Origin of the sequence: Nocardia albiluteola, assembly GCF_018860155.1 — a bacterium.
GTDB lineage: Bacteria > Actinomycetota > Actinomycetes > Mycobacteriales > Mycobacteriaceae > Nocardia > Nocardia albiluteola.
Map to the genome: position 1 here is coordinate 343,224 of NZ_JAHKNI010000006.1, position 57,671 is coordinate 400,894.

Consider the following 57,671-nt stretch of genomic DNA (forward strand, 5'->3'; position numbering starts at 1 on the left):
GGTGCAGTGCGCGACGGTCGGCGCGGACTACTCGAAGGGCCAGATCGTGCCGATCCGCGGTAATGCCTCGGTCGACACCCCGGTGCCGGTCGATGCGGTGACCGCCTCGGCCTCGGGCCTGGACCCGGACATCTCCCCGGCCTACGCGAACATCCAGATTCCGCGGGTTGCCAAGGCGCGCAAGGTGTCCGAGGACAAGATCCGTGCGGTGGTCGCCGAGCACACCCAGGGCCGCGCGCTCGGCTTCATGGGTGAGCCGAGGGTCAACGTGCTCGAGCTCAACCTGGATCTGGACAAGATGTTCCCGTACACCAAGGCGAGCTGAGTTCCGGTGAGCCGGTGAGCAGGTAAGGCGGCAAGGGCCGGTCCTCCCCACGGGAGGACCGGCCCTTGCTATATCGGATTGTATTGTCCGCCTTGCGGTTTTGGTTCGCGGTGACTTGTGCGGGGGCGCGCTATCTGTTCAGCGCGCTGCCCTGGAGCCACTGGTCCCACGGCAGGGTCCAGTCGCCGTTGTCCCAGACCTGCAGGGCCGGGCCGCCGGTGTTGTGCACCTCGACGATGTCGCCGAGGTTGGAGAAGCCGTAGAACCATTGGGCATTGGCCGGATTCAGGTTCAGGCAGCCGTGCGAGGTGTCGGTGTTGCCCTGCGCCCAGACCGTCGTCTGCAGCTCGTGCAGATAGATGCCGTCTGCGCTGATCTGGGTGGCCCAGTTGATGGCCTCCTTGTAGCCGAGCCGGGAGTTGACCGGCAGGCCGAAGGTCGAGGAGTCCATGATCACCGGATTGCCCCGGCCCATTACCGTGTACGTGCCGGGCATGGTCCAGAAGTAGATGGTCTTGCCGTTGACGACCTGCGTGCCGCCCATGCCCATCGAGGTGGGCATCGTGCGTATCAGCTTGCCGTTCTCGAAGACCTGGACCTGCTTGGTGTTGTCGTCGGCGATCGAGACGTGCGAGGGGCCGATCGTGAAGGAGGCCTTGGAATCCTCCTGCCCGTACAGCCCGTTGCCCAGCTGGGCGCCGTAGAGGTTCGCCGCGACGTTCACCTTTGTGCCGGGGGCCCAATACTTTTCGGGCCGCCAGTGCGCGTTCTGGTCGTCGAGCCAGTACCAGGAGCCCTGCACCGGGGGATCGGTGGTGACGTTCAGGTGTCGTTCCGCGGCCGCGCGGTCCGGAATCGGCTCGTCGAAGTGGGCGACGACGACCATGCCGACGCCGAAGGTGCCGCCGTCGCCGATGGGCGCCTGGCTGGTGGTGGTGAGATACGCCTTGGTCTGATTGCTCGGCGTGATCGTGCTGAACGTGGCCTTCGCCGGGCCGCTGGGGCCGGTGAGGGTCAGGCCCTGCGCGGTGACGGTGTAGGTGTGGTTGTACCCGAGCGGGCTCGCGGGCTTCCACACCGTCTTGTCGGGGGTGAAGATGCCCTCGATCTGCTTGCCGTCCTCGTTGGTCATCGTGACCGAGGTCAGCTGGCCCTGCGAGGCGCTCACCTGGATCTTGCCGAGCGGGTCGATATTCGTGCCGCCCGCCGGGGTCACCGTGATGGCCGGTCCGGCCGGTTTCGCGGGCGCGGGGGCCTTGGGGGCCGACCCGGGGCCGGACGAGCAGGCGGCCAGTAATGCCGCCGCCAGGACGAGGCACATCGCGATGCCGCTGCGGGATACGCCGCGGCGGGTGCCGCGAGCCCCGCTCGTGTCTTGCACGCCTGGAAGGTATTTCACGCCGTGACGGCCGTCGCTCCGTCGTGGGCGACCTGACATGGTGTCTCCTGCACTTGCCTGTGCGAGCGTCAGGACTTGCCCCCGCTACCCGCCATCGCCGAACTGTTCGGCCCCAGCTTACGGGGCATGCGAGAGCCACGGCGCATCGCGGGGATAGCCGTAGGTTTTCCCTGTTCAGTTGTGGGTACTCCGCTACCTTTCGGCTTCTTCTCCCCGGACGGGCGGTCCGGGCGGGTTGGTTGTGGCGGTCCATGTCGTGGATGTGACCCCTGTGTGGCGGTAATCACATCGGTGCCGTTCGGCGGCAAATCCCAATGTAACAGGCCGATAACGGTTCCGCATCATTACGTGTCGAGCCGCGGGCGGTTGATCGGGGCGCTTCGATTGCCCTACGTTTACCTCAGCGTGATCTCGGGTACTCCCCAGTGGCGTTTGCCCGAAGAGGATGCCGAGCTCCAGGGCGCCCTCGCCGCGTGTCAGCTAGGGAATGGATTATGACTGCGAACCTGATGATCGTGGAGGACGACGACCGGGTCCGCGGCGCGTTGCGGCTGGCCATGGAGGACGAGGGCTACGACGTGGCCGAGGCCGAGGAGGCCGAGGATGCGCTGGAACATCTGCGCGACTACGGCGCCCCCGACGTCATGATCGTGGATCTGATGCTCGGCGACATGGACGGTTTCACCTGCATTCGCGAGATCCGCCGCGATCACGATGTGCCGATCATCGTGGTCAGCGCCCGCGACGACACCCACGACGTGGTGGCCGCGCTGGAGGCCGGCGCCGACGACTTCGTGACCAAGCCCTTCGAGATCAAGGAGATCACCGCCCGCATGCGGGCGCTGCGCCGGCGCGCCAATCAGACGATCGAGCCGCAGGCCCCGCAGGAGCTGGTGCTCGATGCCGATCCCGACACCCCGCTCGTGCTCTCGCCGGAGGGTGGCACCGTGCACCGGGGCGAGGAGGAGCTGCACCTCACGCTGACGGAGTTCCGGCTGCTGTGTGAGCTGGCCGAGACGCCGGGCCGGGTGCTCTCCCGCAGTGTCCTGCTCGAAAGAGTTTGGGACCGTGGCTTTTTCGGTGACGAGCGGATCGTGGACGTGCACGTGCGGCGGCTGCGCACCAAGATCGAGCGGGATCCGTCGGATCCGGTCGTCGTGGTGACCGTGCGGGGCCTGGGGTATCGGCTCGATGTACAGCGCTGAGGGGATGGCCGGCCGGCGGAGCCGGCGGGGTGGGTGAACGCAGCGTGTCCGGACCTGATCCGGCGCCCCTGTCGTCGCCCGGGCGGCGGCGGTTGCTGTCGCATAGCCAGAGTCTGCGTGGCCGCGCCGTCATCTCGTTCGCCGTGACCGCCGGACTGGTGTCCGCGGTGTTGGCGGCGGCGGTGTCGGTGGTGGATCGCGGGGTGTGGATCACGCTGATCGTCTGCGCGGTCTGCGGCACGGGAATCGGCGCGTTCGTCGGGCTGTGGCTGAGCCGCCGGCTGCTCGAACCGCTGCAGCGCGTCACCCGCACCGCCGCCCGGATCGCCTCGGGCGAGCTGGGCACGCGGCTGCCCGATACCGACGACCCGGACCTGGCGCCGACCGTCGACGCCTTCAACGCCATGGTCGATTCGCTCCAGCAGCGCATCGACCGGGAGCGGCGGCTGGTCGGCGACGTCAGCCATGAACTGCGCACCCCGCTGACCACGCTGACCACCAGCGTCGGCGTCATGGCCCGGCACGAGGCGGAGCTGCCCGAGCGTTCCCGCCGGGCGCTGGCCCTGGTGCGGGCCGAACTCGACCATCTCAAGCGACTGCTGGACGATCTGCTGGCGCTGGCCCGTGCGGAGGCCCGCATGCACCGCGCCGACGCCGAGCCGCTGTCGGTGCGGGAACTGCTCCAGCACACCCTCGCGGAACTGCACTATTCCCCCGAATTGTTACGGGTTTCGATCGATGCGACCGTCACCGGCCGCAAACTCGAACTCGAACGTGCGCTGGTGAATCTGCTGGAGAACGCCGAGCGGCACGGCGGCGGTGTGGTCGCGCTCACCGCGGGGCGGGTGGGCGGTGAGGTGGTGATCACAGTCGACGATGCCGGTCCGGGAGTCGCCCCCGCGGATCGGCAGCGGATATTTGAACGTTTCGTGACGGTGCGCCGCAGCCGCCGCTCCGGAACGGGCACCGGGATCGGATTGGCCTTGGTCACGGAAACCGTTGCGGCACATGGTGGTCGGGTCGAATGCGTCGATCGGCCGGGGGGTGGTGCGCGGTTCATCGTAAAGATGCCGTTAAGTGATGAAACTCACTGAAAAAATACCCGTAACACGACCGTAATGTAGCCGACCGGGTCTCCTCAAAGTTCGTTGGCAAACCTGGATATGTGACGCAAACCCGAACGTGGAGAACGTCCTCGAGCTCCGAATCTCTCCCAACGCAACCCATCCCGACCCCATCGAAGGCATCCGGCGGTGCTGTGGACATCCGCGCGCCCCGAATCGGTGACGGTGCGCCTATGTGGCGCCTGGCCGTGGATTCCCAAGTGCTGGACGCCAATTCGAGCTACGCATATCTACTGTGGTGCCGCGACTTCCGATCCACGTCGGTCGTCGCCGAAATCGACGGCGCCATTGTGGGATTCGTTACGGGATACTTGCGGCCGGAGGCGCCGGATGTGCTCTTCATCTGGCAGGTTGCCGTCGACCACGCCTTCCGGGGTCGTGGGATCGGCGTAAAAATGCTCGATCGATTGGTTTACGACGTTGCCGGGCATGGTATTTCAGTACTGGAGACGACGGTCTCCCCGGACAACGAGGCCTCGCTGGCGATGTTCGCATCGCTCGCCCGCCGTCATGGCGCGGAGCTGACTCGCGAGACGCTGTTTACACCCGAAGATTTTCCGGACGGGCACGAATCCGAAGACCTGTACCGGATCTCGCCACTGCGTAACGGTGGCGGCAACACCACGGAGGAACGATGACCACCGCTGAGATGACTGTTTTCGAATCGATGGAGTCGAATGTTCGTGGCTACTGCCGGGCATGGCCGACGTTGTTCGATACTGCCCAGGGGGCGTGGCTGCGTGACGGCAACGGAAGAGAGTACCTGGACTTCTTCGCCGGCGCGGGCGCGCTGAACTACGGGCACAACAACCCGGTTCTCAAGCAGGCGCTGCTGGATTACATTGCGCGCGACGGTATTACGCACGGCCTCGACATGTCCACCGTCGCCAAGGCCGAGCTGCTGCAGACCATCGAACGGGTCCTGCTGGATCCGCGCGGGCTGGACTACAAGGTGCAGTTCCCCGGGCCGACCGGCGCCAACGCCGTCGAGGCGGCGCTGAAGCTGGCGCGCAAGGTGACCGGGCGCACCACGATTCTGAACTTCACCAACGCATTTCACGGCATGACGCTGGGCGCGCTGGCGGTCACGGGCAACGCCGCCAAGCGGGCCGGTGCGGGCGTGCCGCTGGTGCATGTCAACCCGATGCCATACGACGGCTACCTCGACGGCGGCGAGCTCACCTGGATGGAGCGCGTCCTGGACGACAACTCCTCCGGGGTCGACCGGCCCGCCGCGGTGATCGTTGAGACCGTGCAGGGTGAGGGCGGGGTCAACGTCGCGCGCGCCGAGTGGCTGCGCCGCCTGGCCGACCTGTGCTCCGCGCGAGGCATTCTGCTCATCGTGGACGATGTGCAGATGGGCTGCGGACGCACCGGCCCGTTCTTCTCCTTCGAGATCGCCGGTATCACCCCCGATATCGTGACACTCTCCAAATCCATTGGCGGATACGGCATGCCGCTGGCGCTGGTGCTCATGCGCCGCGAGCTGGACCAGTGGGCGCCCGGCGAGCACAACGGCACCTTCCGGGGCAACAACCCGGCATTCGTGACCGCCAAGGTTGCGCTGGAACACTTCTGGTCCGACGACCGGCTCGAGGAGTCGACCGCGGCCAAGGGACAGCGGATCCACGAGGCCTTCGGCGCCGTTGCGGACGAACACACCGGAATCTCCACCCGCGGGCGCGGTCTGGTGCAGGGTTTGGTCTTCGCAGACGCCTCGCAGGCGAGTAAGGTCTGCCGCATCGCCTTCGAAAACGGGCTGCTGGTGGAGACCTCCGGCGCCGAGGATCAGGTGGTGAAATTGCTTCCGCCGCTGACGCTTACCGATGACGAGCTCGAACACGGGCTGGGCATCCTGACCTCGGCCGTGCACGCCGTGCGGGGAGTCAACTGAGCATGATTGTCAGGACCACGGCGGAAATCACCGGCACCGATCGCGACGTCGCCGCCGACGGCTGGCGCAGCAAGCGCATCGTGCTGGGTGGCGACCGAGTCGGATTCTCGTTCCACGAGACGACGATTCAGGCCGGAACCGTGCACGAGTTCCACTATCAGAACCACGTCGAGGCGGTCTGGCTGGTCGAGGGCGAAGGCACCCTCACCGACCTGGACAACGGGGTCACCTACGAGCTGGGCCCCGGCTCGATGTATCTGCTGAACGGGCACGAGCGGCATCGCGTCGAGACCCGCACGCAGATGCGGATGCTGTGTGTATTCAATCCGCCGGTGACCGGGCAGGAGGTGCACGACGAGAACGGCGTGTACCCGCTGGTGGCAGTAGATTAGTTCAGTTGAGGAGGATCCACCCCGATGACGTTGGCCGACAATCGAATCGACCGGTACCCCACTCGCACACCGGGACCCGCCCCGCTGGCGGAACGCACCGACCCGACGGTGTGGGGCCGGATCGACTCGGGGTCGCCGGATGGTTTCGACCTCGCGGATTTCGACACCAACGGATTCTCGATCATCGATGCGCTGCTTTCGCCCGCCGAGGTGGCGGAGTATTCGGCGGAGGCCGAACGGCTCGCCGGTGATCCGGAGCTGCGGCTGGACGAGCGGGTGATCATCGAGAAGAAATCGAACCGGGTGCGGTCGATCTTCCAGGTGCACCGGATCAGCGAGAAGGTGGCCGCGCTGGCGCGCGATCCCCGCGTCGCGGGCCTGGCCCGACGGGTCCTGGGTTCGGAGGTCTACATCCATCAGAGCCGGGTGAACTACATGCCAGGCTTCGAGGGCACCGGATTCTATTGGCATTCGGACTTCGAGACCTGGCACGCCGAGGATGGGATGCCCGGGCCGCGCGCGGTCAGCGTGTCCATCGCGCTGACCGACAACTACCCCTTCAACGGCAGCCTCATGGTGATGCCCGGCTCGCATCGCACCTACGTGCCGTGTCAGGGCGCCACCCCGGCGGACCACTACCGGGAATCGTTGCAGGAGCAGCAGATCGGCGTGCCCTCCCACGCTCACATCACCGAGCTGGCGAACCGGCACGGCATCGCGCAGTTCACCGGCGCCCGCGGCTCGGCACTGCTGTTCGACTCGAACATCATGCACGGCTCGGCCGACAACATCACCCCGTTCCCGCGCTCGAACATCTTCCTGGTGTTCAACAGCGTCGAGAACGCGCTCACCACACCGTATTCCGCGCCGATGCCGCGGCCGACGTACATCGCGTCCCGGGACTTCGACCCCGTGCGCTGAGAAACCACTCAGCATCACGGCCGCGCGGATTCGCCGCGCGGCCGTGATGCTCGTTCAGAACAGCGTCATGGGGTCCGAGGGTGCGGGCTCGGGCTGCGGATCCAATTCGGGCAGCACGTCGCGGACCCGGTCGTGGAATTGCCGTGCCAGCACCAGGGATTGGGCGTTGTCGGGGGTGTGCACGAATACCGTGGGGGAGCGGCCCTCGCGCAGCCAGGCGGCGACGGTATCCACCCAGGGCCGCCAGCCCGCAATCGTGGTCGCGGCGTCGTCGCGGCCGTGGTAGCGGACGATGGGAAATTCGGTGAGCGCGCGGTCGCGGCGGGGTAGGCGCGGCTTCTTGCTCCAGGCCTCCCGTTCTCCGGGACTGGTCGGGCGCGCGGCGAAAAGCGTTGTGGTGTCGAAGGGTATCCATTCGGCACCGACCCGGTTCAGCACGTACTCGAGCTGCTGGGCCGCGCGATCCTCGGTGAAGAACGCGGGGTGGCGAACCTCCACGGCGTAGCGGTACCGCGGCGGCAGGCGGCGCAGAAAAGTCGCCAGCGCACCGAGATCCGTCGGTGCGAAGGAGGCGGGCAGCTGGATCCACAGCGCATGCGTGCGCGGGCCGAGCGGTTCGATCGCGTCCAGAAAGGTCGCCAGATCGTCCTCGGCCCCGTGCATTCGGCGTTCGTGCGTAATGGTCTTCGGCAGCTTCAGCACGAACCGGAACTCCGGCGGCGTCTGGTCCGCCCATGTCTGGACCGTCTTGCGGACCGGAATCGCGTAGAAGGTCGTGTTGCCCTCCACGGCGGTACACCAGTCCGCGTAGCCGCGCAGTCGTTCCCGCGGATTCGGCTGTCGCTCCTGCCACGCCGTGTGCGTCCACTGCGCACATCCCACCGCCAACCGCATTCGACGACGCTATCGCGTGGTCGGTGCCTGCCGGTCAGCCAGGGCGTCTATGGTCACCGGCCGTCCGGGCTTTTGCGGGATAGTTGTTCGATCCAGTTGACCGGGGGAGAGGCGACGGTGGAAACCGGGTCCGGTGCAGGCGTCCAGGGATCCGGTAGGCGCCGGGCGTACCCCGCTATAGCGATCATGCAGCCGGTCGCTATCCATCCAGTCGTCGTGGTGCCGAATGTTTTCAGCAGGCCACCGGCAAGCAGCGCGCCGATGGCCGTGGCACCGTGGGAGATGAATTTGGTGGCACCGAAGATCCGGCCGACATGGTCTTCGGGAAACACGCGGGTTCGATGCAAAGTCAGTGAAACGCCCAGGATCGTCCCGGCGCCGCCGACTCCCGAAAAAGAGATTCCCAGCAGGAACGGGTTCGATGTGGCAGCCATGGCGGCACAGACCGCAAGCCAGGCCCACACCCCGGCGACGAGCACGATCTTGGGGCTGTACCGTTTGGCGAACCGGGGAGCGAGGGTCGCGCCGAGCAACCCGCCCAAACCGGTGGTGCTCAGCACGGCGCCGACCACCCATGCGGGGTACCCGCCGTCTCTGACCTTCAGGGTGATCATCAATATGACGATCTGCCAAATGCCGTTGGCCATACCGCCGACGAGCGTGGAGCCTCGCACGAACGGGTCTGCCCACAATTCCACGACACCGGCCCACACGTTGTCCCAGCCCCAGATCTGTGCCGGCCTGGGGGGTTTCGTCTCCGGTGTTGCCGGCGCCTGCTTGCGAATCTTCGCGAGCGTCCACAGGCAGTACATGTAGGAAGCGGCATTCGCGAGGAAGGGAAGACTGCGGGCAATGCCGAAGACCGCCGCACCGAATACCCGCCCGCCCATGTTCGCGATCGGTTCTTCGGCCTCGAGAAACGCGAAGGCCGCCGGGCGGTCGGGTTCGGGGACGATGTCCCGGATCAGGCCCAGCTCACTGGTGTTGAAGAAGACATATGCGGTTCCTTCGGCGAAGGCCGCCACGGAGAGCAGGAATGTCAGACCCGCCGGCTGCACCGTGGCCGCGATCGTCGCCAGCACAGTTGCGGTCAGCCCTGCGCGCTGGCAGATCAGCAGGACCCGCCGCCGATCCCAGTAGTCCGCCACGACACCCGAGGGCACCTGAAAGATCAAACCGGGCAATTGGAGCGCGAAGGTCACCAAGCTCGCGGAGACCGGTGAATTGGTCAGAACCAGCGCCAACAGCGGGTAGGCGAGCATCACCCCCTTCAAGCCGATATGGGATGCGGCATTGCCGGACCACAGCAGCAGGAAGTCCCTGTTCTTGACGATGCTCGGTGCGGCGAAAGCGGACTGGGAATCAGAAGTAGCTTCCCGCCGCCAGGGCGTGGACTGTCCGGTCAAGACGGCCTACAAACATTGATCGAAGGTGCAACCACTGCCGACCATCCTGTGATGTCGGAAATCTAGTGTGGCATATGACGATCGTGTTATAACCCCCAGAGACGGGAAGCCAGGCGCGGGCCGGCTGTTGCGAGCCGGCGTCGAGCCGCAACCGGAATGGTGTTACGTGGCAGCCGAATTCGCGTCACCAGCTCGGGTCAACGCCGCGTACCGGGCGATGTGCTGATCGGTGGTGCCCCACTCGTATTGGATCGCGGTCAGTCGCTTGAAGTAGTGGCCGATCGCGAGTTCCTCGGTCATGCCCATGGCTCCGTGCAGTTGGACCGCCTGCTGGCCGAGGAAGCGTGCGGCGCGGCCGATGGTGGCCTTGGCCGCGGCTGCCGCGCGGGCGCGTTCCGTGGGGGCGGCGCCGAGCTTCAGTGTCACCAGATACATTGCGGCGATGGACTGTTCGAGTTCCAGGTGCATGTCGACCATGCGGTGCTGCAGGACCTGGAAGCTTCCGATCGGGACGCCGAACTGTTTGCGCTGCTTGGCGTAGCCGACGGTGTCGGACAGCACGCGGCGCATCGCGCCGACGGCCTCGGCGGCGATCGCCGCCACGGCCTCGTCGGCCGCGAGGGCCAGCGAATCGTCGGAGGCGCCCTCCCAGCCCAGCAGCGCGTCGGCCGGGACCGCCACGCCGTCCAGGACCAGATCCGCGGCGCGGCGCTCGTCGATGGTCCGGTAGGGATGCATGCTCAGCCCGGCGGCGCCCGCGTCCACGACGAACAGCGACAGCCCCGCCGAGCCCGGTGTGCGGGCGGTGACCAGCAGATGCGTGGCCAGCGGCGCGGTTGTCACGGATGTCTTGGCGCCGTCGAGAATCCAGCCCTCGCCGTCGCGGCGCGCGGTGGTCGACACCCGGGACAGGTTGTAGCCCGAATCCGCCTCCAGCGCGGCCAGTGTCGTGATCACCTCGCCGGATACGGTGCCCCGCAACAGGTCCGCGGCACGCTCCCCGCCCGCGCGCCGCAGCAGTCCGGCGCCCACGACCACGGTGTCCAGGTACGGCTCGACGACCAGCGCCCCGCCCATCGCCTCGGCGATGATCTGCGTTTCGACGGGGCCGCCGTCGAATCCGCCGACCTCCTCGGGCAGTGCGGCGCCCAGGATGCCGACCTCCGTGGCGAAGGCCCGCCAGATCTCCGGCTGCCGGCCGATGCCGACCCGCGCCGCGGCGCGGCTCTTCTCGAGGTCGTATCGCGCCGCCAGGAACTCGGTGAGGGTATCGCGCAGCAGCTGCTGCTCCGCGGTGTACTCGAAGTCCATCTCAGTGTCTCCTCCGTCACAGGCCCAGGCCGGCCTTGGCGATGATGTTGCGCTGAATCTCGTTGCTGCCCGCATAGATCGACCCGGCGCGGTCGTTGAAGTACCGCAGCGGCGCGACCGCCTGCCACTCGTGCCCGCTCAGGTATCCGTCGGCGGGCGGCACGAAATCGGCCACCGGGCCGCCCGGCATGGCCGCATGCGGCTGATAGGCACGGCCGCGGGGTCCGGCGGCCTCGAGGGTGAGTTCGGTGAGCTGCTGGCTCAGCTCGGTGCCGAGGATCTTCAGCGCCGAGGCGGCGGGGCCCGGATCCTTGCCCCGCGAGATCGCCGACAGTGTGCGGTATTCCAGGATCTCCAGCACGTCAGCGCGGATCCGGATGTCGGCGAGCTTGGCCGCGAATGCCGGATCGTCCAGCAGCGCACCGCCGTTCGGCCCGGGCTGCGAGGTTGCCTGCGCCGCCAGCGATTCGGCCATCACCTGCAGGGTGGGACCGACCGCCCCGCCGCCGCGCTCGAAGTTGAGGAGGTACTTGGCCACGGTCCAGCCGTCGTCGATGCGGCCCAGCACATTGGCCTTCGGGACCCGCACGGCATCGAAGAAAACCTGGTTCTGGACCTGTTCACCCGAGGTCATCACCAGCGGGCGCACCTGGATGCCGGGGGTGTTCATGTCGATGAGCACGAAGGTGATGCCCTGCTGCTTGCGCTCGAGCCTCGCGGTGCGCACCAGCGCGAAGATCCAATTCGCCTCGGTGGCATGGGTTGTCCAGATCTTGCTGCCGGTGACGATCAGGTCGTCGCCGTCGGACACCGCGGCCATGGTGAGCGAGGCCAGGTCCGAGCCAGCCTCGGGTTCGGAATATCCCTGGCAGAAGAACACCTCGCCGGTGAGGATTCCGGGCAGGAAGTAGTTCTTCTGCTCCTCGGTGCCGAAGGCGATGATCGCGTGGGCCACCATCCGAATGCCCATCGGGGACAGCCCCGGCGCCCCGGCCAGTGTCGATTCGCGATCGAAGATGTAGTGCTGGGTCAGGCTCCACGGGCAGCCGCCATACTGCACCGGCCAGGCGGGGGCGGCCCAGCCTCGCTCGTGCAGGATCCGCTGCCAGCGCATGCTCGCCTCGTGGTCCGGATAGACGCTGGTGGCCAGCCGTCCGGCCCGGCGCAGCTCGGGGGTCAGATGTTCGTCGAGGAATCCCCGCACCTCGTCGCGGAACGCCAGATCCGCGGGTGACCAGTCCAGATCCACAAAGAACTCCTTGTGCGATAAGTGGAGCTCTACCTTCTCATTTACTCATGGATGAGCGCAAATGATCGTTAACTTAGCTAGTAGACCCTTGATGCATCGAGCGGGCAATCCTTACTAGAAGAGTGCGCCCTCTGGACATTCCACTTTGGAAGGCGGATACTAGTTATATTCCACTTTGGAACATGGCCCTCCGATAGGACATGAGACATGGACATCTCGCCCGGAACTCGCGTCGGCGATGCCGAGCGGCAGCAGGTCGCCGACCTGCTGGCCCGGCATCTGGGCGCGGGTCGCATCGATTTGAACGAATTCGACCAGCGGGTCGCCTCGGTGTACGCGACCACCACCCGCGAGGACCTGCAGCAGGTGCTGGCGGACCTGCCGGAGTTGCCCGTCCGCCGGGCACCGGCGAACGCACCGGCCACCCGCAGCCGCTTCCCGATCTGGCAGCGCATCGAGGGCGCGGCATGGGTCGGCGTCGGCGCGCTGTGCCTGCTGATCTGGGGACTGGTATCCCTGGGCGCGGGCGAGCTCACCTACCCGTGGCCGCTGTGGGTGATCGGCCCCTGGGGTGCGGCGCTGATCTTCCGCGCGGCGGCGGGCTGGGAGGCGCGCGCCTGCCGCGGCCGGGCTCGCGTCTACGACCGCGCGCGGGTCTGACATTCGGCGCGGCTGTTCGCGTCGGTATGCCGCGGACGGGTTGTCGCAAATCCTGACGGCGCCCGGTGGGCGGTGGCAGGATCGAGCAGACCCGCCACATCGCCGCCGAGCTGTGCGGCCGCCGCCTGTACGAGGCGATGCTGGTGTGGGAGACCGCCGAGCAGACCATGTCCGACGAGGACGAGCTGGAATTCGCCCGGATTTGGCGGCCGATCCCCAAGGTCGTGTTTTCCCGGACACTCACCGCGGTGGAGGGCAACGCCAGGCTCGCCACCGACGACCTCGCGAAGGAGATCGCCGGGTTCCGGGACCAGCCGGGGGAGGGCGTGGTGTCCGTCGCCGGTACTTCCCGCCGCTGCCCAAGTCACTGGACCTGCGGCTGGTCGAGTCGCGGATCTTCGGCTCCGGTGTCGTCTACCTTCGCTACCAGCGCACGCGCTGAGCCGAGCGCCGGTCCGCGGCCGTCCGGGGAACGCGTTCACCCGGCATACGCGGGGCAATCCGCTGACAGCAGGTAGATTGGCCTGCTGTGCACCTGAAGAGTCTGACGCTGAAGGGGTTCAAATCCTTCGCGTCCGCGACGACGCTGCGCCTGGAGCCCGGAATCACCTGCGTGGTGGGGCCCAACGGCTCCGGCAAGTCGAATGTGGTCGACGCGCTCACCTGGGTCATGGGTGAACAGGGCGCGAAGGCGTTGCGCGGCGGCAAGATGCAGGACGTCATCTTCGCCGGCACCGCGGGCCGTGCACCGCTGGGCCGTGCCGAGGTCACGCTCACCATCGACAACTCCGACGGCGCCCTCCCGATCGACTACTCCGAGGTGTCTATCACCCGCCGGATGTTCCGCGACGGCGCCGGCGAATACGAGATCAATGGCAACACCTGCCGCCTGATGGATGTGCAGGAGCTGCTGAGCGATTCGGGCATCGGCCGCGAAATGCACGTCATCGTCGGGCAGGGCCAGCTCGCCGCCATTCTGGAGTCGCGTCCCGAGGACCGCCGCGCCTTCATCGAGGAGGCCGCGGGGGTCCTCAAGCACCGCAAGCGCAAGGAAAAGGCGGTCCGCAAGCTCGAGGCCATGCAGGCCAATCTGGCCCGGCTCACCGACCTGACCACCGAGCTGCGCCGCCAGCTCAAGCCACTGGGCCGGCAGGCCGAGGTGGCGCGCCGCGCGGCCACCGTGCAGGCGGATCTGCGGGATTCGCGGCTGCGCCTGGCCGCCGACGATCTGGTGACCCGCCGCAACGAGCTGCAGAGCCAGCAGAGCAAGGAAGCCTACGCGCGCGAGCAGCAGATCAACGTGCACGCCGAGCTCGACGCCGCCAATGCCGCACTGGCGCAACAGGAATTTCAGCTCTCGCGCCTCACGCCCGGCGCCGAGGCGGCCGCCCAGACCTGGTTCCAGCTCTCGGCGCTGGTCGAGCGGGTCAATGCGACCATCCGCATCGCCCGCGACCGGGCCCGCAACCTGACCATCGAGCAGCCCACCGGCAACGGGCGCGATCCCGACCAGCTCGAGGCCGAGGCCGCGCGCGTGGAGGAGCAGGAGGCCGAACTGCTCGAGGCGGTCGAGGTCGCCGCGGCGACCCTCGAGGCGGCCCGGGATCAGCTGTACGAGCGCGAGCAGGCCGCCAAGGCCGCCGAACAGGCGCATCTGGCCGCGGTCCGCGCGATCGCCGACCGTCGCGAGGGGCTGGCCCGGCTGTCCGGTCAGGTGGACACCCTGCGCCACCGCGCCCAGTCCAGCGACTCCGAGATCGCGCGCCTGTCGAGCGAGCTGGCGCAGGCCCGGGCCCGCGGATCCGCGTCGGAGGCCGAGTTCGAGCAGGTGCAAAGCGAATTGGGCGAGCTCGACGCGGGGGAGGAGGCGCTGGACGCCGCCTACGAGCATGCCGCCCAGGCCCAGGAGCTGGCCGATCAGCGCGTGACCGAACTGCGCGAGGGGGACCGGGAGGCCGGTAAGAAGGTCGCCTCGCTCGCCGCGCGGATCGAGGCGCTGACGATGGGGCTGGCCCGCCGCGACGGCGGTGCCTGGCTGCTCGAGCACCAGGCCGCGGGACTGCTCGGGCCGCTGTCCGGAATTCTGCAGGTGCACAATGGATTCGAGGCGGCCGTCGCCGCGGCGCTGGGGCCGCTCGCCGATGCCGTCGCCGCCGAGGCGGGCACGGTCGCCCACGCCGCGCTGCGGGCGCTGAAGGAGGCCGACGGCGGCCGCGTCGCGCTGGTGTACGGCGGTGCGGCACAGGTGAATCCGCCGTCGGGCGGGTTGCCCGCCGATGCGCGGTGGCTGGCCGATGTGCTGGACTGCCCGGCACACATGCGGGGTGCGATCTCGGCGGCGTCCACGGGAACCGTTGTTGTCGAGGATCTTTCGGTCGCGGCCGAATTGCTGTCCACGCGGCCGGAATTGCGCGTGGTGACCCGTGACGGCGATGTCGCCGGGTCGGGCTGGCTGCTCGGCGGCTCGGACCGCGCGCCCAGCCAGCTCGAGATCCAGGCCGATATCGACTCCGCCGCGGCCGAACTCGCGTCCTGGCAGCGGCAGGCCGAAGAGCTCGAGGCGGCGCTGGCGGGTGCGCTGGCCGAACAGTCCGATCGCAAGCAAGCCGTCGACCAGGCCCTGCTGGCACTGCACGAATCCGATCAGTCGATGGTCGCGATCTACGACCGGCTGGGCCGGTTGGGGCAGGCGGCGCGGACCGCGCAGTCCGAATGCGATCGGCTGGTGGCCCAGCGGTCCGCCGCCGAGACCGCCCGCGACGAGAACTCCGAGAAGCTGGCCGAGCTCGAGGATCGGTTGCGGCGCGCGGAATCCGAACAGTCCGATATGGATTCGGCCGCCGACGCGGGCACCGAGGCCGCCGGCTATCAGCGCGAGGAGGCCGCGGCCGCGCTCGCCGAGGCCCGCGCCATGGAGGTCGAGGCCCGGCTGGCCGGGCGTACCGCCGAGGAACGCGCGGAATCGGTACGGGGCAAGGCGGATTCGCTGCGCCGCGCCGCGCGTGCCGAGCGCGAGTCCCGGGCCCGGGCCGAGCGGGCACAGGCCGCGCGGCGCCAGGCCGCCGCGGTCGCGGCGGTCGTCGCCGAATCGGCTGAACGGGTTGCCGCCGAGCTGGAATCCGTTGTCGCCGAGGCGTCGGCGCGGCGCGACGAGCTGGTGCGCCGTCGCACCGAATGCGCCGGGCAGGTCGATCAGGTCAAGGAGCGCGTGCGCGCGCTGAGCGCCCAGCTCACCCAGCTGACCGATGCCGTGCATCGCGACGAGGTCGCCCGCGCCGAGGCCGCACTGCGCATCGAGCAGCTGGAGCTGACCATCGGCGAGCAGTTCGGGCTGGCCCTGGACGATCTGATCGCCGAGTACGGCCCGCACGTGCCCACGCCGCCCTCGGCACTGGAATGGCACGAGTACGAGCAGGCCAGGGAGCGCGGCGAGACGGTGAGCGAACCGCAGCCGATGCCGTACGACCGGGCCAGCCAGCAGCGCCGTGCCAAGCGTGCGGAGAAGGACCTCAGCACCCTGGGCAAGGTGAATCCCCTTGCGCTGGAGGAGTTCGCGGCGCTCGAGGAGCGCTACAACTTCCTGTCGACCCAGCTGGACGACGTCAAGAAGGCCCGCCAGGACCTGCTGGACGTCGTCGCGGAGGTGGACGCGCGCATCCTGCAGGTGTTCACCGAGGCCTGGGAGGATGTCGAGAAGGAGTTCGTCGGCGTCTTCGCCAAGCTGTTCCCCGGGGGCGAGGGACGGCTGCTGCTGACCGATCCGACGGACATGCTGACCACCGGCATCGAGGTGGAGGCGCGCCCGCCCGGCAAGAAGGTCAAGCGCCTGTCGCTGCTGTCGGGCGGCGAGAAGTCGCTGACCGCGGTCGCCCTGCTGGTCGCGATCTTCCGTGCCCGCCCCTCCCCGTTCTACGTGATGGACGAGGTCGAGGCGGCCCTGGACGACACCAACCTGCGCCGTCTCATCGGCCTGTTCGAGCAGTTGCGCGAGAAATCCCAGCTGATCGTCATCACTCACCAGAAGCCGACGATGGAAATCGCGGATGCCCTCTACGGCGTGAGCATGCGCGGCGACGGCATCACCCAGGTCATCTCCCAGCGCCTGCGCGGGGAGAATCTGGTCGGCGCCAACGCCTGAACGGGCCTGTGCCCGACGGGAGTTCAACCCGGCGTAACCTTTGCCGCCGCAGGCTTGCCGAGTGCTGCGCGGTATGGTCGGATTTTTGCGGGGTTGTCGTGGCGGGAAGGAATATGCCGGATGTCGATCATCGACGGGCGATCGGTCATTCTGGTGACCTTCGCCGGCCGCCGGGATCGGATGGAATTGCTGTCCCACTATGCGGCGGAGGCGTTGCGCCGCAATCTCGTGGACGAATGGCATGTCTGGAACTTCGCCCGGCACGAGGACGACGACCGCTGGCTGAATTCCCGCTTTCCCGCGCTGGGCCGCACACCGGACAACCTCGCCTACTACCCGGCGGGCAGCATCGATACCGAGTCGGAGACCGGATGCCACTGGGACGCGCAGGTGCGTGCGGGCCATGATGTACACATCGGTATCCGGGCCCGCGGGGCCAACTATTCGTCCTACGAGCTCGTGCTGGGTGGCTGGGAGAACAAGCACACCGCACTGCTGTACGTCGAGACCTCCGAGCTGCTCGTGGAACACGCCGGTGACCGGCCCGGCGAGCACGGTTCGCTGGTGGATGTCTGCACCCCGGGCATTCTGGCCGCGACGACGTTCCGGGACGTTCGCCTCTCGCTCGCCTCGTCGACCCTCACGCTGAGCGTCGACGGCGCGATCGTGATCCAGCGCGTGCTCGATATCCGTCCGGGCAGCTACGACATCTTCGTGAAGACGGGATACGGCGCCGACGGCGAGTGGCGCCTGCCCGGATTACCCGACACGGGGGAGTATCTCTATCACGGGGCCGAGCGGTGGCGTGCCGGATTTGCCGAGGCGATCGGATTCTATGCCGCCCGCGGCGAGCACTACCGCGACGCGGTCTTCCTGAAATGCGACGACGACGTCCCGTATCTTCAGCTCGACAAGCTGGAGGATTTCATCCGCTTCCGCCTGGCACGGCCGGAGTACTTCCTGGTGTCGGCGAACGTCGTCAACCACAATGTGTGCGCCTATTACCAGCAGCAACATGGCGCGATACCCCGCAGCCTGATGGAGCTGGAACTGCCGCCCGGGGGATTCGGCGGCAGCCTTTGGGAGAGTCCGGAACGGGCCCGGGCGCTGCATCACCATTTCCTGGACAATCGCGAACTGTTCGAACAGGTTTCGCTGGAACCCGTCGAGTGGTCCGGGCGCCTGGCCATGCACTTCGTCGCCTGGATGGGCGCGGACCTGTCCTATATGTCGGCGGACATGGTGGACGAGGAGCGTGCGCTGTCGGTCCAGATCCCCACCTATCTGGGACGCTGGCATTGCCTGTATCCCGGATTCGTTGTCGCTCATCTGTCCTCCGGTATGCAGGCGGGGGGGATGAACGATCGGCAGATATTGGGGCGTTACCGCCGGCTCGCCTCGCGGGCCGGGCTCACGGCCGGGGAGAGTCTCGCGCCGGAGTCCGCGCCTAACGAGGATTTCACCCCGTTACCGGTCCGGGGGTGTCCGGGGCGCACGTTCGATACCGCGGCGACCGGCACCCGGGAACCTGGCGACGAGCCGAATATCGCCATTATCGTGTTGAACTTCAATACCGCCGAGATGACGGACAAGCTCGCGGATTATCTGAACAACACGCTCGAATACAGCCGCAAACGCGTCTACGTCATCGACAACGGATCGTCCACGACGCCCGGATCCGCGACGCATGTGCTGCCGGACAATCGGGGATTCACCCGCGGAATGTACGCGGGCTTCCAGATCGCGTCGGAGCAGGACGACTACGACGCGTTCTGGCTGCTGAATTCCGACGTGAGCTTCGATTACGGCGATACGGTCCTGCGGGTGCTGGCCACGGTGCTGTTCTCCTCGGAGGCGTACGCGCAGATCTCCCCGCAGCACAATTCGTGGCTCCCGGACATGGAGCACGCCGAGGACGTCGCCTCGGTGCGAGGCATACTCGAGCCCACGGCGACGCTCATCAAGCGCTCCACGATCGAGCGGCTGGGATTCTGGGACCTGGACATGCCGCTGGGCTATGGCACCGATCACGACTACGGCTACCGGATCCGGTCCGCCGGCCTGCTAAGCATTCTCACCAGCCAGGCCCGGATTCACCACATGCAGCATCAGTCCATGGACGACTTCGACGATTACGACCGCCGGGGGCACGCCGAGGAGAACGCGGTCCTGTCCAGAAAATACGGCGACGACTGGCAGCGCCTGTTCTCGGAGTACTGAACCCGCGGCAAACCGTGCCCTCCGGTCCCCGCGAGCTACCGGGACTGCGCGCCGATGCCGAACATCTCGTGGGCCGTGCCGAAGCCGAGGTCGTGGACGAGGCGTCGCTTCCACGGCCGGACCGCGATGGCGTGGGTCAGGCGCCGGGTCGTGCGCGGCTGCTTCATGATCGTCTCGGCGAGCTCCCAGGCGCGTGGCAGTAGATCCGGTGCGGGCAGGACCTCGTTGACCAGTCCGAGTTCCAGGGCGCGGCGCGCGTCGATCGGCAGCCCGGTATAGAGGTGATACGAGGCGCGCTTGGTGCCCGCGAGTTCCTGCAGGGTCAGCTGCTGGCCGTCACCCGGTGCGGTACCCGCCAGGAAGTGCGGATCGGAAATGGTTGCGGTCTCCGCGGCCAGGGTGATGTCGCACAGCAGCGCGAACTCGGTGTGCGCGATGCTCGGGCCGTTGATCGCCGAGATCGTGGGGACATCGATGCCGAACACGAAGTTCTCCACCAGTTTGGTCGCGTCGTAATAGCCGTGCTCGTAACCGAAGTCGGGCGGGAACGGGCCGGAGGTCATGCGCCGCGCCGACTCGGCCGGGTCTTGCGGGGCCGTGTCGGGGGCGCCGAGCCACCGGTCTCCGGTCCCGGTGAGGATCACCACCTCGTTCCGCGGGTCGTTGCCGATCTCCAGCCACGCCTGCGCCCAGGCGTTGTGCACCGCGAAATCGAAGTGCGCGGGACCGTCATCGGTGTGCATCCGCAGCTCGAGGATGCCGTCGCGGCGTTGCATGACGAAATACTTCGCGTACTTCTCGGCGTACTCGTCGAAGCTGGGCCGGGCGACGAAACCGCCTGTGCGTGCGTGCCATTCGTCGAGTTCTCGGGGCATGGGGTGAACCTTTCGTCGGGGCTTTTCGTCAGTGCTGCTCGGCCAGCAGGGATTTCAGCGCCGCCGCACCGGTGGTGGCGAGCCAGGTCTCGAGGGTCTGCAGGCCCGGATGGATTTCCCGGATGAGTTCGATGTCTGCATGCCAGCCGTCCCCGTTGTGCGCCAAGCGCCAGGTGTTCGCCAGCTGCGCGCCGATGGCCGCCGCGTCGGCCTCGGTGATCTCCTCGTACCGCACCGGATATCCGGTGGCGCGCTCGATGGCGGCCATCGCCGCCAGCGGGGTGACCGCGTCGCCGGCCAGCTCCAGCGTCCGGCCGGTGTATTGCTCCGGATCGGCGAACGCGATGGCGGCCACCGCGGCGATGTCGTCGACCGCGATCACCTGGATGGGGCGATCGGCGGGGAAGAGATGGCGGTGGACGCCGTCGACGAAGCCGTCCAGGGGAAGCACCACGCCGGCGAGGTAGTTCTCCATGAATCGGACCGGCCGCAGGATCGTGTACCGCATGCCCGAGGCCGCCACCGCCCGTTCGATCCGCCGCTTGCCACCGCTGCCCCAATTCGTGTCGCCGGTGAACGAGGCGACACCGGTGAAGACGATCTGGTCGACCCCGGCCCGGCGGGCGGCCTCGACCAGGGCGGCGCCGCGGCTCGCCTCGAGCTCGACGTCCCAGCCGCCGGGCCCGAACGCCGCCGGGGGCACCGCGAAGACGCCGCGCACCCCGGTGACCGCGCGGTCGAGCGAGGCGGGGTCGTCCAGGTCGCCGACGACCGGTTGCGCGCCGAGGTCGGCCAGCGCCCGCGCAGCCGGGGCCTGCGGATCCCGCACCAGCACCCGCACGGGATACCCGTCGGCCAGGAGCCGCCGGGTGGTCGCGCCGCCCTGTTTGCCGGTCGCGCCGGTGACGAGAATGAGCTCTTTCTGAGGAGACATGCTGGTCCTGTCCGTTCGGTAGAATACGGGTTGGATAACCCGTATCTCGGACGATACGAGCGGCCCCGCTCGGTTCGCCAGATCTCCCCGAGGGGGTGCGTAACGAAATGACCTCCACCGCAACCGCTGTCGAGAGCGCCGCGGGGCGGGCCGATGCCCGCCGCAACAGGGCGCTGGTGCTGGCCGCCGCCCAGCGCGCGTTCGCCGAGCACGGCACCGGCGTCTCCCTGGCGGAGATCGCCCGGCGCGCCGGGGTCGGGGCCGGGACCGTCTACCGGCACTTCCCGACGAAGTCCGATCTGCTCGAGGCGGTGATGCAGCAGCGGCTGGACCGAATGACCGTGCGGGCCAACGACTGTCTCGCCGCGCCGGACGTTGGGGAGGCATTCTTCGAGTTATGCGCGGCGGTGGTCGTCTCGTCCCCGCGCAGCCAGGCGGTCTGCGACATGATCACCGCCGACGACGGCTGGCCGCGTGCGGTGATGCGCGGGGCGGGCGATCGGTTCCACCGGGCGCTGCACGCGGTGCTCGTGGAGGCGCAGCGCCGGGGCGCGGTCCGCCCCGAGGTCACCGTCGCCGACGTCACGGCGATATTTGCCGGATGCGTGGCGATGCAACGGGTTTCGGGGACCCCCGACGGGCTGTGCCCGGCCGCGCGACTTACGCTGGACGCGTTACGGGCGCACCCCGTAACGAAAGGTGGCGTCCTGCTCGCCGAAAATAACGAAAGTCGTGACGAAACGGCGCCGGCGACCGCCCGCTGCTCTCTGTGCGGTTCGGGGCTGCGGCCCACCGGCGCGGGCCGCCCGGCGCGCTACTGTTCCGCGGCCTGCCGCCAGAAGGCGCATCGCCGCCGTCATCGCGCCGGCTAGGCGTACCTCCGCATTCGCTCCGGCCATGCGCGGTTTCGGACGGCTTCGCCGACGGCGCCCATTAGAGCGGGTACACGCGAAAGCCGTCGAGGGTCTTGTGCGGAAGTGAGCGGTAGAACCCGCCGGCGTCGTCGGTGAGCAGATCGAGCCGGGTGATGCCGCCGGTCCGGAAGACCTCGGCGACCAGGCGGCGGCCGATGCCCGCGCCGCGGTGGGATTCGGCGACCAGCAACAGTGACAGACACCCCCACCAGCCGTTGCTCAGGGCGTGGGCGAAGCCGACCACCCCGCCCGCCTCGACCGCGACCAGCGTGACGGCGCCCGGCGCGCGCAAGGCCGCGCCGGCGCGTGCGGTATCGGCGGGCAGACTCGGCCAGCCCTGCGCCGCGCACAACGCGACGACCCCGGCCAGATGATCGGCGGTATACGGAACGATGCGGACCTGCGCGGTCATCGGTCGTCGCCGGTGTCGCGAGTGGGCATGGTCACAGTGCCGGTGCCCAGGTCGACGATCGGGTCGTCGCCGGACACGCGATCGTCGATCTTGGCCACCGCGACCCACTCCATGCGTTCGCGGACGTGCTTGCGGGCCGGGCCGAATATCTCGTCGAGGCCCGCGCCCATCGGGTACTGCCGCTCACGCGCTCGGCGCTCGCGCCATCGATGCAGGGCGACATCGAGGCCGGTATTCCACCAGGTCACCACATCGACGGTACGCGCGGATGCGGTGGGTGCCGGTCTCGTCACATCTGTTCCGGTCGCCTGCGCGACGCCGACGGCCGAAACGGGTGTGAGGATGCCGTTACAACAGGTCGCTGACGTCGTCGGGGACGTCGACCGCGTATTTGCGCAGCGTATCCATCGGCACGACCTCGAGGGCGTTCTCATGCGTCGCGGCCAGCACGACGGGGGCGGCGACGCCGTCCTCATGGGCATGCAGCCAGCGCACCGCGACCACGCACCAGCGATCACCCGGTTGCAGTCCCGGGAAGTTGTTCTCCGGGCGCGGGGTGCTCAGATCGTTGCCGATCGATTTCTGGTGCTCCAGGAATTCCGCGGTCACGACGGTGCACACCGTATGGCTGCCCAGGTCTTCCGGGCCGGTACTACAGCACCCGTCCCGGTAGAAGCCGGTGAGAGGATCGGTGCCGCACTCCTCCAGCGGTCCCCCAAGCACATTTCGATCGGTCACCTCGCCGATCCTATTGTCTCTGTGTTGGATTCGCCGCTGCTTCCGGCGCGTGGTGTGGAGAAGGGCAAACCGGTCGGTAGGTTGAGTCCGTTGGGGGCGCCGATTCCGGCGTGTCCCTGACCGGCCCGAGACGGCAGATGTGCTAAGCAACTACGCTGGCGGACATGCGGATTGCGTTCGGAACCGACGAATCCACCGACCTGACTCGGCATCTGCGGGAGTGGTTGACCGAGCGCGGGCACGAGGTCGACGTCGTCGGCGAGGGCATCGCCTGGCCCGATGTGGGCGAGGGCGTCGGGCGGGCGGTCGCCGCGGGCCGGGCCGAGTTCGGGGTGGTGTGCTGCTGGACCGGTACCGGCGTCTCGATCGCGGCGAACAAGGTGCCCGGGGTGCGTGCGGCGCTCTGCACCGATCGCGACACCGCCGCCGGCGCACGCCGCTGGAACGATGCCAACGTGCTGGCCCTGGGCCTGCGATTGACCTCCGCCGTTGTCGCCGAGGAGATGCTCGAGACATTCCTCACGACCGCGCCGGAGGAGTCCGAGGCTCCGAACTACCGTCGTCTGGGCTGACGGACGATCGCCGTCGAGCCCCCGAACCCGGGGACGAGTCGGCGTTTCCGGGGTCGCGAACGTTGCCGGGGTAAACGCGCGGTCGCGCTCCGGCTCCCGGGCCCGGTGAGGCAAATCTCCCGGTCGGGAACGTGGTTGCCCAGCCGTCGCACCGGTACCGGCCGGTCTTCTGACAGGATGGGCCCGTGACTGCGCAAGCCTGGATTCTGATCGCCGTGATCGCCGCCGTGCTGGTGGTGGCCCTGGTCGTCGCCGGATTCGTCCGGTACCGGCGCGGCCGGGTGACATTGACCTCCGCCGCGCCCGACAAGGAGATCGCCGACCGGTCGGGCGGATATTCGGCGTCCGGGGGATTCAACTTCAGCCAGGGCGGCGCAGGGACCGGCACGCTCACCCCGCCGCGCCCGGAGCCCGTGCCGGTGGAGCGGACCGACGACGAGGGCCAGCCGCACGTCGGGGACGACGCGGCGATCCCGCGGGACTCGGCGCGGCGCTCGATCACCGATATCCGCCTACCCGAGCCCGAGGCGGGGGTTACCGAGGCGGCGGCCGCCACCCCGGAAACGGCCGTGGCCGAGCCGACCGAAGCCGAGGCTCCGTCGCCCGAGACGGCCCCCGCGGAAACGGCCGCCCAGGCTGTCACACCTCTCGTTGCCGAGCCCGACGGGGCTCCCACACCGACGCTTACCGAAGTGGCATCCCCCGGGGCCGCGCCCACCGCGCCCCCCGAGGCCGCGCCCACCATCGCGCCCGAGGCACCCGCGCCGGCCCCGACTCCCGCACCCGAGCTCGAGGAGATCGCCCCCACCGCGGGGCGCCTGATCCGCCTGCGCGGGCGGCTGGCCCGGTCCCAGACCGCCATGGGCAAGAGCCTGCTCGGCCTGCTGGGCGGCGGTGACCTCGACGAGGACTCCTGGGAGGAGATCGAGGACACCCTGGTGATGGCCGATCTCGGCACCTCGGTCACCGGCACGATCGTGGAGCGGTTGCGGGCCGAGCTGGCCGCCCGCAGCGTCCGCACCGCCGACGAGGCACGCGCCGCGCTGCGGGCGGTCCTGGTGGAGGCGCTGCGGCCGGAACTGGACCGTTCGATTCGCGCCCTCCCGCACGACGATCACCCCTCGATCCTGCTGGTCGTCGGCGTGAACGGGACCGGCAAGACCACCACCACCGGCAAGTTGGCTCGTGTGCTGGTCGCCGACGGCCGCCGGGTGCTGCTGGGCGCCGCCGACACGTTCCGCGCCGCGGCCGCCGACCAGCTGCAGACGTGGGGCGAGCGGGTCGGCGCGGAGACCGTGCGCGGGCGCGAGGGCGCCGACCCCGCCTCGGTCGCCTTCGACGCGGTGAGCGCGGGCATCGACAATGGCGTGGACGTCGTGCTGGTCGACACCGCGGGCCGCCTGCACACCAAGACCGGCCTGATGGACGAGCTGGGCAAGGTCAAGCGCGTGGTCGAGAAGAAGGCGGCCGTGGACGAAGTGCTGCTCGTGCTCGACGCGACCGTCGGCCAGAACGGCCTGAACCAGGCCCGGGTCTTCGCCGAGGTCGTCGACATCTCCGGCGTGGTGCTGACCAAACTGGACGGAACGGCCAAGGGCGGCATCGTGTTCCAGGTGCAGCACGAACTCGGCGTCCCGGTGAAGCTGGTGGGCCTGGGCGAGGGCGCGGACGACCTGGCCCCCTTCGAACCCGGCGCCTTCGTCGACGCCCTGCTCGGCTGAGCGCCTGACCACGGCCTTCGGCCGAAAAATCCTCCTCGCGACACGCGCCTCACGGTGAGCCCGAAAGCGCTGTGTAGCGCACGAAACGTGCTAGCAACACAGCAGGTTCATCCGTTCACGCATGCGAAACACGCAGGCGGCACGGATGAAACACCGAATAGCGAACCTTCTGTGCAGGCTCGTAGCCGTCGTTTTGGCCGGGCCCGAGATGAGGAGGAACAAGGTGGCGTATCCCATGACCGGGTTGCCGAACACCGGCGACACCGCGTGGATGCTGGCGAGCTCTGCGCTCGTCCTGCTGATGACCCCTGGACTGGCGTTCTTCTACGGCGGCATGGTCCGTACGAAGAACGTGCTGAACATGATCATGATGAGCATCAGCGCGATGGGCGTCGTCGGCGTGCTCTGGGCCATTTACGGGTTCTCTGAATCGTTCGGCAACAACAAGTGGGGCCTGATCGGCGACCCGGGCCAGTTCTTCGGCCTGAAGGGCCTGATCGGCACCGATTCCGCGCCCGCGGTGGCCGCGGATCCGGCGCACCACGTCGCGGCCGTACCCGAGGCGGACATCCCGCTCGCCGGCGCGACGCACATCCCGATGACGGTGTTCGTGGCCTTCCAGCTCATGTTCGCGATCATCACCGTGGCGCTGATCTCGGGTGCGGTCGCCGACCGCATGAAGTTCCGGGCCTGGCTGATCTTCTCGGCGGTCTGGGCGACCCTGGTCTACTTCCCGGTTGCACACTGGGTCTTCGACGCCAGCGCCAGCGATTCCGCGGGCAACATCGTGCACGTCGGTGGCTGGATCACCAACAAGCTGCACGCGATCGACTTCGCCGGTGGCACCGCGGTGCACATCAACGCCGGCGCCGCGGGCCTGGCCCTGGCCATCGTGCTCGGCAAGCGCAAGGGCTGGCCGAAGACCCCGATGCGGCCGCACAACCTGCCCTTCGTGATGCTCGGCGCCGGTCTGCTGTGGTTCGGCTGGTTCGGCTTCAACGCCGGTTCCGCCCTCAGCTCCAACGGCACCGCCGGTTCCACCTTCCTGACCACCACGTTCGCCACCTCCGCCGCGATGCTCGGCTGGCTGATCGTGGAGAAGATCCGTGACGGCAAGCCCACCAGCCTCGGCGCCGCGTCAGGCATCGTGGCCGGCCTGGTCGCGATCACCCCATCCTGCTCGTCGGTGAACATTCTCGGCGCGCTGGCGATCGGTTTCGCCGCCGGTATCGTCTGCGCCCTGGCCATCGGGCTGAAGTACAAGCTGGGCTTCGACGACTCGCTCGATGTGGTCGGCGTGCACATGATCGGCGGAATTCTGGGAACTCTGGCGGTCGGCCTGTTCCTGTGCCCGGAGTCCAACGCCTCGCAGGGCCTGAACGGAGCCAAGGGCCTGTTCTACGGCGGCGGCTTCGGCCAGCTGGGCAAGCAGGCGATCGGCGCCTTCACCGTGCTGGCGTACTCGTTCATCATTGCGCTGGTCATCGCCTACGTCCTGAAGGTGACCGTGGGCCTGCGCTCCACCGCCGAGGAAGAGTTCGAGGGCTTGGATGAGTCCGAGCACGCGGAGACGGCATACGATTTTGCTGCTGTAACTGCTGTGGGTGGCACGGCACGTGACGCTGTCAAGGAGGCATGACGCCATGAAACTGATTACCGCGATCGTCAAACCGTTCACGCTCGAGGACGTCAAGAGCGGCCTGGAGCAGGCGGGCGTCCTTGGTATGACCGTCAGCGAGGTGCAGGGCTACGGCCGCCAGAAGGGGCACACGGAGGTCTATCGCGGCGCGGAGTACTCGGTCGACTTCGTCCCGAAGGTGCGCGTGGAAGTCGTGGTCGACGAGGCCTCCGTCGAGAAGGTCGTCGAGGTGATCGTCGAGGCCGCGCGCACCGGCAAGATCGGTGACGGCAAGGTCTGGGTGACCCCCGTGGACGCGGTGATCCGGGTACGGACCGGCGAGCGCGGCGCGGACGCCCTGTAATACCGGTTCCGGTAACGCAATTGGCGGATCGAACGGCGCAATACCGTATCGAGCGGCGGCTCCGCACCCGATCGTGACGGTCGGGGCGGAGCCGCCCGCATGATGGTTGGGTGGTGTGGGTTATGCAGGTGAAGGACGAGATGCCCGGCGGCGCTACGGATCTGGTGCGTGCCCGCAATCAGTTGCTGGAGGGCGGGGATACCCGCCACCCGCGGCTGGACGCCCACGCGCTGCGCCAGGCGCTGGTCGACCTGCACGAGCTGTGGCTCAGCGGCAAGGGCGCGGAGCTGGGCATCACCGCCGACAGCGGCCTGGCCGTCGTGGCGGTCGGCGGGCTGGGCCGCGGGGAGATGCTGCCGTACTCGGACCTGGATCTGGTTCTGCTGCACGACGACGTCGACCCCCAGCGCGTGGCCGAGGTCGCCGATCGGCTGTGGTACCCGCTGTGGGATGCCCACATCAAACTTGATCACAGCGTCCGCACCGTCCCGCAGGCGCTGCGGGTGGCCGCCGACGATCTCACCGCCGCCCTGGGCCTGCTGGACGCGCGGCACATCGTCGGCGATGCCGAGCTCAGCAATCTGCTGATCGGCGGGGTGCGGCGCGAATGGCGGACCGGAATCCGTTCCCGCTTCCCAGAATTGGTGGAGCAGACCCAGACCCGGTGGCGGCGCAGCGGCGAGATCGCGCACCGGGCCGAACCGGATCTGAAGAACGGCCGCGGGGGGTTGCGCGATATCCAGCTGCTCGATGCCCTGGCCATCGCCCAGTTGACCGACGCGATGCCGGGGCTGGGCCCGGACGTGCCCGGCGGCGGATTGAAACAGGCGCATCGTCGGCTGCTGGATGTGCGCACCGAACTGCATCGCGTGGCCGGGCGTGCCCGGGATCAGCTGCGCGCGCAGGACGCGGACGAGATCGGCAGCGCGTTGCGCATCGGCGATCGGTTCGATCTGGCCCGCACGCTCACCGACGCGGCGCGCACGGTCGGCTACTCGGTCGATGTCGGGCTGCGGACCGCGGGCAACGCGTTGCCGCGGCGTGGGCTGGCCCGGCTGCGGCGGATGCCGGTGCGCCGACCACTCGATGAGGGGGTGGTCGAACACGCCGGTGAGGTCGTGCTCGCGCGCGATGCCCGCCCGCAGCGGGATCCGGGCCTGATCCTGCGGGTGGCCGCGGCCTCGGCGCAGACCGGACTGCCGATGTCGGCGACGACGCTGAACCGGCTGTCCGAGGACGCGCCCGAGCTGCGCGAGCCGTGGCCGCGCGAGGCGCTGAACGATCTGCTGGTGCTACTGGGCACCGGCCGCGGCACCCTCGACGCGATCGAGGCGCTGGACCGGACGGGGTTGTGGGGCAGGCTGTTTCCCGAATGGGGCGCGGTGCGCGATCTGCCCCCGCGCGATGCGGTGCACACCTGGACCGTGGACCGTCACCTGGTGGAGACCGTTGCCTACGCCGCGGCGCTGAGCACCCGCGTCGCCCGGCCGGATCTGCTGCTGCTGGGTGCGCTGCTGCACGATATCGGCAAGGGGCGCACCGAGGATCACAGCATCGTCGGCGCGGAGCTGGCGACGCAGATCGGCCGGCGACTGGGCCTGTGGCCCGCGGACGTGCGCACCCTCAGCGCGATCGTGCGGCACCATCTGCTGTTGCCGGACACCGCGACCCGGCGCGATCTGGCGGATCCGGAGACCGCCGAGGCGGTGGTGCGGGCCCTGGACGGCGATCCGCAGCTGCTGGAACTGCTGCACGCCCTGGCCGAGGCCGATTCGCTGGCCACGGGTCCCGGGGTGTGGGGCGATTGGAAGGCCTCGCTCATCGGTGAGCTGGTGCGCCGGTCGAGGCTGGCCATGGCCGGGGAGCAGGCGCCGCAACCGGATTCGATCGACCCCGAGCTGCTGGTCAAGGCCAAGGCCGGCGGCGTGCACGTGGAGCTGGCGCCCGGTGACGGGCGGTACACCCACGTCGTCACGGTGATCGCCCCCGACACTCCGGGCCTGCTGTCCGAGGCCGCCGGGGTGCTGGCGCTGCATTCGCTGCGAGTGTTGTCGGCTTCGCTGGGCACCGAGGGGGATTCGGCGATCGACACCTTCGTCGTGAGCCCGAAGTTCGGCGACCCACCCGATGCCGGACTGCTGCGCCAGGAGTTGATCCGCGCGATCAACGGCGAGCTGAATCTGGCTGCGGTGCTGGACAAGAAGGAACGCGAGGCGGGCCTGTCGCCCAGGCCCTACGCGCAGGCGCAGCCCCGCGTCCTGTGGGCCGAGGGCGGTAGCCCGGGGCAGGCGCTGCTCGAACTGCGGGCCGAGGACCGGATCGGGTTGTTGTCGCGGCTGGCCGGGGCACTGGCCGTGGTGGGGGTGAATGTGCGCTGGGCCAAGGCGGTTACCCGTGGCACCGCGGTGGTCGACGCGTTCTGCCTGGATCTCGACGACACCGACACCGCTGCGCGCCGGGCGGAGATCGAGGAGGCGCTGCTGGCCGTGGTTCCGCATCCGCAGCCGCCGAAGCCGCCCGCGGATGCGGATTAGGCGGCCGGAACCGCACAATCGCCCCGACTGCGACTTTGCTGGCAAACTCGGCGTCCGCCAATTAACCAGATTGTTGCGCGAGATTTGCTGCAAGCGCTGTCCAGTGTGATGCGGGCCACTCTACGATCAGACCGGATCCGAGCTGTAGAGCGTGGATTTCGGGCATGAGCTGGCGCCGACCTTCATGCCGCGGGTGCTGTTCGAGGCTTGTCCGAGCTTTTCGAGCATAAGGGAGCGGGCCGGTGGCAATTGAAGTCGTTTCCGCATCGATGATGACCAGTGATCTGACCACGCACATCGCCCGGTGTGTCGGTGGCGACCGGTGGGTGGTGTCCTGGCTGCCCGGCCGCACACTGTCCGGGCAGCAGGCCGTGACGGCGATGACCATCGCGTCCACGGTCAGCGACCGGCAGCTCGGCGCCGCCGAATGGGCGATGCTCGACTCGATGGCCCTGGAGCTGGGGCTGACCGGTCGCGAGGCGCTCGGCATGATCGCCAGCGAGAATCGCGACATACGCCAGGCGCCGCGCCCCAGGCGTCGATCGCTCGAGTAGATCTCGGGTTACCCGCCGATCCGTCCGGCCGAAGTGTGCCCGCGGGGCCGCGAACAACCCGGAATGACGAGGGCGAATCCGTTCCCCGGGGATCGCCGACTACCCTGGATCGTCGAGTGACAGTCCCTCGAGATCAGGAGCGCGATCGGTGTTCGAGTCCCTTTCCGACCGGTTGACCGGTGTTCTGAGCGACCTGCGCGGCAAGGGACGTTTGTCACCCGCCGATATCGATGCCACCGCGCGGGAGATCCGCCTGGCGCTGCTCGAGGCCGACGTCGCGCTGCCCGTGGTGCGCGGATTCATCGCGCGGATCAAGGACCGCGCCAAGGGGGCGGAGGTCTCCGGGGCGCTGAATCCGGCGCAGCAGGTCGTCAAGATCGTCAACGAGGAATTGATCGCGATCCTCGGCGGCGAGACCCGGCGGCTGCAGTTCGCCAAGACCCCGCCGACAGTGATCATGCTGGCCGGTCTGCAGGGTGCCGGTAAGACCACCCTCGCGGGCAAGCTCGCCAAATGGCTGCGCGAGCAGGGGCACACGCCGTTGCTCGTGGCGTGCGACCTGCAGCGTCCCGGCGCCGTGACCCAGCTGCAGGTGGTCGGCGAGCGCGCCGGGGTGCCGGTGTTCGCCCCCCATCCGGGCACCAGCGTCGGCGGCGGTGAGAATCCCCTCGGCATCTCGGCCGCGGACCCGGTCGGCGTGGCGCAGGCCGGTATCGAGGAGGCCCGGGCCAAGCAGTACGACGTCGTCATCGTCGACACCGCGGGCCGACTGGGCATCGATGCCGAGCTGATGGCGCAGGCCGTGGGCATTCGCGACGCGGTCAAGCCCGACGAGATCCTGTTCGTGCTCGACGCGATGATCGGTCAGGACGCGGTCAACACCGCCGAGGCGTTCCGCGACGGGGTCGGCTTCACCGGCGTCGTGCTCACCAAGCTCGACGGCGACGCGCGCGGCGGTTCGGCGCTGTCGGTGCGCGAGGTGACGGGCGTGCCGATCATGTTCGCCTCCACCGGTGAGAAGCTCGAGGATTTCGACGTCTTCCATCCGGATCGCATGTCCAGCCGCATCCTGGGCATGGGCGATCTGCTGACCCTGATCGAGCAGGCCGAGCAGGTCTACGACGCGCAGCAGGCCGAGGAGGCCGCGCGCAAGATCGGCTCGGGCGAGCTGACGCTCGAGGACTTCCTCGATCAGATGCTGGCCATCCGCAAGATGGGCCCGATCGGCAATCTGCTCGGCATGCTGCCCGGCGCCGGCCAGATGAAGGACGCCCTCGCGGCTGTCGACGACAAGCAGTTGGACCGGGTACAGGCGATCATTCGGGGCATGACTCCGGGGGAGCGGGCCAACCCGAAGATCATCAACGCCTCGCGCCGACTGCGCATCGCCAACGGCTCCGGCGTCACCGTGACCGATGTGAATCAGCTGGTGGACCGCTTCTTCGACGCGCGCAAGATGATGGCCGCGATGGGCCGTCAGATGGGGCTGCCCGGCGGCGGCAACCGGCGCGCTAACACCAAGAAGGGCAAGAAGGGCAAGAAGGGCGGCCGCGGTCCGACCCCGCCGAAGATGCGCGGCGGATTCCCCGGCATGCCGGGCATGCCCGCGATGCCGCCGGGCATGCCGGATCTGTCGGGCATGCCCGACGGACTCAATCAGCTCCCGCCCGGGCTGGAGGGAATCGACCTGTCGAAGCTCAAATTCCCGAAAAACTAAGCGACACAACCGGATTCGGTGACGAGCAGGTTAACGGCCGAGGTCGCGGCGTGAACGAATGTCAACGCGCCGAACGCTTTTGGTCGTACTGCGTTCGCGCGCGCGACCCGGGTCGTTAACGCGGCGACGCTACCTTCGGGATGGCTTTTTCCGGGGACTGTCGAGCAGCCCTGAGGGCACTCGAGCCTGTCCTTGTGTAGTCGTGTCCAACGACGTCCGGAAGAAGAAATTCAGTGGGGAACATCCGAATATCGGTTCGCGCCGATTCGGCCGTACAGCGATGCGCGCGTGCGATGTCGCACCGGTGCAACCGGATACGCGCGTCGCCGGGGTGGCGACGATTCGTCCGGACGATGCTGATCGTCGCCGGGCTCGTCGTCGTCCCGGGCATCGTGGGCGCGACGGCGAGCGCGGCTCCGGGCGCCATGGCCGCCGCATCCTCGACCAGCAGCGCGCTGGGCTGGATGCACATCACCGACACCTCCGGTGTGCCGCTGGCGAACTACCTGTACGCCACCAATCACGGCAGCCTGCTCAATCCGGGCGACACCGGGATCTCCATGGTGCTCGGCCTGGAGTTCGCGGGCTGGAAAGTCATTGTGACGATGGCCATCTGGCTGATCGGGTACGCACTGAGCTTCGCCTGGCTGCGGTGGTTCGCCAAGCCGCTCACGGGGATCTCGCAGGCCCTGAGCGGGCAGATCGCCACCCCGATCATGCTGATCACGGCCGCGACCATCGGCGCGTTCTGCGTGGCGTATTTCGTTGTCCGCGGGCTGTATTCGAAGGCGACCCTGCAGGTGGTCACCATGCTCGCGGTCGCGGTGGCCGGTCCGATATACCTGGCGCAGCCGCTGGCCGACGCGTTCTCCTCGGACGGCCTGCTGGCCCAGGGGCGCGATCTGGGCATCTCGGTGGCCGCCGGGTTGACCGGTGAGGACACCACGAACCCGGCCGGTCTGGTAGCGACCATGCAGGGCATGCTCGCGGACAATTTCGCGCGACATCCGTTGCAGGTGTGGAACTTCGGGCACGTGCTCGACGAACAGTCCGCGTGCGGGGCGGCATGGTCCGCCGGCGTGACTGCCGGCAGCGAGGGCCAGGTGAAGAACGGCATCGCCCGATGCGGGGATGCGTCGGCGAAGTCCGCGGCCGACAACCCCAGCTTCGACCAGATCGGGACCGGGCTGTTACTGCTCCTGCTGGGCGGCATGCTGCTGCTGTTCGCGGCCGTGCTGGCGATCAAGGTGATCAAGTCCGCGCTGGACACGATCTACCACGGCCTGATGTCGATCTTCGGATTCGCCGCGGGCGGATTCGTCTACGGGCTCACCCAGACGTTCCTGGTGCGCAACATGGTCGACGGGGTCATCGCGGCGGCGCGGATGACGATCTTCACCATCTTCCTCGGCGTCTACGTGCTGTTCCTGAACGACCTGTTCGACATGGCGGGCGGCGAGGTCATGGTCGTCTTCGTCGTCGGTGCGATCGTGGAGATCGTCGCGATCTCCCAGCTGCGGCGGATCAGCGCCGGGCTGGACCACGGCAACGAATGGCTGGCGAACAAGTTCGCGCTCGCGATTCAGCACAGCGGCGGGGCGCACGCCTCCGGCGGTGGTGGGGGGACCGCGCTGGGGATGGGCACCGTCGGGGCGCATCATTCGCTCTCGTCGAACAAATTGCTCGTGGGGCTGGGAGCCGTCAGCACGATCGGCAATTCGGCTGCGACCGAATGGCTCTGGGGCAAGACGCGCTCGCCGCTGCGCCCGTGGTCGCGCACGGAACGAGCCGCGTCGCTGGGGCAGTGGGGATTCTGGGGCAGCAAGGGCACCGGCGGCGCGAAGGGCTTCTATGCCCAGTCGTATATGAACCGGAGGCTGTTCGCCACCGCGGCCCGGGAGGGCGCCCACCAGAACGGCGGCATCAACACCGTGCGTGGCGCGGCCGCGGCCCTGCAGGCCCTGCACGACGTCGGGGGCAAGGTGAGCGATGCGTACGGCGCGCTCACCGGCGCCGGATTCACCAACGAGAAGGTGAAGCTCGCCGCCCTCCGGTCGTGGGGGATCGTCGAGGCGAATGCGGGTACCTGGACCCTCGGAGACAAACGCCTGGGCCATGTGGTGTCCGCGGTGCAGCGCGCGCAGGACTCCGCGCTGCGCCTGATAGACGGCACGGGCGACGCGGAAGAGGTCGCGGCCGACCTGGCCACCATGCAGGCGGCGGCGTTCAGCTTCCATCGCGCCAACTCCGCGCCTGTGACGCTGACCCGTGCGCAGGAGGATTTCGTCAATGATTACATGCAGACTCCGGCGAAGGCGAAGATCGAACAGTTGCAGAAGCTTGCGAACGGTGATCACACCGCGGCCAACGGGATGCTGCACGGGATGGATGCCGTCGATGCCGGTCGCATGATGCAGTGGATCGGAAACCGGCACGCGCAGTTGACCCTGGAGGCCGCCAACCACGTGCTCGCGAATCCCGCGGACCCCCACCGGCTTCGACGGGCGCGGGAGGTCGTGGCCGCGGCGACCGCCACCGACCAGTGGTCGTCGGGTGCGAAACGGACGCCGTGGAATTCGCTGGCGGCGCCGAGCGACAATCACCCCAATCCGGTGCGGCCGGGCTGGGGGCGCGCTCTTGCCGGGGTCGGCGGCCGCCTGAACTGACGGGCTCTGGCGCCATGAGTGCCGTCGGCGGCGGAAGTCACGTATCGGGCGCAGCCGCTTGCGCGGATGCGCTGTCAGCGCACCGGAATCCACCCTCGTCGACGACTCGTCCGACACGGGCGCCGGCGTGAACCGCGTCGACCGCCGGCCGTGACGTCGTGTGTCTGGTCGGGCTGTGGTGTCGTGTGTCTGGCCGGGGGATGAGTGCTGGTCATCCACGGGGATGAGGAGGCCGCGGCGGAGTGCGACTCAGGTCGTACAGGACGCAGGCGTGGCGGTCGATGTGCCGCACGAGTTCTCGCGGCACGATCGCTGTAACAAGATCCAGCGCCATGGATTCGAACCGAAAGGTTGAAGGTTGCAGCTGTCGGTAGCGCCCCGCTCGTCCACCGTGGACGCTCCCGCGTTCGCGACGCGGGCTGTGCTCGCGATCGCGGGCGTCGTCGCAGTCGTCCAGCTCGTCTGCGGTGCGATCGGCGGCTATTGGTTCGACGAGGCCTACATGCTCGCGATCGGCCGCCGCCACCTGGCCTGGGGCTCGGCCGACCAGCCGCCGGTCGCACCGGCGCTGGCGGCCGCGATGGACTGGCTAGCCCCCGGATCGCTTGTGGCGCTGCGGATACCGGCGGTGCTCGCGACCGCGGCGGCGGTCATCGTCGCGGCGCTGATCGCCCGGGAGTTCGGCGGTGATCGGCGCGCGCAGCTCCTCACCGCGGTCGCCCAGGCGACGGCACTGTGGTTCACCATGGACGGGCACTGGCTGACCCCGTACACGCTGGAGCCGGTGCAGTGGCTGCTGCTCATCTGGCTGCTGGTGCGCTGGATTCGGTTGCGCGAGGACCGGTTGCTGCTCGCGGCGGGCGTTGTCGCCGGAATCGCCGCGGAGACCAAATTCCAGGTGATCCTGCTGTGCGCGGTGCTGCTGGCGTCGGTGGCCGTCTGCGGCCCACGCGAATTGCTGCGGCGGCCGATGCTGTGGGCCGGCGCCGCCGTCGGAGCGCTGCTGGCGCTGCCGACACTGGTGTGGCAGGCGCGCAACGGCTGGCCACAGCTGCACATGAGCTCGGTGCTGTCCACCGAGGCGGACGAATTGTACGGCGGCCGTCCGGGAATCGCGGTATCGCTGATTCTCATGGCCGGCGTCGCGGGGACGGTGCTGGCGCTCTACGGGATCTGGGGGCTGCTGCAGGACGCGCGGCTGCGCCCGTATCGGTTCCTCGCCGTGACCGCGGTGGTGCTGTACCTCGTCTTCGTCGCGACCGCCGGGCGGCCCTACTACCTCGGCGGGTTCTACGGCGCGCTGTTCGCCGCGGGCGCGGTCGGATTCCAGCGGCGTCGACTGGTCGGTGGCCGCCGGGGCTGGGTGGTGTGGCCGGCGTGTGCGCTGAGCATCGCCGGGGCCGCGAGCATGCTCGCCTTGGCCGCGACGTCGGCGAAAACCGATGCGCCACAGCGGATCGTGCGGCTGACGACCGCCGCCTACCAGTCCCTTCCCGAGCAGGACCGCCGGTCGGCGATCATCATGGGCCAGTCCTACATCGTCGCCGCGTACCTCGACGTGTACTCGCACGATCTTCCGGCGGCGTACAGCACCAGCCGCGGCTACGGATACTTTCCGCCGCCACCGGATTCCGCGCGTGCCGTGCTGTACATCGGCACGTCGCCGGACGAGTTGCGCGGCCATTTCGGGTCGTGCCGCCGATTGCTCGGCGACAGAACGGATCCGGGCACCGATCAGCGGGCGTGGCTGTGCACCGATCGGCGCGAGCCGTGGGAACGATTCTGGCCGAGCCTGCGGCACCTCGACATGACCTGACGGCTTCGCCCGGTGCAGGGTCTCTCATCCGGTGCCCGCGTGTTGCCCAGCACGGTCGTGATCGCGGCCGCGGCCGAGCGTCCTAGGCCTGGTTCGGGTCCTGGACGGGCTGGTCCTGGATCCTCGGGAAGACCTGCTCGCGCTGGAGCGGCTGCTCGGGCGTCGCCTCGACCCGGTCTCCCTCGACGGCGGGAATCTCCGCGCTGTATTCGCGGGGCTGCAGGGTTTGGCCGTAGACCTCCGGAGTTCCCGCGGTCGCCTCGTAGTAGCGCGGCTGGGTTTGGCCGTAGACCAGGGGCGTTCCCTCGGTGGAGTCGTACAGGCGTGGCTCGGTGGTCGGGGTGCCCTCTTCGACGGCGTAATACTCCCGGGGCTGCTCGGTGGTTGGAATGCCCTGGTTGTACTCGCGCGGTTGCAGAGGCTCGGCTCGCGTTTGGTCGTACGTGAGCGGGGTGCCCTGCTGAGCGTAGTACTGGCGGGGTTGCAGGGGTTGTTCCGGGCTGTAGGTGTATCCCTCGGGGGTCACCTCGGTGGCCGGGACGCCTCGGGTGTATTCGCGCGGCTGTAGGGGCTGTTGCGGGTCGTATTCGCGGGGTTGCAGCGGGGTGCCCTGGTTGTATTCGCGGGGTTGCAACGGGGTCCCCTGGTTGTACTCGCGCGGCTGGAGGGGCTGCTCGGGCTGCAGCCGGCTGTAGGACTCTGTCGGTTGGAGCGGCTGCCCGCCCTGCCGGCTGTAGGCCTCTGTCGGCTGGAGCGGCTGCGCGTCCTGCCGGCGGAGGGCCTCTTCGGGCTGGAGCTGTTGTTGTTCTTGCCGGGGGGTCAGACGGGTCATCTCCATGCGGCGATACAGCGCGTTGGGGGAGTACGACGACGGGCCGTAGCTGCCCGAGCCGCTGGAATTGCCCGAGCCGGACGGCCCGTTCTGATTCTGATGCGTCGCATTGGCGGCGGCCGTAGCCTCGTTCTGCTCGAAGGTCTTCGCCGAATCCCGCAGGTTGTCGCGATTCTGCCCGAACAGACCGACCAGCTGGCCCAGGTTCTTGAAGGTGCCGTCGCGGTTGGCGATATAGCCCTTGTCGCCCTCGGAGAACTTCTTGCCCGCCTTGTCGTCGCCCCAGGGCTCGCCCTCGGCGTTGCACCCGCCGGTCAGCGTGTTCAGAATCTGCCTGGTGGTATCGCTGATGGCGTCGAATTGATTTGCGGCATTGCGCAATCCCTCGGGATTGATACTGACCGGCTCAGTCATCGCTACCTCCTACACAGATACAACGCCGCCGAGCGTATGCGCGTTACCATTCGCGGCGCCCCGATATCATTCTGTGGCAAGTTGCCGCAGGTCCGCCAGGCCGGGCGCCTCGGCCGCGGTGACCTCGGGGCCGATGACGCCCGACAGCCGATCGGCCGCGAACGCGGGAAATCCGCTCAACGCCACGGTGGCCGGCTGTCCCGCGCGGTAGCCGTCGCTGAATCGCAACTGCCACAGGCCCGCCGCGATTTCGCCGGTGCGTCCCGCCCGTGCCCGCGGCAGGTATCCGGCCGCATCGCCGGTGACCGCGGCCCAGACGTAGCCGACCACCGCCGAATCCATCCGGACCGGCAGATACCGTACAGCCGAGTCGGTTTCGGCCGGATAGGTCTGCAGCGGCGCGCTGACCAGTGGACCCCAGCCGTCGGACCGGTCGGCGGGCGTGCCGTCGGGATACGTGCCGTCCTGGATCAGCGGGCCCTCACCGAGGGGCGGTCCGTCCGGATTGAGCCGATTCCACAGCTGGTCCAGGCTCGGCGAGCCGGTGGGACGGAGACCGGCCGGGACACCGCCCGCGATCGGGTCCTCGGGCCACCCGATCAATCGCTCGAGGGCCGCGGCCGGTGTGAGTCCCGCCGAGGCCGCCTCGTTCAGCCTTGTCTCCCAGGCGATCACGCAGTCCAGATCGCGACCGGCCGCCGCCAGGATGCGCTCGAAACCCGCGGCGTGCTGGTCGGGGGAGGCCCACACACACCCGATGACCTGGCCGCGCCGATGCACGGGCAGGTAGATCACGGGCCGCCGGGTCCAGTGGCGATAGCCGGTGGGAGTGCTGCTGCTCATTATTACTCCGAATCGATCTGTTCGATCATATCCGCGGGCACGACCTCCGCGTCGAGGACGATCACGCCGGTGTCCGGGTCTTGCGTCACCGAGACGATGATGTAGACGGTCCCGCGGGGAAGCATGAGCTCGGCGACGCCGGGCAGGCCGCCGTGTTCTCCGATCCACAGGCCCTGGGTCCCGACGGGCAGGGTGAGATTGAGCCGGTACCGGAATTCACCGTCCGGCGTGACGACCATGTTCCGGCCGACCGAGGTCGACAGGTAACCGAGTTCCTGCTGTGCGGCGCCCTCGAGCAGTCCGGGATTCCTGTCGCCCAGGCGATTTCCGTCGGTGTCGAACATGAACTCGACGTCATGCAGACCCCGCACGACCTGCAGCGGTTCGGTGATCGGCAGCGTCCGCCGGGTCGCCTGATCGAGCAGATCGGCAAAGTGGCCGAGGGTTTCGGGGCTTCTCGGCAGGCCGAAGTAGCGCTGGTAGTAGGTGCGGGCCCAACCCACCTCGGTGTGGTCGTCGAGCATTCTGCTCAGCGCGCGGTCCGGTGCCGGACTTTCGATGATCGCGCGCAGCCGCTGCCAGGTCGCCCTCGCCCGGTCCGGATCCCCGATCCTGTTGTGCACGGCCGCCTCACCGCCGCGGTACGCCGCCGCCAGGGCGGCGAGCGACAGCGTGCCCGGCCCGGTCAGGGCTGTCAGCAGCGTGACCGATGCGCTGTTCTCGGCGATGCGATCGAGCATCGCGGGCGCGCGGTCGAGTCCGCGCCGGAGGAAGTAATTGATCTCCGCGTGTTCGAAATAGGCCCAGATCGCGTGCCGCTGCGCCGGATCCAGTTCGTGCCACCGGTCCAGGACCGTATTGCCGAAGTGCAGCCCGTCGGCGTCGGTGTCGAATACCCGGACGCCGTCGTCGTCGAGATGTCCGATGCCGTGCCCGGTTTCGGCCGGCGGCGGCGACGGCGCGTGGCCGGGTGGCGGGGTGAACGCCGCCGGGGTGTTCAGGTGCGCCGGGTCGAGCGCGAAGGCGCTGCCGTCGGCGGCCATCGCCATCCGCATCTGCCCGGGGCGCTCGACGGAGCCGTACAGCATCGCGAACGGTGCGCCGGAGGTGTTGTGCTGGAGCAGAATACGCGGGCCGTCGGGGGGCAGCACGATCAGATTGAGCGACAGCTCCCGGGCGACGAAGGGAAGCAGGAAGCTCATCATGTGATCGGTGGGGAAGTGCGGTGCGCGCAGGCCCGCGATGAACTGCCGCAGTTCGTTCCGCAGATACTGTTCGAAACCCGTGTCGAATTGCCGTCGGCGGCTCGTTTCGGCGGTCCACTGGTCGGGGGTGAGCCGGCCGTCTCGATAGTGGGCGTCGAGTCCGCCGCGGCGGGTCTGCTCGGCCCGGTTGATCTCCCGCGACCGGGGTGTGATGAACGATCCGAGAGTCCTGTCGAAATTCTGCTCGATGCGGTCGGCGAGCGCCGTGCGCGCGTCGCGCGCCGTCGGAGTTCCGCGCAGTCGCGACAGGGCCTCGAACAGGTGCTCATGGTTGTCCGGCAGGGGATTCCAGATCGGTGCGGTATTCGCCGATGCGGGCGATGCGGTGTCCTGACCGTCGAGTTCCATCGGGTCGCCGGGGGGCGGTGTCGTGTCCTGGCCGTCGAGACCTATGCGCCGGCCGCCGCCGGTGGCCGTCGGCGGCTCCACCTGGGCGTGCAGGACCGTGACGCCGTCGGGGTCCGTTTCGACGGCGAGGATCCGGTAGTTGGTGCCGCGCGCCAGGACGAGTTCCTGCTGGCCCGGGTGGATGCCGTCGTCGCCGATATAGGCGCCGCGTGCGCCGGGCGGCACGATCAGCTCCATGCGGTACGACGCGAGTCGTTCGCCGGCGCGGACGGAGGTGGACAGGTAGGCGGGTTCGTGCTGGGGGACGTTGATGATGTTGCCGTGCTCGTCGGTGACGAGGAAGTCGATATCGTCGAGGGTGCGGATGACCCGGATCGGTTCGGTCAGCGGCAACGGGCGTGCGGTCGCGTGGTCGAGCAGGGCGATCTGGTCGTGGATCGTGTCCGGCCCGAAGTTCCGGCCGAGGTGCTCGCCGTGGTTCGCGGAGATCTCGTCGTAGAGTTCGGCGTCCCTCTCGATCTGTTCCAACCGGGCCTCGGGCCGGGCGTCACTCAGGATGGCGGTCAGCGCCGACAGCTCCCTGTCCTCGTCGGCGGACCGAGACGCGTCGGCGAGCAGCATGTCTCGTCGGCCGAATATCCAGGACAGCTCCGGGACCCGGCCGTGGATCGCGGTCAGCAGATGAGTGATCTCGCTGCTCTCGCGCAGCCGCTCGGCCCAGGCGGTGAGTTCGGCGTCGGACATGTGCTGCCGCAGCACGGTATTGACCAGGAACGATTCCTCGTACGCGCGGAGCGCGGCACGCACCTGTTCGGGCAGCAGGTGCCAGGTGCGCAGGCGGGTGCGGCCGAACGCGGCCCCGGCCTCGTCGGTGTGGAAGCGGCGGATGCCGTCGGCGGCGATGTGGCCCAGGGGGTGGGCGGGATGTGTGGCCGGATCGGCGGGGTCCGGGGCGGGGTGGGCCGGGTGGCCGTGGGGGGTGAACAGGACGGCGCGGGTGGCGCCGAGTTCGCGCCGGGGCTGCGGCGGGAACGCATGCGTCACATCGAATCCGGGGTCGACGACGGTGATGGCGCCATGATCGTTGACGAGCAGATACGCGTGCGACCCGATGCCGTCGTCGTCGGTGGTGGCGTAGTCGTCGACGACGACCGCGAGGTGACCATGGCCCAGGGCGAGCAACTGGTCGGCGATGTGGTGATGAGTGTGGAAGGGACGCAGCCAGGCCCCGAGCGCGTGTTCGAGCTCCTCCCGGGTGACGCCGTTCAGCCCCAGGCGATGGGCGAGGCGGCGGACGAGGGGACTGTTCGTGCGGCGCAGGAGTTCTGCCACGGTGAGCGGGCCGCACAGGTTGTTGTGCCCGGAGGACAGGCCGATGCGGGTCCGGGGCTTCTCGATGGATATCAGGGAATGTGGTGTGCTGCCGTCGCGCACCGGTTCCCACCGGCGCGGCAACTCCGCGACGGTGAGCGACGCGGAATCCTCCGGGGCATCGGCTGATCCGTGTTCGGGATGGTCGGCGGGGCCGCGTGGGTCGCCGGGTGCCGAGACATGCGCCGTGCCGCTGTCCGTCGTCTCGGCCGCGGTCGGTTGGGTGGGCCGGGGAGCCGATTCATCGGTTCCGCGCTCGCGCGAGCCGACGCGCAGTTCGTCGCGAGCCGGTTCCTCGGCGGGCGGGGGCAGCACCTCGGCGTGCAGCACGGTGATTCCGTCGGAGTCCTGCTCGACGCCGGTGATCCGGTAGCGGGTGTCGCGCGCCAGCAGGAGTTCGTGCTGCTCCGGATTGGTCGCGTCGTTGCCGAGGTACACACCGCGCGCGCCGGGCGGAACGGTCAGTTCCACACGGTAATTGGATCCGCCCGCGAGGCGGGCCGTGCCGGGCGCGACCGAGGTGGACAGGTAGCCGTGATCCTGCTGGATGATGTTCAGCAGGCGCTGCGGGTCCCCGTCGCCCAGCGGTGTTCCATGCTCGTCGGTCGCCATGAAGTCGATGTCCTTCAGGGCGCGGACGATTCGAATCGGCTCGCTCAGGCGCAGCGGACGCCGGGTGGCCTCGTCGAGCAGGGCGGTCTCGTGGCGGACCGCGTCCCGATCGAAATCCCGGTCGTAGTGCATGTCGTAGTGCATGCGCAGGATGCGATCGAGCCGGGCGGCCGCGGCGATCCTTTCCCACCGGGCGGCGGGGCGCGGGTCGTTCAGGATGTCCTCGATCAGCCGCAACTGCTCGTCATCGGCCTCGGTGCGGTTGTCCTTGGCGGCCAGCGCATCCCGTCGTTCCTGCAGCGCGGCGAATCTCGCGATGGACCCGCGCGGACGGCTCACGATCCGCACGACCTCGGTGTTGCGGCGCAGGTTCTCGATCCAGTCGTCGAGCTCCGCGTCGGTCGCGGCGTTGCGCAGCGCGAAGTTGACGACCTGGGTGTCCTCATAGGAGTGCAGCGCGGCGCGCACCGTGTCCCGCAGGTCGTGCCAGACATTGAGCCGGTGGAAGCCGAAGCTGTCGCCCGCGGCGTCGGAATCGAACCGGCGCACCCTGTCGTCGCCGATCAGGCCCTGATCCGCGGGATCGTGGACCGGACCGTAGGCGTGTCGGACGAAGTCGCGCGGAATGCCCTGCACGGTATACAGAATCGCCTCGGTGCCGGACATCTCCCGCAGCGCCACCGGCGGGAATCCGTGTACCTGATCGAGGCCCCGATCGACCACGGTGATCGTGCCGTGCTCGTTGACCATCAGGTAGGCGTGGCCGCCGATGCCGTGCCGGTCGACGGAGGTGTAGGAGTCGACCACGAGCGCCACCGCGCCGTCGCCGAGGGCGCGCAGGTCCTCGGCGATCGCCGCGTGGTCCCGGAACGATCTCAGCCGCGCGCCCGCGGCGAATTCGAGTTCGCTCCGCGAGTTCCCGGACGGGCCTCGCGGAGGAGGCAGGCGGAGCACCACCGGGCTGTCTGTGCGCGCCAGCAACTCGTCGACGGTCAGCGACGCACAGTCGTTGAGCGGCTCGGCCGACTCGGCGGCATCCGATTCGAGGCGCGGGTCCGGCGCGCTCGCGACGCCGTCGGGCATCGGGGGACGGTCGGCGGTGTGCGCGGCGGCGCCGGTTCGGGCGTCGGTGGCGTTGGCCGGGGTGTCGGTGGTGTGTGCGGCGGCGCTGGCGGGGGTGTCGGTGGTGTGTGCGGTGGCATTGGCGGGGGTGTCGGTGGTGTCATCGGAGACGCCCGATCGTCGGGCGCTGCCGTCGGATATCCGGACGATGGACCCGTCGGGACGGGTGATGGCCAGAGTTGCTGTGCTGTGGCGTATTTCGAGGGCCGGTGGCCGCGCGAAGGTGGGGTGGACGGTCGAGCCCGCGGTGGTACCGGTCGTCGCGGCGGGTTCGGTGTGAGCGGGACCCTGCCGATCGCCGGAACCGGGATCCGGTGCGGCGGACGCACCGTCGGGTGCGGAGTCCGACGGCGGCAGGACCTCCGCACGCAGCACGGTGGTGCCGTCCTCGTCGGTCCACGCATCGGTGATCCGGTAGGCGGTGCCGCGCGCCAGCACGAGTTCCCGCTGAGTCGAATAGACGCCGTCGTCGCCGACGTAGACCCCGCGGGCGCCGGGCGGCACCACCAGTTCCAGGCGGTAGTCGCGCCCCCATACGGTCTCGGGGCCGACCGAGGTGGACAGGTATCCGGGCTCGTGCTGGACGGTGCCGATCAGGCGTCGGGGATCCGGATCGTCGAGGTCGAGATCGGCGAGGGTGGTGCCGTGCTCGTCGATCGTCGCGAAGCCGATGTCCGTGAGGTCGCGGACGACGAGAACCGGTTCGTGCAGGGGTAGCGGACGGTCGGTGGCCTCGTCGAGCAGTTCGATGTGTTCCCGGACGGCGTCGGGGTCGGTGTAGAAGCTGAAGCGCTTGCTCAGCGTGCGGTGCAGATCGGCGTCGGCCCGGATCTGTTCCCATGCCGCCGCCGGGCGCGGGTCGTTCAGCACCCTGTCCAATGCCCGGATTTCTGCCGCGGTGTCCTCGTCGGCGTGAATATCCGTGGCGGCCAGCTCATGTCGGCGCTCGATCATGGCGGTGAGATCGGGATCGTCGGTGTGGGCGGAGAGCACCCCCGCGATCCGGCCGCTGTCGCGGAGCCGGGCGGCCCAGTCGGTGCCCAGCTCCCGGTCCGAGAAGTGCCGCAGTATCTGGTTGACCAGACCGCTGCCCTCGTAGGTGTGCAGGGCGGCGCGTACGGGTTCGGACAGCCGGTCCCACGCGCGCAGGTATCGGCGGCCGTACTTCTCACCCTCCTCGGAGCTGTGGAATCGGCGTACCGCGCCGTCGAGGTATCCCGGAGCCGGGGCGGCGTCGGCGGCGATCCGATCGTGGGCGGCGGCGGCGTCGAGTTGCGGGGTTGGTGGTGGTGCCGAGCCGTCCTGCGGTCGGTCGGCCGATAGGGTGCCCCCGGCGCCACGCCCGGCGGTGGTGCGCGTCGGTGCCGGGTGCCCGGGTCCGTACTGCGACAGCGCGCCGGGGCCGCTCATCCCCAGGCCGGAGAATTTCGGCAGATGAACGAGATCGACCGCGAGGATGCCGCCGCGGCGGGGAATGGTCATATCGGGGGGATCGATGCGCCCCGGATCGGGAGCGTCCGCGGTCCAGCCCGGGAGCCTCCGGAACGGGAGGCCGTCCGGGGTCGTCGACAGTACGGTCCCGTCGGGCAGGCGGATGCTCCTGCGGCCGTCGGAGTGCACCTCGTCGCCTACCCCGTTGGGGAATTGGACGTAGCGGTATCCGTGCCCGTCCGTGCCGTACTCGGTACCGTCCGGATCCAGGCGGTACTGAATACCGTTGGAGTAGATACCGTATTCGGTGCCGTCCGGAGCCAGGCGGTACGAGGCGCCGTCGGGGTAGTCGATTCCCTCCGGGTCGAGCCGGTATTCGATGCCCCCGGCAGGGGCGGGATAGCCCCCGACGGAATCGTAGGGGTCTTCCACCAGCAGCCGCACGGGCGTGCCGACGGCATCGCGTTCGACTCCGAGAACCGAATAGACGTGGAAGCCGAGCAATCCGGGCACGGCGGTCGAGTTCTCGTGTCCCACACCGAATTCGCTGGTGGTGATCGTCACCGTGGTACCCCGCCGCAGGGCGTGGTCGATTCTGTTGCCTACCGTCTCGCCGACGATCGAGTAGCGGTCGGGCAGTACCGTGTGCCTCCGGTCACCGGGGTACATCGCAACGTAATAGTCCAGGAGAGTTCGTTTTTCGGTGCTCCACCGTCCGGGGAACGTCCGGTCCAGAAGTTTGCCGAACCCGCTGGGGGAGCCGGGATCCTCGGTGCGCAGGAATTTGGCGTACGCGGCGTCGTAGGCGGCCTGATCCGGGCCGTGAATGGACGCGAGGCGCCGATGCTCGGATTCGCGCGCGGCGAGCGTCGCCCGCTGCCAGGCGTCGTAGCTGTCGGCGATCTCGCGGGCGAATTCGATATCGCCGCCCAGCAGTTCGTGCACGGTGTCGACATCGAACCGCATCGGATCCAGGAAGCCGCCGTCGTCGACGCTGCGGACGGGTTGCCGCCGTGCCTGCGGCTCGACGGTCACCATCCGGTTCTGGGCGGAATCCCATGCCTCGTACGTAGGCCCGGACGGCGCCCGGTAGGAGCCCACGCCGAGACGTTCGGCGGCCTCCGCGGGGAGGCCGCCCTCCCGGTAGCTGTGGTAGCCCTCGTCGCCGCCGAAGACCTGGGTGTAGGCCGCCTCGATCATGGCGGGCCACAACGGTTCCCCGGGGCGGTGGTCGATGAAGTATCCGCGGTCGCTGCCCCAGCGGGCGTAGACGCGCTTCTCGACGCGGACCCAGGTCGGCGCCCCGTTCACGCGCAGCCGGACCTCGACCGTGCCGTCGCGGCGATCCCGCAGCATGTCGACGATCGAGTGCGGATCGGTGTCGGCAATGCGCTTGAGCGGTGCGACCAGGAAGCAGTCGTCGGCCGCGCCCTGGCGCGCATCCCCCGATTTCGGCAACCCGTCAGGCCCGAACAGCGGATCGTCGTGCCGGGTGACGGGTCGCACCGGCTGCGGGAGGATATCGCGGGGAATGCCCGCGTCGATCCATCGTCGGGTGCCCGGGATCCGCACCGATCGCCAGGATCCGTTCCCGGGTTTCGTCACGACGGCGCCGCCGTTGGGCAGCGACACCGGGGTCAGGGTCGGCTTATCGCCGTGTTCGTAGCCGAGGATCTTGACCGCCCCACCCGGCACGTTCCAGCTCAGCACGCCGGATCTGCCCGTCGGACCGGGCCGGTAGGCATCGGACATCAGCGCGGCGTCGATCCGCCGGATCCGACCGTCCGGCAGTCGAATGACGAACTGGGGACGCCCGTTCGCCGTGGCCAGTCTCGCGGGCACACTACCGGTGGCGGGCAGCTCGAGCACCTGGCCCAGGTGATCGACCAGGGTGAGCATGTCGCCGCCGTCGGGCATCGTGCGATGCGGGATCGCGACGGGGAATCCGGCGAGCGGCAGCAGTGTCGCCTTCTCGGCGGCGGTGAGATTCTCCAGGCGATCGTTGTGCGGCAGGGCGCGAGGCTCGAGGTCCGTCGGATCGAATTGTGTTCGCTCGACAGCGGTGTCGTGGCGCGCGTACGCGGCGTCGGTCTCCTCGATATGGTTCGTCAGGGAGCCGAAATAGGTCTCGCCGTCCTCGATGTCGGACGCCGGAATGGTCCGGGGTAGCACGGTCGGGGGGATCGCCTTGGTGGCGGGCTTGGCCTTGGGGCCGGGGTGGTCCGAGTCGTAGAGGGCGTGCGCGCCGGGGCCGGTCATACCGAAGGCCTGGAACTTCGGCAGATGCGCCAGGTCGGCCGCGATGATCAGGCCCCGGGGCGGAATCGTCATATCCCGCGCCGGGTCGATGCGGTCCGGATCGGGAAGCCAGTCGGTCGTCTGGTCCCTCCGGAATTTCTCGCCGTTCGCGTCGGTCCGATACTCGACCTGGCCCACCCGGCGATACCGTGCGCCGTCGGGGTCGACACGGTACAGCGTGCCGTCGGGGTCCTCCCGGTATCGCGTGCCGTCGGTCGCGATGCGGTACTCGGGTCCGTCGCTGTACCTGCGATACTGCGTGCCGTCCGGGCGGACGCCGTATTCGATGTACGTGCCGTCGGATGTGCCGTCCGCGTTCCTGTTCGGCACCCGGTGGTAGCGGGCGCCCGTCGATGCGTCGGTGTCGTAGTGGTCGGCGCCCGGGTCGAGGCGATAGTCGAGGCCCGCGGCCGGGACGACCGGGTAGGCGCCCTCCTGGTCGTGCGGATTCTCCAGCAGAATCCGCGCGGGTTTGCCGGTCCGGTCGTGTTCGACCCGCAGGACCGCGAAGACGTGGCCGCCGACCAATCCCGGGACCGCGGTTCTGTTTTCGTGGGTATCGCCGAACTCGAGCGTCGCCATCGTCACCCCGGTGCCGCGGGTGAGCGCGTAGTGGATCTGCCGGCCGAGCAGCTGGGCGGCGGCCCGGGACCGGTTGCTCAGCAGCCGATGTTCGGCCGGTCCGCCGTGGGTCTCGCGGAAATAGCTTGTCAGCGCGTCCTTTTCGGTCTGCCAGGCATCCGGGAACCGCTGGTCCAGGTAGGCGCGGAACCCGTCGGGCGCGCCGAGGCCGTCGGTGCTCAGGAAGGTTTCCCACGCGGCGTCCCAGCCGGCCGGATCGTCCGGATGGGCGGCGTCGAGTTCCGCCTTCTTCTGGTCGTGCACGGCGTCACGTTGCCGGTACCAGTCTCGGTAGCTGTCGGCGACCGCCCGCGAGAACGCGCGGTCGGCCTTGGGCACCCAGGTGTTTTTGGTGTTCGAACGCACCCGGTCGTGCAGGAGGTAGGTGCGCACGAGGCCGTGCACGGTCTCGGCGTCGAAGGCCAGCGGGTTCAGGATGTCCTCGGCGTGGACACTGCGGCTGGGCTGCTGGCGCGCCGACTGTTCGACCGTCACCACCCGCTGCAGCTCGGAATCCCAGGCCTGATAGCCCGGTGCGCTCTCGGCCCGGTACGAGCCCTCGTCCAGCAGCGCCGCCACGTGACCGGCGTACGCTCCGTCCGTGAGCGAGTGGTAGCCGTCCTCCTTGCCGAAGCGCTGGGCGAAGGCCTTCTCGATCATGCTGGCCCACAGGGGTTCTCCCGGTTCGTGGCGCACGAAGTGACCGGTCGTGGAGCCGGGTGTCTCGTAGATCTCCTTGGTGACGTGCACCCACTCGAAGTGCGGGATCTCGGCGCCGGTGTCCGGGTCCGTGGTGCGGTGGGTGGTGAATCGGACCGAGACGATGCCGTTGCCGTGGTCGTGCAGCATCCGCAGGATCGACCGCGGATTGGTGTCGGCCTTGGTCCTGAGCGTGGCCAGCAGGGAGCAGTCGCCGGAGGCGCCCTGGCGTGCGTCCTGCGCCCGGGGCAGCCCGTTCCGCCCGAACAGGTCGTCGGCACGCCGATCGACGAGTGCCGGCAGCTCGGGCAGGACGTCGTGCGGGGCGTTGACGCGGAGCCAGGTCGTGCTCCCGGGGTAGGTGATCCACCGCCACGGCCCGGATCCGGGCTTCGCCACGACGGTGTACTCGTACGGCACCGCCATCACCATCCCCGTGCCGGACGCGTCGTGGCCGAGGATTCGGGCCTCGCCGCCCGGTTGATCCCAGCTCAGCGTGCCGGGGCCGCCGGGCGGGCCGGGCTGGAAATCGAAGCCGCCCATCAGATCGACGGGTATCCGCCGCGTCTGCCCGTCCGCGAGATGAAGGTCGTAGTAGTGTCGCGCGTCCGGCGGGGCGACGAGCGTCGCATAGGTCGCACCGGCGGCCGGGAGCTGGTGAATCTGGCCGCTGTCGTCGACGAGGGTCAGGTCGTCCGGGCCCCCGAGGTCCGGCACGCTGACCGGAACGCCGAGTTTCGGCAGGTCCTCCGGGCGTAGATCCTCGTCGAGCGCCGGGGGTTCGTGCTCCTGCCGTTCGGGCTCGGACGCCGGCGGAGTCCGGAGCTCGGCGCCCGAGGGGCGGTGCGGCACCGTGCCCTGGGGGGCCGTCTGCGGTTCGGGCTTGTCCAGGAGCGCGTGCGCGCCGGGGCCGCTGTACCCGATCTCGCTGAACTTCGGCAGGTGCGCGAGGTCGACCGCGATGACGCCGCCGCGGAGCGGGACGGTCATATCCGGCGGGTCGATGCGGTCGGGGTCGGGCATCCAGAGGCCGCCGGGCGCCTTGCGGATCTTGCGGTCCGGGTGGCTGCGGTCCGGGTAGGTCCAGTACTCGGTCCCGTCGACCGTGCGCCGGAATCTGCTGCGGTCGGGGTAGGTGTAATGGAGTGTGCCGTCGGTGGTCTTGCTGTAGCGGCCTCCGTCGCCGGTGAAACCGTAGACCGTGCCGTCGGGGTCGCGTCGATACCGCGTGCCGTTGGGGCGGGTGCCGTATTCGGTGCCGTCCGGGTCGCTGCGGTTGCCCGGTGCGCCGGTGTCGTCGATGACGTGCGGGTCGAGGCGGTATTCGATGCCGGGAGCCGGGACGGGGTAGTCGCCGTTCTCGTCGTGCGGATTGTCCAGCAGGACTCGGACCGGCCGGCCGGCCCGATCGTGCTCGACCCCCAGGACCGCGTAGGCGTGCCCGCCGAGCAGGCCCGGCACCGCGGTCGAATCCTCGCGGAAGCCGCCGAAATTGTGCGTTCCGAGCGTCACCGTGGTGCCGCGCCGCAGCGCGTAGTCGATCTGGTGGCCGATCGCCCGGCCGGCCGCCGCGGCGCTTCCGCTCAGCAGCCTGTCCTTCTGCTCGCCGGTGAGTATATCGGCGAAATATCTTGTCAGAGCCGCCTTTTCGGAATCCCAGCGGCCCGGGAAGCGGTGGTCGAGATATTTTCGGAAACCGGTCGGGACCAGGGGGTCGTCGGTCCGCAGGAAGTGTTCCCACGCCGCGTTCTGTGCGGCGGGGTCGTTCGGGTGCGCGGTCAGGATGCGCTTTTTCGCGGCGGCGGACATGGTCACGAAGTAGCTGTCCCAGTCCATGAAGGTGTCGGCGAACGCGCGGGAGAATTCGGGGTCGACCTTGGGCACCCAGGTGGTCCTGGTGTTGGAGCGAACACGGTCGTGCAGGACATAGGTGCGCACCAGCTCGTGCAGTGTGTCGGCGTCGAACCGGAGCGGATGCAGCACGATCGAGAGCTTGCCGCTGCGGACGGGTTGCTCCGGTCGATGCGGCTCGACCGTCACCATCCGGTTCCGGGCCGAATCCCATGCCTCGTATGTCCGGTCGCCCCGCTCCTGATGGAAGCCCCGGCCCAGGCGCGGGGCCGCCTCGGCGGCGCGGGCGCCCTCATCGATCGCCTGATATCCGTCGCCGTCACCGAAGCGGCGCGCGTACGCCTTTTCGATCATGGCGGCCCACAGCGGTTCCCCGGGGCGGTGCTTGACGAAGTACCCCGTCCCGGTCTTGCGCCCGACGTAGATCGACTTCTCGACCGGCACCCATTCGAACCGGGGATTGCCGTCGCCCTCGTCGATGAAGAACCGGACGCTGACGGTGCCGTCCCCGTTGTCGTGCAGGATCTCCACGAGCGCCTGCGGGTCGTGGACGGCCAGCGACCGCATATCGGCCAGCAGGGTGCAGTCGCCCGCCGCGCCCTGGCTCGCCTCGTGCGGTTTCGGGAGCCCGTCCGGTCCGAACAGCGGATCATCGTGCCGGGCAACGAGTTCCGGCAGTCGCGGTAACACGCGATCCGGGGCGTTGACGCGCCACCAGCCGGGATGCTTGGGGAATTTGATCCATCGCCACGGCCCCTCGCCCGGACGTGCCACCAAGGGGGCGTCGTACGGAATATGGATCGGTGTCCACTGATTCTGTGCGTCGAAACCGAGGAATCGGGCCTGGCCGACCGCCACATTCCAGTGCAGGGTGCCGCCGTTGGTGCTCTGCGGGTCGCGCACGAAGGTGAAGTCGGGTGCCAGATCCGCCAGGACATAGCGGGCTTTTCCGTCCGGGAGCCAGATTTCGTAATAGGGGGGTCCGGCATGCTGGTCGAACAGCTTCGTCCATACCCCCTTGCCGACAGTCGGCAGCTCCGCCACCTGGCCGTTGGGGTCGATCATGGTGAGCGTCTCGTGCTGTGCCCGCGGGCGGGGCAGCGACGCCGGTACGCCGAGCACCGGCAGCCGATCCTCCCGCTGCTGGGGTGTCAGCCGGTCCAGGCGCTGGTCGGGGGGCAGCGCCGGCGCGGTGAATCCGGTCCGGTCGGCGCGCGGTCGCGGGAGGGCGGTCTTGCCCTCGAGTGCGACTCCCAGCTTCGCCAGCAGGTCGTCACCGAAGTAGGTATCGCCGTCCTCGGGCTCGAACGCGTTTGCGGGGGGCTCCTCGCCCGTGGCCGGTTCGGACCGCTGTGGTTGCCGCGAGTCGTCGGGGGATTCCGTCCGCTTGCGTTTGCGCGAACCCTCGTCCAGATCCATGGAGTTCGGGTAGATCGGCCTGGTGAGGGCCGCGCCCGCCGGCCCGGAACGATCCGATCCGTACAGGCCGTGCGCGCCGGCGCCGCTCATCGTGAGATTACCGAATTTCGGCAGGTGTTCGAGGTCGACGGCGAGCACGCCGCCCCGGCGCGGGATGGTCAGGTCTGGTTGCCGGGTGCGGGTGGGCCGCCATGCGGTGTCATTCGGTCGTTTCCGGGTGACCGCGTCGTCGGCCGTCCTGCGGTATTCGGTCCCGTCGGCCGTCCGCCAGTATCTGCTGCCGTCGGGATAGGTGATGTGCAGCGTGTCGTCCGTGCCGCGGCTGTAATACCGGGTCCCGTCCGGATCTATGGTGTACGCGGCGCCGTCGGGATCGTGGCGGTACTGGGTGCCGTTGGGGCGGACACCGTATTCGGTGCCGTCGGGGGCGATGCGGTGCCGGTGACCGTTCGCGTCGGCCGGTCCGCGGGCTTCCGGGTCGAGGCGGTATTCGATGCCGGCGGCGGGCGTGACAACGAGCGCGTTGCTGTCGTGCGGGTTCTCCAGTAGCAGCCGCGCCGGGGTGCCGGTCTCGTCGTGTTCGACATCCAGCACCGCGTAGGCGTGCCCCTGGACCAGACCCGGCACCGCGGTATCGTCTTCGTCCCGGCCACCGAAGCTTTCGGTGCCGATCAGGATCTTGTCGCCGCGATCCAGCGCGTAGCGGACACGCTGCCCGATCGCCCGGGCGGCCCAGGAGTTCGCGGGCAGGGCGCGGTCCTTGACGTCCCCGCCGTAGACGGTGTCGTAATACTCTGCCAGCAGGGCTTTTTCGGCCTCCCACCGCTGCGGGAGCCGCTCGTCCAGATAGGCGCGGAAGCCGCGGGGTGTCCTGAACTCCTCGGTGGCCTCGAACCGCTTCCACGCGGCGTCGATCGCGGCGGTGTCGTTGCCATGGGTGCGGTGCAGCCGGTCCCACTCCGCTGTGCGCTGGGCCAGCCGTCGGTTCTGCCAGTGGTCGTAGCTGTCCGCCACCAGGCGCGAGAACTCGGGATCGGCCTCGGCCAGTTGGTTGTTCGTCACGTCCGAGCGCACCCGGGCGCGCATCATCAGCTCGTGCAGCGTGTCGGCATCGAACCGGAGCGGATGCAGGAAATCACTGTCCTTGACGCTGCTGACGGGCTGCTGCCGCGCCGGCTGTTCGACCGTGACCATCCGGTTCAGCTCGGAATTCCACGCCGCGTACGCGGGGCGGTCCGGTGCCCGGTAGAAGCCCTTGCCGAGGCGCTCTCCCGGCTCGGCCACCTGCTTGGCCAGTAGCGGGTAGCCGTAATAGCCGTTGCCCTCGTTGAACCGGATCGCGTAGGCCTTCTCGATCATGCTGGCCCACAGGGGTTCTCCGGGTTCGTGACCGGCGAAGTACCCGCTGTCCCCGCCGCGCCGCACATAGATCGATTTCTCGACGCGGACCCAGGTCGGCGTGCGGCCGACCATGAACCGGACGCTGACCGTCCCGTCGCCGTGATCGTGCAGGATCTCGCGGATCGCTCGCGGGTCGCGGGCGGCCAGCTGCTTGAGATAGGCGATCAGGATGCAGTCGCCGGTCCCGCCCTGTCGGGCGTCCTGCGGTTGGGGTCCCTCCGGCCCGAAGAGTGGATCGTCGTGCCGCTCCGCGATATCGGGTAGATCCAGGAACAGCTGGTCGGGGGCAGTGATCTCGACCGGCTCGCCGTCGGGGAGCTTCACCCGCCACGACGAGCCACCCAGGTGCGTCACCACCACGGGCGAGTCGGGCGCGACGCGCACGGCGGCCGGTCGGCCGTGCGCGTCGTCTCCGAGGAACCTGACCTCACCGCCGTCCGCGGTCCAGCTCAACCGCCCGTCGGGGTCGGAGCCCCGGGGCGGCCGAAACCGGAAGCCCGCGTACGCCAGGGCGACGGGGATGCGGATGCGCGGCTCGCCCGGCTCCCGGATCTCGTAGTACCGCTCCCCGTCGTCCGTAATCTCCCGCGCGCGAATCCGGGACATCGTGCGCGGCAGCGGGATCTCCCGGCCGTTCCGATCGATGAGGGTGAGGAACCGGTTGCTCCCGGGCTGCAGGGCGATCGCGGCGCCGGGCATGGGCAGCAGGCGGTCACGCTCGGCATCCGGGAGTTGTTGGCGGCCAAGGTCGTCGAGCAGCCGCCGATCGTCGGCGAGCGGCGGCGGGCGGTCGAGTCCCGCCTGTTCGAAGTCCGGCCGCTCGACGTGGGTGGGGCCGGGGAGGTCGATGCCCAGCGTCTCCAGCAGGTCGTCGCCGAAGTAGGTGTCGCCGTCCGCCGGGCTGAATTCGTGCGCGTGGGTGGCGCCGCCGTAGTGGCCCGTGGTGGTGTGGATCTCGGAGTCGTTCGCCGCCGGAACGTAGCCGACATGGTTGTGGCCGCCGCGAGCGTAGCCGATCCGCGCGATGCTGCCGTCGGGGCGGGTGTAGGCGAGAGTGGCTGTGGCGCGTTGTGTTCGGCGGAAGGGCAGGCGAAACAGGGGGCGGGAGCGTGGCCTCGGGGCGGCGGGCTCTGTGAACAGGTCGCCCAGGATGTTGTCCTCCGGGCCGTCGAGGAGAGAGGTGGGTTCCTCGGGCTCCTCGTACAGTCCGCCGAAGAGGTTGTCCTCCGCGCCGTCGAGGAGGTCGGTGTGCTCCTCGGGCTCTGTGAACAGTCCGCCGAGGATGTTGTCCTCGCCGTCGTTGTCGAGCGGTGGTCGTGCGGCTCGATGCGGGGGGCTGTACAGCCCGTACGCGGCGGGGCCTTGCACGCCGAGCGCCGTGAATTTGGCCAGGTGCGCGAGGTCGACCGCGACGACGCCGCCCCGCCGGGGAGTGGCCGGATCGTTCGCCGGATTGGTCCAGGGGGCCTGGGTCCAGATCGTGGTGCCGGCGGCCCTGCGCCAGGTCGCCCCGTCCGGGTCGATGTGGTAGGCCGTGCCGTCGGCGGTCCGGCGGGTGCGGCGGCCGTCCGGGTAGGTGTAGTGGAGGCTGCCGTCCGCGCGTCTGGAGAACCGGGCTCCCCGGCGGGTTATGCCGTAGGTGGTGCCGTCGGGGTCGTGGCGGAGCTGGGTGCCGTTGGGGCGGATCTCGTAGCGGGGTGCGTTGGGATCCTGGGGCTCCGAGTCCGTGATCCGGTCCCGGGGGCGGGGGTCCAGGCGGTATTCGATGCCGTCGACCGGGGCGGGGTAGCGGCCCTGGTTGTCGTGCGGGTTCTCCAGCAGCAGCCGCGTCGGTCTGCCGGTCGCGTCGCGTTCGACGCCCAGGACCAGGTAGGCATGAGTGCCGACCAGTCCCGGCACCTCGGTGACATTCTCGACCCCCTCGCCGAACTGGGCGGTGGAGATCGATACCGTGGTGCCGTCGCGCCGGAGCGCCCAGTCGATCCGCCGCGCGATCGACTCGACACCGGCCTTCGCTCTGTCGGTCAGCAGCCTGGCTGCCGGTTTTCCGCCGAATATTTCGTCGAAATACTGTGCCAGGGCTTCCTTTTCGCCTGCCCACTGCTGCGGGAAGCGCTCGTTCAGGTAGTTGCGGAAGCCGTTGGAGGTGATGAAATGCTCGTTGTCGAGAAAATTCCTCCAGGCGGCGTCGTGTGCGGCCTGGTCGTTCGCATGCTGGGCACGCAGGCGACCGCGCGTCGAGAAGTATTGGGTGCGGGTCGCGCTGTCCAGGTCGTCGTAGGTGTCGGCGATGGCGCGGGCGAACGCGGGGTCGGCCCTCGGGATCTCGCCGGTGGACACTCGATCCCGCAGGATGTAACTGCTCACCAGGTCGTGCAGTGTATCGACGTCGAGCCTGAGGGGGTGCGCGTAGTCGTAGTCCCTGACGCGATGGACGGGCTGCGGATAGCCCCCGCCGGAGGCGCGGTGGAAACCCTTGCCCAGGCGTTCGGCGCCGACCGCGAGCGGAATCTGGAAGTCGATGGCCAGATATCCGTCGCCTCTGCCGAAACGGATCGCCCAGGCCTTTTCGATGAGGGTGGCCCAGAGCGGTTGCCCGGGTTCGTGATGGACGAAGTGCCCGGTCTCGGTGCCTGGTCTGACGTAGAGGGACTTCTCGACCCGGACCCAGTCGAACCGGGGTTCGCCGGGCCTGTCCTCGGTGAGGAACCGGACGCTGGCCGTGCCGTCCCCGTGGTCGTGAACGACCTCGGCGAGTGCCCGCGGATCGCGTGCGGCGAGCGATTTCAGGTCGGCCAGCAGCGCGCAGTCGCCGACGGCGCCCTGCCGCACCTCCTCGGGCCTGGGCAATCCGTCCGGGCCGAAGATCGGATCCCGATGCCGCAGGCGGATCTCGGGCAGCGGCCTGAGCGCACCCGGAGGGGTATTGACCCGCGTCCAGTTGTCGACGCCGGGATATTTCAGCCACCGCCAGGGCCCTTGCCCGGGCCGTGCGGCGAGGGGGGCCTCGAACGGAACCTTCAGGGTGCGTGGCTGATTGCTCGCATCGTAGCCCGCGAACCGGACCTCACCGCCCGGCACGTTCCAGCTCAGCGTGCCGTCGGGGCCGCCGCCCGGGCCGGGGACGAAGGTGAAGTCCTGCGCCAGCTCCTTCATCACGAAGCGCGTCGGCCCGTTCGGCGGCGAAATCTCGTAGTAGTCGAAGCCATTGGCCGGCTGGTGGAATCGTGCCGGCACATCCTTGCCGGTTTCGGGCAGATTCTCGATGTTACCCAGGTGGTCGAAGAAGATGAGGGCATCCCGCTGACCGCCCGGATGCGGCAGCTTGTACGGGACACCGGGTTCCTGGAACAGCGCCTCGCGCTGCGGCCCGGACAGGTTGCGCAGGAGCTGGCCGCGCCGGAGGACCGGAGGCCGCGAGCCGGGCGGGTTGACGTGCGGTCGTTCGGTGGTGGTGGTCGTGCCGCCCCGCTGAGCGGCCGGCTCGTGGAACAGGTGGTCCACGAGGTAGCTGCCATCCTGCGCGGAATCCTGCCCGCCCAGCTCGGCCGGATAGGTTTCACCCGGCCCGGAGCCTATCCGCGAGGCGAAGGCCGCGCCGCGGCGATACGGCGCCGCGGCGGCGCGCCGGGGGGCCGTGATCGAGGGCCGCGTGGTCCGGTCGGCGCTCGGGGGCGCCGCGGGATGTTGCGGCACATCGGATCTCGGTTCCGCCCGGTTCGGTCCGTACAGGCCGTGCGCGCCCGCGCCGCTCATCGCCAGCGTGGCGAACTTCGGTAGGTGGGCGAGGTCCACCGCGATGAGGCCGCCGCGGCGCGGGATGGTCAGATCCGGCGGGTCGATCCGGTCGTCATCGGGCAGCGGCTCGGCGTCGCGCGGTCGTTTGATGTATCGGTCGCCGTCCGGGGTCGTCCAGTGTTCGGTCCGGTCGGCCGTCCGCCAGAATCTGGTGCCGTCGGGGTAGGTGATGTGCAGGGTGTCGTCCCGGCCGGTGACGTAGTACCGGGTTCCGTCGGGCTCGATGGTGTACGCCGAGCCGTCCGGGTACCAGCGGTGCTGGGTGCCGGTCGTCCGCGCGGCGTATTCGGTTCCGTCGGCTGCGATGCGGTGCTGGTTGCCGTGGGCGTCGGTGAGGGGGCGGTCGGATTCGGGGTCGAGGCGGTATTCGATGCCGTCCTCGGGTTCGGGGTAGGACTCGTTGTCGTCGTGCGGGTTCTCCAGCAGCAGCCGCACCGGTGCGCCATCCGCGTCGTGCTCGATCCCGAGCACCGCGTAGGCGTGGCCGCTCATCAGACCGCGCACGACGGTGATGTCCTCGCGATCCGGCCCGAACATGTGGGTGCCCATGATCACCGCGGTGCCGCGCCGCAGCGCGTATTCGATCCGATCCGCGATGGTCCGGGCGGCGGTTCCGGAATGGGCGAGCAGCGATCGTTCCTTGGCCTCACCGCCGTACACACCGTCGAGATACCGTGCCAGGGCGTCCTTTTCGGCATCCCACCGGTCGGGGAGGCGCTCGTCCAGGTACCGTCGGAAGTAGCCGGGCGAACCGAGGTCCGCGGTGGTATCCA

Annotated in this window: 34 protein-coding genes (2 of these 34 cut by a window edge); 21 read left to right on the top strand and 13 right to left on the bottom strand. The window is 69.0% G+C overall.

What is annotated here, in order from left to right:
• Positions 1-325, top strand: partial view of a potassium-transporting ATPase subunit C gene (locus KO481_RS20080; protein ID WP_215918710.1) — the 3' portion only. It extends 650 nt beyond the left edge of the window; the window shows 325 of its 975 coding nt (coding positions 651-975); its start codon lies beyond the left edge, outside the window; it ends in the stop codon at positions 323-325.
• Between the two features lie 130 nt (positions 326-455).
• On the opposite strand, the gene KO481_RS20085 is transcribed toward KO481_RS20080, so the two are convergent.
• A complete protein-coding gene (locus KO481_RS20085; protein WP_215918933.1) occupies positions 456-1,646 on the bottom strand; it encodes a L,D-transpeptidase in 1,191 nt (396 codons plus the stop codon).
• Positions 1,647-2,218: 572 nt separating this feature from the next.
• Between KO481_RS20085 and KO481_RS20090 the strand changes: the two genes are divergently transcribed.
• The 6 genes from KO481_RS20090 to thpD all read left to right on the top strand — a co-directional run bounded on the left by KO481_RS20090 (position 2,219) and on the right by thpD (position 7,260).
• A complete protein-coding gene (locus tag KO481_RS20090) occupies positions 2,219-2,929 on the top strand; it encodes a response regulator transcription factor (RefSeq protein WP_215918711.1) in 711 nt (236 codons plus the stop codon).
• Positions 2,930-2,958: 29 nt separating this feature from the next.
• Positions 2,959-4,023, top strand: a complete 1,065-nt coding sequence (locus KO481_RS20095) for a HAMP domain-containing sensor histidine kinase (protein WP_308166699.1) — start codon at positions 2,959-2,961, stop codon at positions 4,021-4,023.
• A 131-nt stretch (positions 4,024-4,154) separates the two neighbouring features.
• Positions 4,155-4,691 (top strand): diaminobutyrate acetyltransferase, encoded by a 537-nt coding sequence (gene ectA, locus KO481_RS20100; RefSeq protein WP_308166712.1) that lies wholly within the window; start codon positions 4,155-4,157, stop codon positions 4,689-4,691.
• A complete protein-coding gene (ectB, locus tag KO481_RS20105) occupies positions 4,688-5,947 on the top strand; it encodes a diaminobutyrate--2-oxoglutarate transaminase (RefSeq protein ID WP_215918713.1) in 1,260 nt (419 codons plus the stop codon). The genes ectA and ectB overlap by 4 nt, the downstream gene beginning before the upstream one ends.
• Positions 5,948-5,949: 2 nt before the next feature.
• On the top strand, positions 5,950-6,339 hold the full coding sequence (locus KO481_RS20110; protein ID WP_215918714.1) for an ectoine synthase: 390 nt from the start codon (positions 5,950-5,952) through the stop codon (positions 6,337-6,339).
• Between the two features lie 24 nt (positions 6,340-6,363).
• On the top strand, positions 6,364-7,260 hold the full coding sequence (gene thpD, locus KO481_RS20115; RefSeq protein ID WP_215918715.1) for an ectoine hydroxylase: 897 nt from the start codon (positions 6,364-6,366) through the stop codon (positions 7,258-7,260).
• A 54-nt stretch (positions 7,261-7,314) separates the two neighbouring features.
• Here the strand turns inward: thpD and KO481_RS20120 are convergent, their stop codons facing one another.
• The 4 genes from KO481_RS20120 to KO481_RS20135 all read right to left on the bottom strand — a co-directional run bounded on the left by KO481_RS20120 (position 7,315) and on the right by KO481_RS20135 (position 12,120).
• The gene (locus tag KO481_RS20120; protein ID WP_215918716.1) at positions 7,315-8,154 is read right to left on the bottom strand and encodes a DUF72 domain-containing protein; all 840 of its coding nucleotides are present in this window, start codon (positions 8,152-8,154) and stop codon (positions 7,315-7,317) included.
• A gap of 53 nt (positions 8,155-8,207) precedes the next feature.
• Positions 8,208-9,560, bottom strand: a complete 1,353-nt coding sequence (locus tag KO481_RS20125) for an MFS transporter (protein ID WP_215918717.1) — start codon at positions 9,558-9,560, stop codon at positions 8,208-8,210.
• Positions 9,561-9,722: 162 nt separating this feature from the next.
• On the bottom strand, positions 9,723-10,871 hold the full coding sequence (locus KO481_RS20130; RefSeq protein WP_215918718.1) for an acyl-CoA dehydrogenase family protein: 1,149 nt from the start codon (positions 10,869-10,871) through the stop codon (positions 9,723-9,725).
• A gap of 16 nt (positions 10,872-10,887) precedes the next feature.
• Positions 10,888-12,120: an acyl-CoA dehydrogenase family protein gene (locus KO481_RS20135; RefSeq protein WP_215918719.1), complete on the bottom strand. Its 1,233-nt coding sequence runs from the start codon at positions 12,118-12,120 to the stop codon at positions 10,888-10,890.
• Positions 12,121-12,327: 207 nt separating this feature from the next.
• Between KO481_RS20135 and KO481_RS20140 the strand changes: the two genes are divergently transcribed.
• From KO481_RS20140 to KO481_RS20155, 4 genes are all read left to right on the top strand, one after another.
• Positions 12,328-12,780, top strand: coding sequence for a DUF1707 SHOCT-like domain-containing protein (locus KO481_RS20140; RefSeq protein ID WP_215918720.1), 453 nt, complete (start codon positions 12,328-12,330; stop codon positions 12,778-12,780).
• Between the two features lie 65 nt (positions 12,781-12,845).
• The gene (locus KO481_RS20145) at positions 12,846-13,298 is read left to right on the top strand and encodes a dihydrofolate reductase family protein (protein ID WP_308166700.1); all 453 of its coding nucleotides are present in this window, start codon (positions 12,846-12,848) and stop codon (positions 13,296-13,298) included.
• Between the two features lie 11 nt (positions 13,299-13,309).
• Complete coding sequence (gene smc, locus KO481_RS20150) at positions 13,310-16,918, top strand: chromosome segregation protein SMC (RefSeq protein ID WP_215918721.1); 3,609 nt, start codon at positions 13,310-13,312, stop codon at positions 16,916-16,918.
• Between the two features lie 120 nt (positions 16,919-17,038).
• The gene (locus KO481_RS20155; RefSeq protein ID WP_215918722.1) at positions 17,039-19,138 is read left to right on the top strand and encodes a glycosyltransferase family protein; all 2,100 of its coding nucleotides are present in this window, start codon (positions 17,039-17,041) and stop codon (positions 19,136-19,138) included.
• A gap of 35 nt (positions 19,139-19,173) precedes the next feature.
• Here the strand turns inward: KO481_RS20155 and KO481_RS20160 are convergent, their stop codons facing one another.
• Positions 19,174-20,013, bottom strand: a complete 840-nt coding sequence (locus tag KO481_RS20160; RefSeq protein WP_215918723.1) for an enoyl-CoA hydratase/isomerase family protein — start codon at positions 20,011-20,013, stop codon at positions 19,174-19,176.
• A gap of 28 nt (positions 20,014-20,041) precedes the next feature.
• Positions 20,042-20,947: an NmrA family NAD(P)-binding protein gene (locus KO481_RS20165; protein WP_215918724.1), complete on the bottom strand. Its 906-nt coding sequence runs from the start codon at positions 20,945-20,947 to the stop codon at positions 20,042-20,044.
• Between the two features lie 107 nt (positions 20,948-21,054).
• On the opposite strand from KO481_RS20165, the gene KO481_RS20170 reads away from it, so the two are divergent.
• Positions 21,055-21,819, top strand: coding sequence for a TetR/AcrR family transcriptional regulator (locus KO481_RS20170; protein ID WP_215918725.1), 765 nt, complete (start codon positions 21,055-21,057; stop codon positions 21,817-21,819).
• Between the two features lie 61 nt (positions 21,820-21,880).
• On the opposite strand, the gene KO481_RS20175 is transcribed toward KO481_RS20170, so the two are convergent.
• The 3 genes from KO481_RS20175 to KO481_RS20185 all read right to left on the bottom strand — a co-directional run bounded on the left by KO481_RS20175 (position 21,881) and on the right by KO481_RS20185 (position 23,011).
• Entirely contained in the window at positions 21,881-22,273 is a 393-nt protein-coding gene (locus KO481_RS20175) for a GNAT family N-acetyltransferase (RefSeq protein ID WP_215918726.1), read from the bottom strand.
• Positions 22,270-22,521, bottom strand: coding sequence for a hypothetical protein (locus KO481_RS20180; protein WP_215918727.1), 252 nt, complete (start codon positions 22,519-22,521; stop codon positions 22,270-22,272). The genes KO481_RS20175 and KO481_RS20180 overlap by 4 nt, the downstream gene beginning before the upstream one ends.
• Before the next feature lie 100 nt (positions 22,522-22,621).
• Positions 22,622-23,011 (bottom strand): DUF2237 family protein, encoded by a 390-nt coding sequence (locus KO481_RS20185; protein WP_215918728.1) that lies wholly within the window; start codon positions 23,009-23,011, stop codon positions 22,622-22,624.
• Positions 23,012-23,175: 164 nt separating this feature from the next.
• Between KO481_RS20185 and KO481_RS20190 the strand changes: the two genes are divergently transcribed.
• From KO481_RS20190 to KO481_RS20230, 9 genes are all read left to right on the top strand, one after another.
• Positions 23,176-23,583 carry an RpiB/LacA/LacB family sugar-phosphate isomerase gene (locus tag KO481_RS20190; protein WP_215918729.1) on the top strand — a complete coding sequence of 136 codons (408 nt, stop codon included), beginning with the start codon at positions 23,176-23,178 and terminating at the stop codon, positions 23,581-23,583.
• 185 nt (positions 23,584-23,768) lie between these two features.
• Complete coding sequence (gene ftsY, locus KO481_RS20195) at positions 23,769-25,304, top strand: signal recognition particle-docking protein FtsY (RefSeq protein WP_215918730.1); 1,536 nt, start codon at positions 23,769-23,771, stop codon at positions 25,302-25,304.
• 235 nt (positions 25,305-25,539) lie between these two features.
• Positions 25,540-26,943 (top strand): ammonium transporter, encoded by a 1,404-nt coding sequence (locus tag KO481_RS20200; RefSeq protein ID WP_245401183.1) that lies wholly within the window; start codon positions 25,540-25,542, stop codon positions 26,941-26,943.
• 4 nt (positions 26,944-26,947) lie between these two features.
• On the top strand, positions 26,948-27,286 hold the full coding sequence (locus KO481_RS20205) for a P-II family nitrogen regulator (protein ID WP_215918732.1): 339 nt from the start codon (positions 26,948-26,950) through the stop codon (positions 27,284-27,286).
• 122 nt (positions 27,287-27,408) lie between these two features.
• The gene (locus KO481_RS20210; protein WP_215918937.1) at positions 27,409-29,820 is read left to right on the top strand and encodes a [protein-PII] uridylyltransferase; all 2,412 of its coding nucleotides are present in this window, start codon (positions 27,409-27,411) and stop codon (positions 29,818-29,820) included.
• A gap of 242 nt (positions 29,821-30,062) precedes the next feature.
• The gene (locus KO481_RS20215; protein ID WP_308166701.1) at positions 30,063-30,374 is read left to right on the top strand and encodes a hypothetical protein; all 312 of its coding nucleotides are present in this window, start codon (positions 30,063-30,065) and stop codon (positions 30,372-30,374) included.
• 148 nt (positions 30,375-30,522) lie between these two features.
• Positions 30,523-32,091 (top strand): signal recognition particle protein, encoded by a 1,569-nt coding sequence (ffh, locus tag KO481_RS20220; RefSeq protein ID WP_215918733.1) that lies wholly within the window; start codon positions 30,523-30,525, stop codon positions 32,089-32,091.
• A gap of 353 nt (positions 32,092-32,444) precedes the next feature.
• Entirely contained in the window at positions 32,445-34,757 is a 2,313-nt protein-coding gene (locus tag KO481_RS20225; protein ID WP_215918734.1) for a hypothetical protein, read from the top strand.
• A 358-nt stretch (positions 34,758-35,115) separates the two neighbouring features.
• On the top strand, positions 35,116-36,573 hold the full coding sequence (locus KO481_RS20230; RefSeq protein ID WP_245401184.1) for a glycosyltransferase family 39 protein: 1,458 nt from the start codon (positions 35,116-35,118) through the stop codon (positions 36,571-36,573).
• 82 nt (positions 36,574-36,655) lie between these two features.
• On the opposite strand, the gene KO481_RS20235 is transcribed toward KO481_RS20230, so the two are convergent.
• From KO481_RS20235 to KO481_RS20245, 3 genes are all read right to left on the bottom strand, one after another.
• Entirely contained in the window at positions 36,656-37,819 is a 1,164-nt protein-coding gene (locus KO481_RS20235; RefSeq protein WP_215918735.1) for a WXG100 family type VII secretion target, read from the bottom strand.
• A gap of 66 nt (positions 37,820-37,885) precedes the next feature.
• On the bottom strand, positions 37,886-38,662 hold the full coding sequence (locus KO481_RS20240) for a hypothetical protein (RefSeq protein ID WP_215918736.1): 777 nt from the start codon (positions 38,660-38,662) through the stop codon (positions 37,886-37,888).
• A 2-nt stretch (positions 38,663-38,664) separates the two neighbouring features.
• A protein-coding gene (locus KO481_RS20245) for an ADP-ribosyltransferase (RefSeq protein ID WP_215918737.1) crosses the window boundary here: on the bottom strand, positions 38,665-57,671 show its 3' portion. 17,341 nt of this gene lie beyond the right edge of the window; only the last 19,007 of its 36,348 coding nucleotides appear in the window; its start codon lies beyond the right edge, outside the window; it ends in the stop codon at positions 38,665-38,667.

Coding starts and splice junctions, on each gene's coding strand:
- KO481_RS20085 (WP_215918933.1), bottom strand. CDS start 1,646: ATGTGCCTCGTCCTGGCGGCGGCATTACTGGCCGCCTGCTCGTCCGGC.
- KO481_RS20090 (WP_215918711.1), top strand. CDS start 2,219: ATGACTGCGAACCTGATGATCGTGGAGGACGACGACCGGGTCCGCGGC.
- ectB (WP_215918713.1), top strand. CDS start 4,688: ATGACCACCGCTGAGATGACTGTTTTCGAATCGATGGAGTCGAATGTT.
- KO481_RS20110 (WP_215918714.1), top strand. CDS start 5,950: ATGATTGTCAGGACCACGGCGGAAATCACCGGCACCGATCGCGACGTC.
- thpD (WP_215918715.1), top strand. CDS start 6,364: ATGACGTTGGCCGACAATCGAATCGACCGGTACCCCACTCGCACACCG.
- KO481_RS20120 (WP_215918716.1), bottom strand. CDS start 8,154: ATGCGGTTGGCGGTGGGATGTGCGCAGTGGACGCACACGGCGTGGCAG.
- KO481_RS20130 (WP_215918718.1), bottom strand. CDS start 10,871: ATGGACTTCGAGTACACCGCGGAGCAGCAGCTGCTGCGCGATACCCTC.
- KO481_RS20140 (WP_215918720.1), top strand. CDS start 12,328: ATGGACATCTCGCCCGGAACTCGCGTCGGCGATGCCGAGCGGCAGCAG.
- KO481_RS20155 (WP_215918722.1), top strand. CDS start 17,039: ATGTCGATCATCGACGGGCGATCGGTCATTCTGGTGACCTTCGCCGGC.
- KO481_RS20160 (WP_215918723.1), bottom strand. CDS start 20,013: ATGCCCCGAGAACTCGACGAATGGCACGCACGCACAGGCGGTTTCGTC.
- KO481_RS20165 (WP_215918724.1), bottom strand. CDS start 20,947: ATGTCTCCTCAGAAAGAGCTCATTCTCGTCACCGGCGCGACCGGCAAA.
- KO481_RS20170 (WP_215918725.1), top strand. CDS start 21,055: ATGACCTCCACCGCAACCGCTGTCGAGAGCGCCGCGGGGCGGGCCGAT.
- KO481_RS20175 (WP_215918726.1), bottom strand. CDS start 22,273: ATGACCGCGCAGGTCCGCATCGTTCCGTATACCGCCGATCATCTGGCC.
- KO481_RS20190 (WP_215918729.1), top strand. CDS start 23,176: ATGCGGATTGCGTTCGGAACCGACGAATCCACCGACCTGACTCGGCAT.
- KO481_RS20200 (WP_245401183.1), top strand. CDS start 25,540: ATGACCGGGTTGCCGAACACCGGCGACACCGCGTGGATGCTGGCGAGC.
- KO481_RS20205 (WP_215918732.1), top strand. CDS start 26,948: ATGAAACTGATTACCGCGATCGTCAAACCGTTCACGCTCGAGGACGTC.
- KO481_RS20210 (WP_215918937.1), top strand. CDS start 27,409: ATGCAGGTGAAGGACGAGATGCCCGGCGGCGCTACGGATCTGGTGCGT.
- KO481_RS20225 (WP_215918734.1), top strand. CDS start 32,445: ATGCTGATCGTCGCCGGGCTCGTCGTCGTCCCGGGCATCGTGGGCGCG.
- KO481_RS20235 (WP_215918735.1), bottom strand. CDS start 37,819: ATGACTGAGCCGGTCAGTATCAATCCCGAGGGATTGCGCAATGCCGCA.
- KO481_RS20240 (WP_215918736.1), bottom strand. CDS start 38,662: ATGAGCAGCAGCACTCCCACCGGCTATCGCCACTGGACCCGGCGGCCC.